The sequence below is a fragment of the Kribbella sp. NPDC005582 genome (assembly GCF_040605415.1).
Lineage (GTDB): Bacteria > Actinomycetota > Actinomycetes > Propionibacteriales > Kribbellaceae > Kribbella.
Genome location: NZ_JBEXCU010000003.1, coordinates 456310 through 511376, shown reverse-complemented (window position 1 = coordinate 511376; position 55067 = coordinate 456310). Strand labels below are relative to the sequence as shown.

General features: G+C 68.7%; 60 protein-coding genes (2 of these 60 only partly in view). 33 read left to right on the top strand and 27 right to left on the bottom strand.

From position 1 onward, the window contains the following. The 3 genes in view from ABZS29_RS20220 to ABZS29_RS20210 are tightly spaced (at most 31 nt apart) and all read left to right on the top strand, a layout consistent with a single transcriptional unit that may run on beyond the window. Window positions 1–341 carry the 3' portion of a beta-galactosidase gene (locus ABZS29_RS20220; protein WP_355463791.1) on the top strand. 1405 nt of this gene lie to the left of the window's left edge, so only the last 341 of its 1746 coding nucleotides appear in the window; the start codon falls outside the window, past its left edge; it ends in the stop codon at window positions 339–341. 20 nt (window positions 342–361) lie between these two features. Further along, entirely contained in the window at window positions 362–1672 is a 1311-nt protein-coding gene (locus ABZS29_RS20215) for an endonuclease/exonuclease/phosphatase family protein (RefSeq protein ID WP_355463790.1), read from the top strand. Window positions 1673–1703: 31 nt separating this feature from the next. Next, entirely contained in the window at window positions 1704–3386 is a 1683-nt protein-coding gene (locus ABZS29_RS20210) for a PHP domain-containing protein (RefSeq protein ID WP_355463789.1), read from the top strand. 2 nt (window positions 3387–3388) lie between these two features. Here ABZS29_RS20210 and ABZS29_RS20205 read toward each other — a convergent pair whose 3' ends face one another. Together ABZS29_RS20205 and ABZS29_RS20200 are read right to left on the bottom strand one after the other, a co-directional pair. Next, window positions 3389–4402: a LacI family DNA-binding transcriptional regulator gene (locus ABZS29_RS20205; protein WP_355463788.1), complete on the bottom strand. Its 1014-nt coding sequence runs from the start codon at window positions 4400–4402 to the stop codon at window positions 3389–3391. Between the two features lie 65 nt (window positions 4403–4467). Next, complete coding sequence (locus ABZS29_RS20200; RefSeq protein WP_355463787.1) at window positions 4468–6144, bottom strand: hypothetical protein; 1677 nt, start codon at window positions 6142–6144, stop codon at window positions 4468–4470. Window positions 6145–6283: 139 nt separating this feature from the next. Here ABZS29_RS20200 and ABZS29_RS20195 point away from each other — a divergent pair, with 139 nt between their 5' ends. Genes ABZS29_RS20195 through ABZS29_RS20180 form a run of 4 tightly spaced genes read left to right on the top strand, consistent with a single transcriptional unit; the run spans window position 6284 to window position 10159 of the window. Continuing rightward, the gene (locus tag ABZS29_RS20195; protein WP_355463786.1) at window positions 6284–7567 is read left to right on the top strand and encodes an extracellular solute-binding protein; all 1284 of its coding nucleotides are present in this window, start codon (window positions 6284–6286) and stop codon (window positions 7565–7567) included. A 5-nt stretch (window positions 7568–7572) separates the two neighbouring features. Beyond that, window positions 7573–8463 (top strand): sugar ABC transporter permease, encoded by an 891-nt coding sequence (locus ABZS29_RS20190; protein ID WP_355463785.1) that lies wholly within the window; start codon window positions 7573–7575, stop codon window positions 8461–8463. Between the two features lies 1 nt (window position 8464). Beyond that, complete coding sequence (locus ABZS29_RS20185) at window positions 8465–9304, top strand: carbohydrate ABC transporter permease (RefSeq protein WP_355463784.1); 840 nt, start codon at window positions 8465–8467, stop codon at window positions 9302–9304. Between the two features lie 45 nt (window positions 9305–9349). Next, window positions 9350–10159 (top strand): LLM class flavin-dependent oxidoreductase, encoded by an 810-nt coding sequence (locus ABZS29_RS20180; RefSeq protein WP_355463783.1) that lies wholly within the window; start codon window positions 9350–9352, stop codon window positions 10157–10159. Here ABZS29_RS20180 and ABZS29_RS20175 read toward each other — a convergent pair. From ABZS29_RS20175 to ABZS29_RS20155, 5 genes are all read right to left on the bottom strand, one after another. Then, complete coding sequence (locus tag ABZS29_RS20175; protein ID WP_355463782.1) at window positions 10138–10689, bottom strand: DUF6458 family protein; 552 nt, start codon at window positions 10687–10689, stop codon at window positions 10138–10140. The genes ABZS29_RS20180 and ABZS29_RS20175 overlap by 22 nt on opposite strands. A gap of 65 nt (window positions 10690–10754) precedes the next feature. Beyond that, window positions 10755–11528: a SigB/SigF/SigG family RNA polymerase sigma factor gene (locus ABZS29_RS20170; RefSeq protein ID WP_355463781.1), complete on the bottom strand. Its 774-nt coding sequence runs from the start codon at window positions 11526–11528 to the stop codon at window positions 10755–10757. Window positions 11529–11653: 125 nt separating this feature from the next. After that, window positions 11654–11842, bottom strand: a complete 189-nt coding sequence (locus ABZS29_RS20165; RefSeq protein WP_355463780.1) for a hypothetical protein — start codon at window positions 11840–11842, stop codon at window positions 11654–11656. A gap of 71 nt (window positions 11843–11913) precedes the next feature. After that, window positions 11914–12435 carry a type 1 glutamine amidotransferase domain-containing protein gene (locus ABZS29_RS20160; RefSeq protein WP_355463779.1) on the bottom strand — a complete coding sequence of 174 codons (522 nt, stop codon included), beginning with the start codon at window positions 12433–12435 and terminating at the stop codon, window positions 11914–11916. 67 nt (window positions 12436–12502) lie between these two features. After that, a complete protein-coding gene (locus tag ABZS29_RS20155; protein ID WP_355463778.1) occupies window positions 12503–13474 on the bottom strand; it encodes an iron-containing redox enzyme family protein in 972 nt (323 codons plus the stop codon). A 75-nt stretch (window positions 13475–13549) separates the two neighbouring features. Here ABZS29_RS20155 and ABZS29_RS20150 point away from each other — a divergent pair, with 75 nt between their 5' ends. The 6 genes from ABZS29_RS20150 to ABZS29_RS20125 all read left to right on the top strand — a co-directional run bounded on the left by ABZS29_RS20150 (window position 13550) and on the right by ABZS29_RS20125 (window position 18476). Beyond that, window positions 13550–13762, top strand: a complete 213-nt coding sequence (locus ABZS29_RS20150) for a CDGSH iron-sulfur domain-containing protein (RefSeq protein ID WP_355463777.1) — start codon at window positions 13550–13552, stop codon at window positions 13760–13762. Continuing rightward, window positions 13759–15270 carry an FAD-dependent oxidoreductase gene (locus ABZS29_RS20145; protein ID WP_355463776.1) on the top strand — a complete coding sequence of 504 codons (1512 nt, stop codon included), beginning with the start codon at window positions 13759–13761 and terminating at the stop codon, window positions 15268–15270. Before ABZS29_RS20150 ends, ABZS29_RS20145 begins: the two co-directional genes overlap by 4 nt. Window positions 15271–15282: 12 nt before the next feature. After that, window positions 15283–16869: an NAD(P)/FAD-dependent oxidoreductase gene (locus ABZS29_RS20140; protein ID WP_355463775.1), complete on the top strand. Its 1587-nt coding sequence runs from the start codon at window positions 15283–15285 to the stop codon at window positions 16867–16869. Further along, a complete protein-coding gene (locus ABZS29_RS20135; RefSeq protein WP_355463774.1) occupies window positions 16866–17315 on the top strand; it encodes an SRPBCC family protein in 450 nt (149 codons plus the stop codon). Before ABZS29_RS20140 ends, ABZS29_RS20135 begins: the two co-directional genes overlap by 4 nt. A gap of 1 nt (window position 17316) precedes the next feature. Then, entirely contained in the window at window positions 17317–17694 is a 378-nt protein-coding gene (locus tag ABZS29_RS20130) for a VOC family protein (RefSeq protein WP_355463773.1), read from the top strand. Between the two features lie 86 nt (window positions 17695–17780). Then, complete coding sequence (locus tag ABZS29_RS20125; protein ID WP_355463772.1) at window positions 17781–18476, top strand: GAF and ANTAR domain-containing protein; 696 nt, start codon at window positions 17781–17783, stop codon at window positions 18474–18476. Window positions 18477–18481: 5 nt separating this feature from the next. Here the strand turns inward: ABZS29_RS20125 and ABZS29_RS20120 are convergent, their stop codons facing one another. From ABZS29_RS20120 to ABZS29_RS20110, 3 genes are read right to left on the bottom strand one after another with little or no spacing between them, the layout of a single operon-like run. Then, window positions 18482–18937, bottom strand: a complete 456-nt coding sequence (locus ABZS29_RS20120; protein WP_355463771.1) for a hypothetical protein — start codon at window positions 18935–18937, stop codon at window positions 18482–18484. A gap of 1 nt (window position 18938) precedes the next feature. Continuing rightward, window positions 18939–21245, bottom strand: a complete 2307-nt coding sequence (locus ABZS29_RS20115; protein WP_355463770.1) for a molybdopterin oxidoreductase family protein — start codon at window positions 21243–21245, stop codon at window positions 18939–18941. A gap of 15 nt (window positions 21246–21260) precedes the next feature. Continuing rightward, window positions 21261–22433 (bottom strand): alcohol dehydrogenase catalytic domain-containing protein, encoded by a 1173-nt coding sequence (locus ABZS29_RS20110; RefSeq protein WP_355463769.1) that lies wholly within the window; start codon window positions 22431–22433, stop codon window positions 21261–21263. Between the two features lie 90 nt (window positions 22434–22523). Between ABZS29_RS20110 and ABZS29_RS20105 the strand changes: the two genes are divergently transcribed. After that, the gene (locus ABZS29_RS20105) at window positions 22524–23081 is read left to right on the top strand and encodes a hemerythrin domain-containing protein (protein WP_355463768.1); all 558 of its coding nucleotides are present in this window, start codon (window positions 22524–22526) and stop codon (window positions 23079–23081) included. A 56-nt stretch (window positions 23082–23137) separates the two neighbouring features. Here the strand turns inward: ABZS29_RS20105 and ABZS29_RS20100 are convergent, their stop codons facing one another. Further along, on the bottom strand, window positions 23138–23836 hold the full coding sequence (locus ABZS29_RS20100; RefSeq protein ID WP_355463767.1) for a GAF and ANTAR domain-containing protein: 699 nt from the start codon (window positions 23834–23836) through the stop codon (window positions 23138–23140). 58 nt (window positions 23837–23894) lie between these two features. Between ABZS29_RS20100 and ABZS29_RS20095 the strand changes: the two genes are divergently transcribed. Next, complete coding sequence (locus ABZS29_RS20095; protein ID WP_355463766.1) at window positions 23895–24401, top strand: hypothetical protein; 507 nt, start codon at window positions 23895–23897, stop codon at window positions 24399–24401. Here ABZS29_RS20095 and ABZS29_RS20090 read toward each other — a convergent pair. From ABZS29_RS20090 to ABZS29_RS20075, 4 genes are all read right to left on the bottom strand, one after another. Continuing rightward, window positions 24367–25092: a GAF and ANTAR domain-containing protein gene (locus ABZS29_RS20090; protein ID WP_355464409.1), complete on the bottom strand. Its 726-nt coding sequence runs from the start codon at window positions 25090–25092 to the stop codon at window positions 24367–24369. The genes ABZS29_RS20095 and ABZS29_RS20090 overlap by 35 nt on opposite strands. A gap of 253 nt (window positions 25093–25345) precedes the next feature. After that, window positions 25346–25807, bottom strand: a complete 462-nt coding sequence (locus tag ABZS29_RS20085) for an SRPBCC family protein (RefSeq protein WP_355463765.1) — start codon at window positions 25805–25807, stop codon at window positions 25346–25348. Window positions 25808–25885: 78 nt separating this feature from the next. Continuing rightward, window positions 25886–26308: a hypothetical protein gene (locus ABZS29_RS20080; protein ID WP_355463764.1), complete on the bottom strand. Its 423-nt coding sequence runs from the start codon at window positions 26306–26308 to the stop codon at window positions 25886–25888. A 29-nt stretch (window positions 26309–26337) separates the two neighbouring features. Beyond that, window positions 26338–26838, bottom strand: a complete 501-nt coding sequence (locus tag ABZS29_RS20075; RefSeq protein ID WP_355463763.1) for a TspO/MBR family protein — start codon at window positions 26836–26838, stop codon at window positions 26338–26340. A 31-nt stretch (window positions 26839–26869) separates the two neighbouring features. On the opposite strand from ABZS29_RS20075, the gene ABZS29_RS20070 reads away from it, so the two are divergent. After that, window positions 26870–28333 (top strand): SDR family oxidoreductase, encoded by a 1464-nt coding sequence (locus ABZS29_RS20070; RefSeq protein ID WP_355463762.1) that lies wholly within the window; start codon window positions 26870–26872, stop codon window positions 28331–28333. Here ABZS29_RS20070 and ABZS29_RS20065 read toward each other — a convergent pair. Together ABZS29_RS20065 and ABZS29_RS20060 are read right to left on the bottom strand one after the other, a co-directional pair. Beyond that, window positions 28330–29628: a serine/threonine-protein kinase gene (locus tag ABZS29_RS20065; protein WP_355463761.1), complete on the bottom strand. Its 1299-nt coding sequence runs from the start codon at window positions 29626–29628 to the stop codon at window positions 28330–28332. The genes ABZS29_RS20070 and ABZS29_RS20065 overlap by 4 nt on opposite strands. A 90-nt stretch (window positions 29629–29718) precedes the next feature. After that, on the bottom strand, window positions 29719–30294 hold the full coding sequence (locus ABZS29_RS20060; RefSeq protein ID WP_355463760.1) for a helix-turn-helix domain-containing protein: 576 nt from the start codon (window positions 30292–30294) through the stop codon (window positions 29719–29721). A gap of 80 nt (window positions 30295–30374) precedes the next feature. Here ABZS29_RS20060 and ABZS29_RS20055 point away from each other — a divergent pair, with 80 nt between their 5' ends. Genes ABZS29_RS20055 through ABZS29_RS20045 form a run of 3 tightly spaced genes read left to right on the top strand, consistent with a single transcriptional unit; the run spans window position 30375 to window position 32060 of the window. Continuing rightward, entirely contained in the window at window positions 30375–31325 is a 951-nt protein-coding gene (locus ABZS29_RS20055; RefSeq protein ID WP_355463759.1) for a zinc-binding dehydrogenase, read from the top strand. A 52-nt stretch (window positions 31326–31377) separates the two neighbouring features. Further along, window positions 31378–31611, top strand: coding sequence for a hypothetical protein (locus ABZS29_RS20050; RefSeq protein ID WP_355463758.1), 234 nt, complete (start codon window positions 31378–31380; stop codon window positions 31609–31611). Beyond that, window positions 31611–32060, top strand: a complete 450-nt coding sequence (locus ABZS29_RS20045; RefSeq protein ID WP_355463757.1) for an SRPBCC family protein — start codon at window positions 31611–31613, stop codon at window positions 32058–32060. The genes ABZS29_RS20050 and ABZS29_RS20045 overlap by 1 nt, the downstream gene beginning before the upstream one ends. Here ABZS29_RS20045 and ABZS29_RS20040 read toward each other — a convergent pair. The 3 genes from ABZS29_RS20040 to ABZS29_RS20030 are packed head-to-tail and all read right to left on the bottom strand — an operon-like array spanning window position 32032 to window position 37944. Next, window positions 32032–32832, bottom strand: coding sequence for an alpha/beta hydrolase (locus ABZS29_RS20040; RefSeq protein WP_355463756.1), 801 nt, complete (start codon window positions 32830–32832; stop codon window positions 32032–32034). The two genes, ABZS29_RS20045 and ABZS29_RS20040, sit on opposite strands and share 29 nt — an antisense overlap. An 11-nt stretch (window positions 32833–32843) precedes the next feature. After that, entirely contained in the window at window positions 32844–34424 is a 1581-nt protein-coding gene (locus ABZS29_RS20035) for a PQQ-binding-like beta-propeller repeat protein (RefSeq protein ID WP_355463755.1), read from the bottom strand. 31 nt (window positions 34425–34455) lie between these two features. After that, window positions 34456–37944 (bottom strand): indolepyruvate ferredoxin oxidoreductase family protein, encoded by a 3489-nt coding sequence (locus tag ABZS29_RS20030; RefSeq protein ID WP_355463754.1) that lies wholly within the window; start codon window positions 37942–37944, stop codon window positions 34456–34458. Between the two features lie 156 nt (window positions 37945–38100). Here ABZS29_RS20030 and ABZS29_RS20025 point away from each other — a divergent pair, with 156 nt between their 5' ends. The 4 genes from ABZS29_RS20025 to ABZS29_RS20010 all read left to right on the top strand — a co-directional run bounded on the left by ABZS29_RS20025 (window position 38101) and on the right by ABZS29_RS20010 (window position 41788). Then, a complete protein-coding gene (locus ABZS29_RS20025) occupies window positions 38101–38550 on the top strand; it encodes an Lrp/AsnC family transcriptional regulator (RefSeq protein WP_355463753.1) in 450 nt (149 codons plus the stop codon). Window positions 38551–39041: 491 nt separating this feature from the next. Continuing rightward, entirely contained in the window at window positions 39042–39992 is a 951-nt protein-coding gene (locus ABZS29_RS20020) for a hypothetical protein (RefSeq protein ID WP_355463752.1), read from the top strand. 32 nt (window positions 39993–40024) lie between these two features. Further along, window positions 40025–40807: a phytanoyl-CoA dioxygenase family protein gene (locus tag ABZS29_RS20015; RefSeq protein WP_355463751.1), complete on the top strand. Its 783-nt coding sequence runs from the start codon at window positions 40025–40027 to the stop codon at window positions 40805–40807. A 33-nt stretch (window positions 40808–40840) separates the two neighbouring features. Beyond that, window positions 40841–41788: an aldo/keto reductase gene (locus tag ABZS29_RS20010; RefSeq protein ID WP_355463750.1), complete on the top strand. Its 948-nt coding sequence runs from the start codon at window positions 40841–40843 to the stop codon at window positions 41786–41788. A gap of 4 nt (window positions 41789–41792) precedes the next feature. Here the strand turns inward: ABZS29_RS20010 and ABZS29_RS20005 are convergent, their stop codons facing one another. Further along, window positions 41793–42179, bottom strand: coding sequence for a MerR family transcriptional regulator (locus ABZS29_RS20005; RefSeq protein ID WP_355463749.1), 387 nt, complete (start codon window positions 42177–42179; stop codon window positions 41793–41795). Further along, the gene (locus ABZS29_RS20000; protein ID WP_355463748.1) at window positions 42176–42649 is read right to left on the bottom strand and encodes a MarR family transcriptional regulator; all 474 of its coding nucleotides are present in this window, start codon (window positions 42647–42649) and stop codon (window positions 42176–42178) included. The genes ABZS29_RS20005 and ABZS29_RS20000 overlap by 4 nt, the downstream gene beginning before the upstream one ends. Window positions 42650–42710: 61 nt before the next feature. Between ABZS29_RS20000 and ABZS29_RS19995 the strand changes: the two genes are divergently transcribed. After that, complete coding sequence (locus ABZS29_RS19995; protein WP_355463747.1) at window positions 42711–43028, top strand: hypothetical protein; 318 nt, start codon at window positions 42711–42713, stop codon at window positions 43026–43028. 17 nt (window positions 43029–43045) lie between these two features. Then, the gene (locus ABZS29_RS19990; RefSeq protein ID WP_355463746.1) at window positions 43046–43723 is read left to right on the top strand and encodes a phosphatase PAP2 family protein; all 678 of its coding nucleotides are present in this window, start codon (window positions 43046–43048) and stop codon (window positions 43721–43723) included. Here the strand turns inward: ABZS29_RS19990 and ABZS29_RS19985 are convergent. Beyond that, window positions 43679–45370, bottom strand: coding sequence for a DUF885 domain-containing protein (locus ABZS29_RS19985; protein WP_355463745.1), 1692 nt, complete (start codon window positions 45368–45370; stop codon window positions 43679–43681). The two genes, ABZS29_RS19990 and ABZS29_RS19985, sit on opposite strands and share 45 nt — an antisense overlap. A gap of 258 nt (window positions 45371–45628) precedes the next feature. On the opposite strand from ABZS29_RS19985, the gene ABZS29_RS19980 reads away from it, so the two are divergent. From ABZS29_RS19980 to ABZS29_RS19970, 3 genes are all read left to right on the top strand, one after another. Next, window positions 45629–46567, top strand: a complete 939-nt coding sequence (locus ABZS29_RS19980; RefSeq protein WP_355463744.1) for a zinc metalloprotease — start codon at window positions 45629–45631, stop codon at window positions 46565–46567. A gap of 178 nt (window positions 46568–46745) precedes the next feature. Beyond that, window positions 46746–47690, top strand: coding sequence for a hypothetical protein (locus ABZS29_RS19975; RefSeq protein WP_355463743.1), 945 nt, complete (start codon window positions 46746–46748; stop codon window positions 47688–47690). A gap of 1 nt (window position 47691) precedes the next feature. Continuing rightward, window positions 47692–48369, top strand: a complete 678-nt coding sequence (locus ABZS29_RS19970; protein ID WP_355463742.1) for a class F sortase — start codon at window positions 47692–47694, stop codon at window positions 48367–48369. Here the strand turns inward: ABZS29_RS19970 and ABZS29_RS19965 are convergent. Then, a complete protein-coding gene (locus tag ABZS29_RS19965; RefSeq protein WP_355463741.1) occupies window positions 48366–49097 on the bottom strand; it encodes a sugar phosphate isomerase/epimerase in 732 nt (243 codons plus the stop codon). The two genes, ABZS29_RS19970 and ABZS29_RS19965, sit on opposite strands and share 4 nt — an antisense overlap. 68 nt (window positions 49098–49165) lie before the next feature. Between ABZS29_RS19965 and ABZS29_RS19960 the strand changes: the two genes are divergently transcribed. Next, window positions 49166–49795: a DUF1731 domain-containing protein gene (locus ABZS29_RS19960; RefSeq protein WP_355463740.1), complete on the top strand. Its 630-nt coding sequence runs from the start codon at window positions 49166–49168 to the stop codon at window positions 49793–49795. Here the strand turns inward: ABZS29_RS19960 and ABZS29_RS19955 are convergent. Further along, entirely contained in the window at window positions 49781–50401 is a 621-nt protein-coding gene (locus ABZS29_RS19955; protein WP_355463739.1) for a UdgX family uracil-DNA binding protein, read from the bottom strand. The genes ABZS29_RS19960 and ABZS29_RS19955 overlap by 15 nt on opposite strands. A gap of 341 nt (window positions 50402–50742) precedes the next feature. Here ABZS29_RS19955 and ABZS29_RS19950 point away from each other — a divergent pair, with 341 nt between their 5' ends. The 3 genes from ABZS29_RS19950 to ABZS29_RS19940 all read left to right on the top strand — a co-directional run bounded on the left by ABZS29_RS19950 (window position 50743) and on the right by ABZS29_RS19940 (window position 53712). Then, on the top strand, window positions 50743–52047 hold the full coding sequence (locus tag ABZS29_RS19950) for a globin domain-containing protein (protein WP_355463738.1): 1305 nt from the start codon (window positions 50743–50745) through the stop codon (window positions 52045–52047). Further along, window positions 51995–52462 carry a hypothetical protein gene (locus ABZS29_RS19945; RefSeq protein ID WP_355463737.1) on the top strand — a complete coding sequence of 156 codons (468 nt, stop codon included), beginning with the start codon at window positions 51995–51997 and terminating at the stop codon, window positions 52460–52462. The genes ABZS29_RS19950 and ABZS29_RS19945 overlap by 53 nt, the downstream gene beginning before the upstream one ends. Before the next feature lie 95 nt (window positions 52463–52557). After that, window positions 52558–53712 (top strand): nitric oxide synthase oxygenase, encoded by a 1155-nt coding sequence (locus ABZS29_RS19940; protein WP_355463736.1) that lies wholly within the window; start codon window positions 52558–52560, stop codon window positions 53710–53712. Here the strand turns inward: ABZS29_RS19940 and ABZS29_RS19935 are convergent. Both ABZS29_RS19935 and ABZS29_RS19930 read right to left on the bottom strand, forming a co-directional pair. Then, the gene (locus tag ABZS29_RS19935) at window positions 53705–54229 is read right to left on the bottom strand and encodes a hypothetical protein (protein WP_355463735.1); all 525 of its coding nucleotides are present in this window, start codon (window positions 54227–54229) and stop codon (window positions 53705–53707) included. The genes ABZS29_RS19940 and ABZS29_RS19935 overlap by 8 nt on opposite strands. Before the next feature lie 55 nt (window positions 54230–54284). Further along, a complete protein-coding gene (locus tag ABZS29_RS19930; RefSeq protein ID WP_355463734.1) occupies window positions 54285–54560 on the bottom strand; it encodes a DUF167 domain-containing protein in 276 nt (91 codons plus the stop codon). A 114-nt stretch (window positions 54561–54674) separates the two neighbouring features. Between ABZS29_RS19930 and ABZS29_RS19925 the strand changes: the two genes are divergently transcribed. Then, window positions 54675–55067 carry the 5' end (the start) of a hypothetical protein gene (locus ABZS29_RS19925; protein WP_355463733.1) on the top strand. The gene runs 753 nt beyond the window's last position, so only the first 393 of its 1146 coding nucleotides appear in the window; it begins with the start codon at window positions 54675–54677; its stop codon lies off the right edge, out of view.

Below are 55067 nucleotides of genomic sequence, written 5' to 3'. Positions count from 1 at the left end.
GGCAGACGCTCGCGATCGACCTCGACGCCGTACCGGCTCTGTGGCAGGCGACCCTGCCGTCCACGGCTGGCGTCGGCCCCACCGCCTACCGGACCACCTTCGACCTTGACGACCCCATCGACCTCTTCCTGCGGACCGAAACCTGGGGCAAGGGCTTCGCCTGGATCAACGGGTTCTGCCTCGGACGCTACTGGCGCCGAGGTCCGCAGCAGACGCTCTACGTGCCTGCGCCGGTACTTCGGCCTGGCGCGAACGAACTCGTCGTCCTCGAACTGGACACGCTCGCCGACCGCACCGCCCGCTTCACCACCGCCCCCGAGTTAGGCCCACTCGAACACTGAGCCCGAAGGAACCCGCCCCCATGCGCAGATCGATCCTGTCCGCCCTGACGGCCATCGCCCTGACTGCAAGCACCCTCACCGCCACGGCTGTTCCGGCCGTGGCGGCGGTGAACTCCTTCTCCGTCCTGACCTACAACGTGGCCGGACTGCCCGACGGAATCTCGTCGGGCGATCCCGCCGTCAACACCCCGCTGATCAGTCCACGGCTGGCCGAGTACGACGTGGTCACCGTGCAAGAGGACTTCAACTACCACGCGGCGCTCTATGCCGGTGACAACCATCCCTACCGAACCGCCACGAGCGGCGGCGTTCCCTTCGGGGACGGTCTCAACACCTTGTCCCGCTACCCGTTCGACGATTTCGACCGGACCAAGTGGTCGAACTGCAACGGCACGGACTGCCTTACCCCCAAGGGATTCAGCCTGAACCGGATCCGGCTCGCCGAGGGCGTGTACGTCGATCTCTACAACCTGCACCCGAACGCGGGCACCGAGACCGCCGACCTGGCCGCCCGCCGGGCCAACATCACCCAGCTCACGCAGTACATCACCGCGCACTCCGCCGGGAACGCCGTGATCGTCATGGGCGACACCAACACGCGCTACACCAGGACCGAGGACAACATCCGCGAGCTCGTCACGGGCGCCGGTCTGACCGATGCCTGGGTGCAGCTGATCCGTGGCGGTCAAGCGCCGCCGCTCGGCAGCCCGGCGCTGGTCTGCGACCCGAACGCGGTCAGCAACACGTGCGAGGTCGTCGACAAGGTCTTGTACCGCGGCAACAAGTTCATCAACCTCACCGCGACCCAGTACAACAACGAGAACTCCAAGCTCCTCGACAGTGCCGGCAAGCCGTTGTCGGACCACTATCCGCACCTGGTCCGCTTCAACTGGTCGCTCAACGACCAGTTCCGGATGAGTGACCAGTTCGGCGGACCGCACGGCGACCCGTTCACCGACGTGGCCAAGCTTGCCAACGGCAACGGTGTGCGATCGGTCCGGCTGCGCGGCGCCGAGCGGCTCGACTCGGTTGGCCTGACCTTGACGACCGGTACGACGCTCGCGCACGGCGGGACCGGTGGGACGCTCAACGAACTTGTCCTCGGCGCCGGTGAACGCATCGTCCGCGTCACCTTGACCCGGGGCCAGTACAACGGCCGCACCAGGCTCTTCTCGGCCGGCATCGTCACCAGCACCGGTCGCACGCTGTCCGCCGGAACTCCTACCAGCGATGCGGTCACCTACACCGCCCCTACCGGTTGGCAGATCACCGGATTCACCGGTCGCGCCGGTGACGGCGTGGACAAGCTCGGCGTGATCTACCAGCCCTGACCGTGTCGCCCCCGTGGTGAGAGGAAATCCGATGACCGACGCCCCACCCCCTTCAGCACCGCAGCCGCCCTCGACGGCGACCGGCAGTCCGCGGCGGAGCTTCCTGCGCGACGCAGGACTGACCGGCGCCGGAGTCGCCGCCGCGACCGTGCTGGGCGCGCAACCCGCGGCCGCGGCGTCGCCAGCGCGCGGAGCCGATCGACCACGCCGTGGTGGCTACCTCTGGCTGGCCGGTGATCACCACCTGCACAGCCAGTACAGCAACGACGCCATGTTCCGGGTCGACGACCACGTCCAGCGCGCGATCAATCACGGTCTCGACTGGATGGTGATCACCGACCACGGCAACACGGCGTTCTCGTCGTACAGCGTGCCGATGCTCGCGGCAGACGTCCGGGCGGCGCGAAAGGCGAAGCTCGACGAGATCCTGGTGTTCCTCGGGATGGAGTGGAACATGCCGGGCGCGGAGCACGCGACCTTGATGCTGGCGCCGGGCAAGGACGAGGCGGAATTTCTCAACGAGTTCGTCAGCAAGTACGACGCCCGCGTCACCAACAGCCGGGACGGTACGCCGGCGAACGAGGCACTGGCGATCGAGGCGATCAAGTACCTCGGCCGCGGCGTACGGGACGGCCGGATCCCGGACGCACTCGTCCTGGCGAACCACCCGTGCCGGCTGGGCATCGACTCACCGCACGAACTGCGCGCCTGGCGCGATGCAGCCCCGGGCATCGTGCTCGGAATGGAAGGCGCGCCCGGGCACCAGGCCGCCGGTCTGCCCGCGCCGGGGATGGCCAGGGGCCGCGGCCTGTACGACAGCGCACCGAGCAAGTATTCGTTCCCCGGCCTCCCGCCGGAGGCGTACCGCACGCACGGCGGCTTCGACTGGATGACTGCGACCGTCGGCGGCGTGTGGGACAGCCTGCTCGCGGAGGGCAAACCGTTCTGGATCACCGTCAGCTCCGACGGCCATCAGGCCTGTGGCGACTGGGTCCGGAACCCGGTGGACCCGCTCGATCAGAGTTCGTACGACACGACGCCGTACGACGAGAGCGGCCGCACGTTCATGACCACGGGCAAGTTCCCGGACCCGGTCGACGCGGGGCGGCCGGTCACGACGTACAGCGGCTTCCCGGCGGGCGCCTACTCGAAGACGTGGGTCGGCGCGAGCGGTCGTGGCCACCGCCAGGTGATGGACGGCATCCGGGCCGGCCGGATCTGGGCCTGCCACGGTGACCTCATCTCGGGTCTCGATGTCCGGGTTCGCTCCAGCACCGGTGAGGTGGCCCCGCTCGGCGGCCGGCTCAGCGTCAAGCGCGGGACCTCGGTGCGGCTGTCGATCGAGATCGAGCTGACCGAGGGCGGGAACTACGCCCAGCTGCATCCCGAGCTGGCCCGCGTCGACCTGATCATGGGCGACGTCACCGGTCCCGCGGCCGATCCCGACACGATCACCGCGCCGAGCACTCGAGTCATCAAGTCGTGGGACGTCAAGCAGACCGCCGGCACGCTGACGCTGTACCACAACCTGACCATCGACGGCCCGTGCTACTTCCGGCTCCGCGGCACGGACGGCAAACGCAACGCCCCCGGCCCGTACGGCGCTGCTGTCGATCCGGCCGGACCGGTCATGGACGTGCTCGCGAACTCCAACCCCTGGGAAGATCTCTGGTTCTACGCGAACCCGATCTTCGTCGACGTCCGCGGCCGATGACGCTATCGAGGTCCGGTGCTCTCCCGGACGATCAGCTCGGCCGGGACGAGGTCGCGAGCAGCCGGCTCGCGGCCGGCGATCTGCTCGGCCAGCTGGTGGAAGGTCCGCCGGCCGACCTCGATGAAGTCCTGCCGGACCGTGGTCAGCGGCGGGCTGAAGTAGGCGGACTCCGGGACGTCGTCGAAGCCCACGACGTGCACGTCCTTGGGCACCGAGATGCCTACTTCGCTGAAGGCTCGCAGCAGCCCGAGCGCCATCTGGTCGTTGGCGACGAACACCGCGGTCAGGTCCTTCTCGCGAGCCAGTCCCTGGCCGGCGGCGTACCCGGAACGAGCGCTCCAGTCCCCGCGCACGATCCGCGGCGCCTTGGCGTGGTGCCGCTTCAGGGTCTGCCGCCAAGCGCGTTCGCGATCCTGGGCCTCGAGCCAGTCGACGGGTCCGGCCACGTGCCAGACCGTCTCGTGCCCGAGGGCGAGCAGGTGCTCGGTGGCGCGGCGAGCGCCGTCGGACTGGTCGACCGCGATCATCGGAACCGGCACCTTCTGACCGCCTCCGACGGCGACCAGCGGGATGTCGCGCGGCGCGCCTTCGAGCGACTGGCTCGCCGCCGCGTGCGGCGCGATCACCACGATGCCCTCGACCGCCTGCCGACGCAGGGTCTCGATCGCGTCCCCGATCGCCGCGCTGTTCGGCGTACCGAGGCTGGTGATGGTGACCGAGTAGCCGGCCTCGCGCGCCGCGTGCTCAATGCCGTAGAGCGTGCTGGCCGGGCCGTACAGGGTCGAGTCCAGCGTGACCACGCCCAGGATGCCGGTCTTGCCGGTGACCAGGGCACGCGCCGCCGAGTTGGGCCGGTAGCTCAGCTTCTCGACGGCGGCCAGCACCCGAGCGCGGGTCGCGGCGCTCACCGGGCCGGTTTTGTTGACCACCCGGGACACCGTCATGTGCGACACGCCCGCGAGGTCCGCAACATCGGTCAAGCTCGCCTGCCGCGCCGGAACGCCGCCGTTGGTCACTCAGAAACTCCCTGGTTGCCGCGCTGTGTCTACGGAGGCCAGTGTTGGCGGTAACAACCCCGCGGTCAAGAACCCTCGCCAGCGCGGGACTCCGTCCTGAGCTGCAGCGTCTGTACGCCGGGCGCGCGGCCGGTCAGATAGACGCGTACGCCGGCCGGAACCAGCGACCCGTTGAGCATCCGATAACGCTCCCCCGCATCCATGGCGACTCGCGCTGTCCCCGAGCCAGGACCGAACTCGATCCGATCCTCGCCGACCGCATAGACACCGGTCCCTGTCACGAGCTGGTGGTTGCCGGACTCATCGATCGCCTCGGTGCCCGACAACTCCCCACCAGGCCGGAAGCAGAGCTCGATCGCGTACGGCGCCTCCGATCCGTCCAGCTCGAAGGTCAGGTCGAACCCGTCCGCCACCTCGGCCACAGTGATCACGGTCCGCAGTCGCCGGTAGTCGCGCGGCCGCTGACCGAAGTCCATGGCGGAGTAGAACCGGCCGTCGGGCGTCAGCGCGTACTGGCCGTCAGCCGATCTGAGCTCCGGCGGCAACGGCTGGTAGTACGGAACGGCGACCTCGGCCCCGAGCTCGACCACCTCGGGCGACAGCCGACGCAGGTACTCGCTGTGGAAGTGACCGGTGCCGAAGAACTGCGGCGCGAGCCGGACCGAGTCCAGAATCGCGTCCCCCTGGCGCAGCTTGAAGAACGTCGGATTCACCGAGAGACCCGAAGCGATCACCGGTACGGCGTGGAAGTCCGTGCCACCGAAGACGGTCGCCGTACGGCTCCCCCGCCGGATCCGCACCGACGCCTGGGACGGGAACTCGTGGACGAAGTCGGTCGGCGGTTCGGTCGCCGGTGGCAGTTCGGCCGCCAGCTCCGGTCGTTCGAGCACTTCGGCCAAAAAGTCGCCCAGAACAAGGGCATCGCGGCGTTCGATGCCCTGGGCAACAGCAGCGAACCGGCCGTCACCGTCCAGCAGCGCCAGCTCGCGATACTGGAGGAGATACCCCCAGACGGCGCCGATCTGGAACTGGTCCTGCCGACGCGACGCGACCACGTCCACTTCACCGTTCGGCTCCAGGAGATGCAGCGTCGCCTCCAGGTTGCGCCGTACGAACTCGATCAGCTCGGGCCGGTCCAGCAACCACGCGATCGTCAGCAGCGACGGATTGCTCACCGCGGCCGCGTAGATCGCACTCCGCTCGCTGTAGATGCCGTCCGGCGCCGCGTCGATCCCCTCGGCCAGCCACTCGTCGATCCGGTCGACGTACCGCTGGTCCGGAAGGATGTGGTTGACCCGGGCAAGCGCCGCCGACACCTCCCAGCGATGGTTCGGCGTGTGCACACCGCCTTCGGCGAGCGCCGGGCCGGCCTTCTGCAGGATCCTGTGCAGCACCGAACGGATCGATGTCGTCGCCGCCTCACCATCGGCCTCGAGCAATTCCCAGACCTGACACAGATCCTGGATCAGGAACGCCGTGTCCGGCGGCGAGTGCAGGTTGCCGATGTCGTAGGTCCCGTCCTCATGCTGGCGCGCGCCGAGCTCGTCGGAGAGCAGCCGCATGAGCTCCAGAACCGCCGGATCATGCCGGTACGACGTCTCCCCCACATAGCCCGCGACCAGCCGCCGGAGCTCGCGTCCGACCTGTCGCGGATCACCTCCGGATGGCTGCTCGGCCTGCAACAGCTCAGTGATCTGTTGCTCACCGCCCGCAATCAGAACCCCGAGAAATCGTTTGTCCACCGGACGTCCTCCGCTCGAACCCTTATGTCAGGACTTAAATGTATATCGATACACCATTTGCCCTTGACGCGGTAAGCGCTTGCCTCCTAGCGTCCGAGCGTCGCCTACCCGGGCAGCGAGAAACACGAGGAGAAACAACATGACCGGTTCCCTTCAGCGGTGGCGGTGGCTGGCAGCAGGTGTGGTGATCGCGACAGCGCTGACCGCCTGCGGTTCCGGCTCCGGCTCCGGCGACTCGAGCGGGGACGGGGCCAAGAAGATCACCTTCTGGCTCTCGACCGCCGCCCAGATCCAGGGTTACACCGACCTCGCCAAGGAGTTCCAGGCGAAGGAAGGCATCACCGTCGAGGTGGTGAACCAGCCGTACGACGGCTACCAGGACAAGCTGCGCCAGTCCGCCCAGGCCAACTCGCTGCCCGACGTCGCCAGCGTCCCCTCGCTCGACACCCTGTGGATCAACCAGCTCCAGGACCTGAGCGCGACCGCGAACAACGGGACCAACCAGATCCGCAAGGACCTGGTCACCGAGCAGGACGGCAAGGTGCTGGCGATCCCGTCCGACCTGACCGCGGCCGGCCTGTTCGTCAACAAGACCCTCTTCGCCAAGGCAGGCGTCGCCGTACCGACCGATCCGAGCAAGACCTGGACCTGGGACGAGTTCCTGGCCGCCGCGACCAAGGTGCGGACCGCGACCGGGGCGAAGTACGACCTGGTCTACGACAACTCGGCCGCCCGGATCCGGGCCTTCATCTACAACAACGGCGGCAAGGGCTTCCAGCTCGGCGCCGACAACAAGTACCAGATGCCGGACGCCGCGACCGTGGCCGCGCTCTCCAAGTTCAAGGCGATGAACGACGACAAGGTGATGCCGAAGTCGGTCTGGACCTCGGGCGGCGACCCGAACGCGCTGTTCAAGAGCGGCCAGGTGGTCGCGTACTTCTCCGGCGTCTGGCAGGTGCCCGACTTCGCCGACGGCATCACGAACTTCGAGTGGGCCGGCGCGCCGACCCCCGGCCCGGTGCACGCCACCGACATCAACCTCGGCGGCAAGGTCGTTGCCTTCAACAACAAGGACACCGCCGCCGCGGCCAAGAAGTGGGTCGACTTCCTGTTCCAGCGCGACAACTACACCAAGCTGGCACAGGCCAACGGCTACCTGCCGGTCGAGTCCGGTCTGACCCTGAAGTACCCGTTCAAGTCGAAGGCCGCCCTGGACGCGTTCACGCTCTACACCAAGGAGATCGAGCTCGCGGACCCGATCTCGTCGTCGGGCCAGGCCAATGGCACCAAGCTGCTGCTCGCAGGCAAGGAAGCCGGCGAAGACCCGACGAAGGGTGAGCTGGCGAAGTTCGTCAACGGTCAGCAGGACGTCCAGAAGACGGTCGAGAACATCGTCAACGGCCTCAACGCCTCGCTGGGCTGACGCCGGTGCGACGACTCCTGCCACAGCGCCGGCTGAACCACTACACCGCGGCACCGCTGGCGCTCATCTCGATCAACCTGTTGCTGCTGGTCACATTCTTCGTGTGGCCGGCGGTGACCGGCCTGCTGTACTCGTTCACGAGCTACACCGGGATCGGCACCGCGCCGTACGTCGGCCTGGACAACTACCAGCGGTTGCTGCAGGACGACGCGTTCTACTCGGCGCTGGTCCGGACGCTGGTGTTCACGGCGGGCGTCGTACCGCTGACGCTCGTGCTCTCGCTGAGCACGGCGGTGCTGCTCGTCACGAACTACACCAAGGGCAAGGCCGTCGCGCGGATCATCTTCTTCCTGCCCTGGCTGATCTCGCCGATCATCGCGGGCGTCATCTGGCGCTGGATGTTCGGCGAGAACTTCGGCCTCGTCAACTACCTGATCACCTCGCTCGGCGGCAGCGAGGTGCCCTGGCAGTCGAACGCGAACCTGTCGATGCTGGTCGTCATCGTGGCGGCCGCCTGGGGCGGTACGGCGTTCAACATGCTGCTGTTCGTGGCTGCGCTGAAGAACGTGCCGACGGCGTACTACGAGGCGGCGTCGCTCGACGGCGCCGGCGGGTGGGCGAAGTTCCGGCACATCACGCTGCCGGCGATCGCGCCGACGACGTTCATCGTGGTGCTGCTCAGCGTGCTCGGCTCGATGAAGGAGTACGCGCTGGTCCAGGCCATCAACGGCGGTGGCCCGGGCACGGCGAACAACTTGCTCGTCCAGTACATCTACACCAAGGGTTTCCAGCGGGCGCAGATCGGCTACGCGAGTGCGGCGTCGTTCGTACTGATGCTGATCCTGATGGTGATCGCGCTCGTCCAGCTGGCCCTGAACCGGCGGAAGGAATCCTGACATGGCCGCCACCTCCACGACGGGCGAACTCCCGAAGAAGATCTGGGCGACCGCGCTCATGTGGCTCCTGGTCGCCGTCTACGGCGTCCCGGTGCTCTGGTTCCTGCTCAGCTCGTTCAAGCCCGCGGGTGAGCTGTTCTCGTATCCGCTGACGTTGTTCCCCAAGCATCCGACGATCAAGGGGTTCACTCAGGCCTGGACGAGCTTCGACGTCGCCAAGTACTTCGTCAACACGATGATCGTGGCCGTCTCGGCGACCGCGCTGACGATCGTGGCCAGCGCCGCCTGCGGGTACGCGCTGGCGAAGTACAAGAACTGGTGGATCAAGGTCTTCGCCGTCTGCATCCTGGCGACCACGATGCTGCCCGGCGAGGTCATCCTCGCGCCGCTGTTCCTGGTGGTGCGCAACCTCGGCCTCTACAACAGCCTCGCGGCCGTCGTCGTCCCGTCGGTGATCACGGCGACCGGGACGTTCATGTTCCGGCAGTTCTTCCTGACGGTGCCGAACGACCTGCTCGAGGCGGCCCGGATCGACGGAGCGGGCGAACTGCAGACGCTGTGGCGGATCATGCTGCCGCTGTCGAAGCCGATCATGCTGACCCTGGCGATCTTCTCGTTCCAGTGGCGGTGGAACGACTACATCTGGCCGCTGGTCGTGCTGAACGAGCCGAGCAAATACACGCTGCAGATCGGCGTCGCGACCATCGTCGGCGCGGAGAACGTGAACTGGTCGGTCCTGCTGGGCGCATCGGTGCTCTCGATGATCCCGCTGGTCGCGCTCTACCTGGTGTTCCAGAAGTACGTGATGAGCGCCGACATCGGGGCCGGGCTGAAAGACTGAGCAAGGCAAGGGAATGTGGACGGATCGGGCCGGGTTGGCGCAAGTATGACTGTTGAGATCGGTGTCATCCTGCCGACGTCCACTCCCGATCCGAGCCGGCCGATCCTCGGCGATGTCCGGGCCAGCGCCCGGTACGCCGAGGAGCTCGGGCTGGACTCCGTCTGGTCCACCGACCACCTGATCGCCAGCGGCCCGATGCTCGACAGCACCGTGGTGCTGGCGACCGCGGCGGCGGTGACCGAGCGGATCACGATCGGCTTCAACGTGATGCTGCTGGCGCTGCGGTCGGCGGCCTGGGCGGCCAAGCAGGTGAACACGCTCCAGCTGCTCTCCGGCAATCGCGTCGTCCTCGGTGTCGGGACGGGCAACCCGGCCCACGGCGACATCGGGTGGCGTGCCGCCGGCATCGACTACACGGAGCGCGGCCGGCTGACCGACGAGGCGCTCGCCGTACTGCCCGATCTGATCGCCGGCCGGCCGGCGAAACTTGCCGACGGCGCCGAAGCGACGCTGGCGCCCGGCTCGGCCGTCCCGCCGATCTTCGTCGCCGGTGGCGGACCCCGGGGCCACAAGCGTGCCGCGCGGTACGGCGATGGCTGGGCCACGATCGCGCAGTCGCCGGAGGAGATCCGGGCGAACCTTGCCGCGATCAACGAACTCGCCGCCGAGCTCGGCCGGCCGGCACTCCGCGCCACTGTGGTTGCTCCGGCGCTGGACGACGATCCGGCCCGCGCAGCCGACCAGGTCGCGGCGTACGACGAGGCCGGCGTCGAGCGCGTCATCCTGCTGCCGACCGGCGACTGGCACGCGGACTACGACCGGGCCGCCGAGCTTCACCGCCGCGTGCGGAACTGATTCATCAGTCGCGACCGCAGTGACTCGGCCGGCTTGACCGGTTGCGTCCGCGGCCGCACCGGCACCCGGCGCTCGGGAACCTCGACCTGCAACCCACTCGCCGCCGGATCGAGGTCAATGTGCCGCTCGATCGGTTGGGTCTCGACGGGCTCCGCCGTCTCCGGAACAGGTGCCGTCTCCGGAGCAGGCGCTGTCTCCTGGGCAGGCGCCGGCTTCGCGAACCCCGCCGGCTTCACAGGGGCGGGGTCGACCAGCCGGGCACGCGTGACCGGAGCCGGTTCGGCGACCGGCTCCGCGTGCACGGTCTCCTCGATCGTGCGGTACTCCTCTTCGACGGCCGGGTCGATGGCCTGTGTCTCGACCCGGCGCCGCTTGTTCGTGATGCTGTACGACAGCCAGATCCCGCAGGCCCCGGCGAGCATGATGATCACCCCGACCACGGAGAGGTCGACCGCGCTACTGCGATCGCGCACCCCGAAGGCGAGGATCGCACCCACCGTGATCAAGAAGATTCCGACACCGATACTCATGAGGCCTCCCGTGACGTTCTCCGACGCCACTCCGGTACCCCACTGCTACACATAGTGAGAATCTGTCAGGCAGCCGCCGCCATCGGAGCCAGGCGTTCGCGCAGCTCGGTCAGCGTGCGGCGCAGCAGCCGCGACACCTGCATCTGGCTGACGCCGACCTCGGCGCCGATATCGGCCTGCGTCCAGCCTTCGACGAACCGCAGTTCGAGGATCCGGCGCTCGCGCGACCCGAGGTCGTCCAGGATCGGCTGCAGCATGTCCACCGCTTCCAGCCGGCTGACCGCGACATCGTCCTCGTCCGGCACCACCTCGGCCAGACTCAGCCCGTCGTCGTCGGCCGGCCGGTCCAGGGACAGCACGTTGAAACAGCCCCTGGCCGCCATCGCCTGCTCGATCTCGGCCTCGTCCACGTCGAGATAGGAGGCCAGCTCCTCGGTCGACGGCTCCCGGCCGAGCTCCTGCTCGAGTTCCGGCAGTTTCGCCGACACCAGACCCTGCAGTTCCTGCAACCGACGCGGGATCCGCACCGTCCACGCCGAGTCCCGGAAGTAGCGCCGGACCTCACCGCGGATGGTCGGTACGGCGTACCCGATGAAGGGCGTGTCTGCATCGAGGCGGTAGTTCGTCGCCGCCTTCATCAGGCCGACGCAGGCGACCTGCTCCAGATCTTCCAGTTCCACGCCCCGGCCACGGAACCGCTGCGCGATTCCCCGGGCGATCTCCAGATTCAGCTCCACGATCCGCTCCAGCAGCATCTGCTGCTCCACCGGATCCGTTGCCCGGGCCCGAAGCTCGAACAACTCGACCGTGGCCGCCTCCCGAGCGGCCCGGTCGGACACCGACGAACACTGCGTCGGTACTTGCTGCTGACAACCACTCATCACAGAAACAGTCATTTTGACCTCGCGACATTCACGTCACGGCGCGGCGCACGTCTGGACCGCGGTCAAAGAATGGGACTCAGTTACCCAGCTTTCCCGATCTCATGCACAACCGGCGCCGAACGCACCGGCCGGACCTTCTGGTCGGTCGCCGCCGGGCGCTTGGGCGCCGGACAGACCGGACCTCGTCGGATCGGGCCACCGCCCAACCGGCGGCTCTTCCACTGCTTCTCGTCGTAGTCGTAATAGGTGTCGACCCCACCGACAGTCATCTCGACTCCAGCCAAACCGTGTTACCGCTTCGACTGCTGACTTTTCAACAGGTTGGTTGCCAGATTACACCTCAACCGATTGCCTTGAGGAGAGTCTCGGAGAACGCCCCGATGTCATCGGGGTTACGGCTCGTGATCAAGTTCTCGTCGACCACCACTTCCTGATCGACCCACGTCCCGCCCGCGTTCCGCAGGTCAGTCTGCAGACTCGGCCAGGACGTCAGCGTGCGACCCCGTACGACGTCGGCCTCGATCAGGGTCCACGGAGCGTGACAGATCGCGGCGACCGGTTTGCCGGAGGCGACGAAGTCCTTCACGAACGCCACCGCCTTCTCGTCCGTCCGCAGGGCGTCCGGATTCGCCACCCCACCCGGCAGGACGAGTGCGTCGAAGTCCTCGACCGCGACGTCGGCAACCGCTTGGTCGACCGGCAACTTCTCGGCAGCCGTCAGGTGGTCGAAGGTCTGGACCTCGCCGTCGGCCGGACTCACCAGTACCGGCTCGTGCCCAGCGTCCTTGACCGCCTTCCAGGGCTCTGTCAGCTCCACTCGCTCAATACCCTCGGCGGCTACCAGGAATGCGACCTTGCTCATCGATCCTCCTCGTTCGGGTCCCGTTCTTCGGCCGGTGCCCGTGTCGGTACCGTCCATGCACCCGGGCTCAGCCTGCGCGGAGGCTGCGCGCAGGTGCCTTCCACGACGTCAGCAGGTATTCGGCGAAGAGGCGGTCGAGGGCCAGTGAGCAGGCCGCGCCGAACAGAACGTCGCCGACGGCAGCCGGATGGTCGCTGACATAGCTGCCGCAGAGGTCGTGCGCCGCGATCTGCTCGTGGACGGCGTCCGCCTCGACATGTTCGGTGAAGTAGCGAGCCTCCGCGTCGGTCGCACCGAGGCGGGCTGCGCCGGCGGCGTACTGGCGGTTGGGCAGGGTCGAGGTCATCTCGAGAGCGGCCAGATGCCCGAGCAGCGCGGGAGTCCACCGCTGGTGCATCGCGAACAGCGACATCACGTTCGACAGCGCGAGCGTCACCCCGGACGCACTCGCCACATAGTGACCATAGGAATCGTTGAGACCGAGCCAGCGCATTGTGGTGCGGAACAGTTCGGAGTGCATGCGTTCGGGCCGGCCGCCGCCGTACTCGTCGCTCTGGATCTCGACCAGGGCAGCCTTGGCGGCGCCCTCCAAGCGCGGGATGCCGAAGCTGTGCGGATCGGCCTCCTTCAGCTGGTAGACCGACCGGTTCGCGACGAACTCCCGGAACTGGTCAAGGGTCGCGTGCCGCCGCAGGTACGCCGACAACTTGGGACCGTCGTCGGCCTCGACCAGCGCACGCAATTGCTCAGCGATCGGGCGGTCGGACGGCATGGTCCGGCAGTTCGTCTCCAGCCACTCGATCCAGGGCTGCTCCAGCCGCGTGCGGAAGGCGATCACGTCGGTGTCCCACTGGCCGTCGACCGCGGCGTCCTCGAAACCCCGGTAGTGCAGCTCGTACGCGATCCACAGCGCGAGCTGGAGGTCTTCGTCCGCCCACACCGGTTGCTGGGTGCGGACCTCGACCTCATCGGTACGGCGGCCCGCGAGCCGGCTGATCAGCCAGCCACTGAGCGGTCCCCGTGCGGGTGGCAACTGCATGTGCGTCTCCTCGTTGTCAGGCTCCGCCCCGGTACCCGGAGGAGAAACCGGCCGACGAGTGGGTACCGCACACCTATGACGACGAACGCCGACGACCCGGCCACCTCGATCCGCGCCTATCCCGACGGCCCGATTCTGGTCCGCGGTGACTTCGAACTGCTCGACGAACAGGGTCAGGCGATCACGACGAATCGCCGGACGATCGCGCTCTGTCGCTGTGGCCGCTCCGCGCTGGCGCCACTGTGTGACGGCACCCACTCCGTCCTGCAGTCCGGGCGTGGGGCATGACGAGCGCCCAGAAGGCCGGTTCCGTCTGGCTGGCCACTGCCGACCTACCGCAGTACGACGAGCTCCGCGCCGACCTGCGCGCCGAGGTCGTGGTGGTCGGTGGTGGGTTGATCGGGTTGACGACCGCACTGGAGTTGCAGCTGGAAGGAGCCGACGTCGTCCTGCTCGAAGCCGACCGGATCGGTGGCCGAACGAGCGGAAACACCACCGGCAAGGTCACCTCGCAGCACGGCGCGATCTACGCCGACCTGGCCGACCGGCACGGGCTCGAGACGGCTCGCCAGTACGCGACCGCGAACCAAGCCGGCGTGGAACGTGTCGCCGAGCTGGTCGACCGGTTCGGTATCGACTGCGAACTCACCCGTACGCCGGCCTTCGTCTACGCCACCGGTGATACGGACCTCCGCCGCGAGGCCGAGGTCGCGGCAGAAGTCGGACTTCCGGCGCACTACGCCGATCCGGCCGAGCTGGGTCTGCCGGTCAAGGCGACCGGCGTGGTCCGCTTCGACAACCAACTGCAGCTCCATCCGACGCGCTATCTCGCCGGGCTCGCGGCAGCGTTCACCGCGGCCGGCGGCCGGATCTTCGAGCGCACCCGGGTGACCGATCTCGATTCGGCCGACACCGGCGTCGAGGCCAAGACCCAGGCCGGTCCGGTCGTCCGGGCCGAGCACGGGATCGCAGCGACGCTCCTGCCGTTCGGAATCACCGGCGGGTACTTCGCCCGAACGCGCCCGCAGCAGTCACACGGCATCGCCGTACGGCTGCCGGTACCGGCGCCGGTCGGGATGGCGATCTCGGTCGACGGTCCGACGCGGTCGACGCGGCCCTGGCCAGGCGGCGGCCCGAACGGGCTCATCGTCGTCGGCAGCGACCACGAGGTCGGCGATCAAACCGACACCGACGCGGCGTACCGCAGTCTGATCGACTGGGTCGGCGCACTGTGGGACGACCGCTTCGAACCGGAGTACCGATGGTCGGCCCACGACTACAGCACGCCGGACCAGCTCCCGTACATCGGGAAGGCACCCGGTACGCCGGTCTTCGTTGCCACCGGCATGCACAAATGGGGCCTGAGCAACGGAACCGTTGCCGCCGGCATCCTGCGCGACCTGGTCCTGGGCCGCGACAACTCCTGGGCGACCCTGTACGACGCGGGCCGGATCGGCGACGCGCACGCGGTCGCGAGTCTGGTCAAGGACAACCTGAAGGTGGGCAAGGAGTTCGCCGCCGGTCACCTGCGCCGGCTGCTCGGCGGTGGACTGGACCATGTCGAGGTCGGCGAAGGCGGGCTGTTCGAGATCGACGGGACCACCGTCGGCGCCTACTGCGACCACGACGGCAAGCTGCACACCGTCGTACCGGTCTGTACGCATCTCGGCTGTCCGCTGCGCTGGAACCAAGGCGACGCCACGTGGGACTGCAACTGCCACGGCTCGCGTTTCGATCCCGACGGCGCGGTCCTCGACGGTCCGGCCACGAAGCCACTGACCGTCCCCGACAAGTGAATTGGAGCAGTCGTGAGTGATGCTGTCGTCGTCGGCGCCGGTCCGAACGGGCTGGTCGCGGCGAACCTTCTGGTCGATGCCGGCTGGGACGTCGTACTGCTGGAAGCCAACGACGAGGTCGGCGGTGCGGTCCGAAGTTCGACCGACCTGGACCCGGCGTTCGTACACGACACCTTCAGCTCGTTCTACCCGCTGGCCGCGGTCTCGCCGACGATCAAGGGGCTGAACCTCGACGAGTACGGGCTCGAGTGGTCGAACGCTCCGTCGCCGGTCGGCAATCCGTTGTCCTCCGGCGGGTGGGCGATCGTGCATCCCGACCCGGCCGACACCGCGGCCGCACTGGACGCGCTGCACCCGGGTGACGGCCAGGCCTGGCTCGACCTGTACGCCGATTGGGAGCGCGTCGGACCGGCCGTGATCGACGCGCTGCTCAGTCCGTTTCCGCCGGTTCGGGCGGGGATCGGCGTACTGAAGGAGTTGCTGGGGCCGCGCGGGCTGAAGCGACTCGAGCTGCTCCTCGGGCCGGTCCGCTGGGTCGGCAACCGCCGGTTCGCGGGCGAGGCCGCAAAGATGCTGCTGGCAACCAATTCGCAGCACGCCGATATCGGGCCGTCCACGCCCGGTTCGGGGCTGATGGGCTGGCTGCTGGTGATGATCGCGCAGCAGTACGGCTATCCGGTACCGCGTGGCGGGGCCGGCCGGTTGGCGCAGGCACTGGTCGACCGCTTCACCGATCGGGGTGGCCGGGTCGTCTGCCAGGCCCGGGTCGATCGGATCGTCGTTCGCAACGGCCGCGCCGTCGCCGTACGGACTGCCGACGGCACCGAGTACGGCGCTCGCCGCGCAGTGCTCGCGGATGTCTCGGCGCCGGCGCTGTACCAGCACCTGCTCCAGCCGGAAGATCTGCCGGGACACGTGCTGCAGCGGTTGAAGCTGTTCCGCTGGGATCCCGGCACGGTCAAGGTCGACTGGGCGCTGGACTCGCCGATTCCCTGGCACGACAAACCCGACCTGGCGCCGGGCACGGCTCATCTGGCGGACTCGGTGCCGGATCTCAAGCGCTGGGCCGCGCAGATCTCCGCCGGATACATCCCGGATCGGCCGTTCCTGCTGATGGGTCAGATGACGACCGCCGATCCCTCCCGCTCCCCCGCCGGGACCGAATCGGCCTGGGCCTACACCCACGTCCCGCAGCACACCCGCGGTGACGCCGGCGGCGGCCTGTCCGGGCGGTGGGACGACGCCGAGGCCGAGGCGATGGCCGACCGGATGCAGGCTCGCGTCGAGCAGCACGCGCCCGGCTTCACCGAGCGGATCATCGCGCGCCGCGTGCTCGGCCCGCGCGAACTCGAACGCCGCGATGCCAACCTGGTCGGCGGCGCGGTCAACGGCGGTACGTCGCGTCTGCGCCAGGAGCTGTTCCTCCGCCCGATGCCGGGCCTGGGGCGAGCCGAAACGGCGGTCAAGGCGCTCTACCTCGCGTCCGCGTCCGCGCACCCCGGCGGTGGCGTGCACGGCGCCTGCGGGTCCAACGCGGCCCGCGCCGCGCTCTTCCACGCGGGCGGCACGAGGTTTGGGCCGGGTACTGGTGCCGCATGAGTGAGACCGAACGTCTGATCAACGCCTCCGCCGCCGATGTGTTCGCGGTCCTGGCCGACGGGTGGAGCTACGCCGCCTGGGTGGTCGGAGCATCGCGGATCCGGGACGTCGAGCCCGACTGGCCACTGCCCGGCAGCAGCATCCATCACTCGGTGGGAGCCTGGCCGCTGCTGATCAACGACACGACCACGGTGATCAGGTACGAACCGTTGCGGCTGCTCGAATTGAAGGTGCGCGCCTGGCCGACGGGTGAGGGAACTGTCGAGCTGGAGGCGTCCGAGGCGGACGGTGTCTGTCACGTCGTGATGCGGGAGCGGATGACGAAGGGCCCGGCGACGCTGCTGCCGCCGCAGGTCGCTGATCCGCTGTTGCACGTGCGCAACGCCGAGACCCTGCAGCGTCTCGCCCTGCTGGCCGAAGGCCGCGCGAAGAACAAGGGGGCCTGAGTTGCCGGCCAGACTCGTCGCCACCGTCCTCGGTACGCCGGATCCGCCGGCGCTGGCAGCCTTCTACCGCGACCTCCTGGGCTGGAAGATCACAGAGAGCGACCCGACCTGGGCCCGCCTGCGCCACCCCGACGACGATCGTCCCAGTCTGAGCTTCCAGCTTGAGACCGATCACGAGCGGCCGGTCTGGCCGCAGCGGCCCGGCTCGCAGCAGATGCAGGCTCACCTCGACGTGCAGGTCGACGACCTCGAGGCCGACACCGCCCGGGCTGTCGGCCTCGGTGCGACCGTCGAGGAGCATCAGCCGCAACCGGACGGCGTACGGGTGATTCGGGACCCGCACGGCCACGTCATCTGCCTGTTCCTGCCCGGATTCTGACCTGTCCGGCAGTAGGGGAAGATTGCCGCATGAATCACGACAGCCGGCTGACGGCTTCCGGGTTCACCAGCCCAGAGGAGCCCGCCATGCCAGACCCCCAGTTCGCCGCGGGCGCCGCGGCTGAACGGTTCGCCCAGCTCGCTGTCGAGCTGCACAGCACCGGCGGTGTCGACGAGACCGTTCAAGCGGTCGTCGATTTCGCACTGCAGGCGCTCGACTGCTCACACGCCGGAGTGGCACTGTCCGTGAGCGGCCGCAAACTGGAGATCCCGGCCGTCACCGACCCGGTGGTGGCCGAGATCTACGAACTGCAGATGAACGGCGGCAAGGGGCCGCTCGCGGACTCGATGCGGGACCGGTCGACGATCATCGTCAGCGATGTCGCGACCGACGGCCGCTGGCCGGAGTGGGCGGAGAAGGTACTCGGCCTCGGTGTCCGCAGCGTCGTCGACGTACCGCTGGCGACCGCGACCGGGACGGTCGGCGTCCTCGGGCTCTACAGCGTGCGCCCGGACGCCTTCGGGCCCGACGACGTGGCGATCGCCCACATCCTGGCCCGGCACGCCTCGGTCGCCGTCGCCACCGCCCGCAGCGAGCAGACGCTGGCGCAGGCCGTCGACGCGCGCAAGCTGGTCGGCCAGGCGATGGGGATCCTGATGGAGCGCTACGACCTCGACGGCGACCGCGCCTTCGAGGTCCTGCGCCGCTACTCCCAGGACACCAACCGCAAACTGCGCGACGTCGCCCAGGATCTGATCGACACCCGCAAACTGCCGCACTGACGTCGTCAGCCGACGATCAGGGCCTGCGGTGCGGCCTGCTTCATCCGGGTCTGCAGCCAGGTGAGCTGGCGGGCGGTGTCCGCCTCGCGCTCCGCGGCGAGCTCGACCAGCTCCTGGTCGCGCAGTCCCTGGCCCGCCTGTTCGACGACCGTCCAGGTGATGTCGACGAACGACGCGAGCGCGTAGAGATCCTGCAGGTCGCGGAGCAGGCCGACCCCGCCCGAGCGGGTACCGCCGAACTCCGCCGCCGCGAGGCGATCCGGTTCGGGGTCGCCCTGTTCGCCGTACCGGTCGATGATCGGGCGGAGCGTCCGCACGTGGTCGCGGGCGTGCCCGGCCAGGATCTTGCAGGTGTGCTCGACGTCCGGCTCGTCGGCGTGCGCCGCACCGACCTGGTCGAAGGCGTCCGCGAGCACCTGCGAACTCTGCTCGAGGAGCCCGAGATACTGCGCGAGAAACATCTCAGTCCACCTTCCGGATCCGTACGGCGGCCAGCTTGAACATCGGCTGTTTCGACACCGGGTCCCAGCTGGTGGCCGTGAGCTCGTTGGCGGCCGTCGGTGGTCCGTCCGGGTTGTCCCAGTAGCCGAAGTGGAACGGCAGGAAGACCACGCCCGCTCGCGGAGCGCCGACCCGGACGTCCGCCTCGACGGCTCCCCGCGCGGACTCGACCCGGACCCGGTCACCGGGCTCAATTCCCAGCTGCTTGGCATCTGGGGTGGACAGCTCGACCCACATTGCCGGTTCGGCGGCTTGGAGCCGGCGCGAACGGCCCGTCTTGGTCCGGGTGTGGAAGTGGTACGGCGACCGCCCGGTCGTCGCGAGCAGCGGGTACTCCGCTGAAACCCACTCGGGCGGCTGCGAGTACTCGGCCGACCGGAGGAAGGCACGGCCGCCTGGTTGTTTCGCCTTGTACTTGTCGGGTGACGTGCTGCCGCCGGTCAACAGGTCGTGCCCGAAGTCCTCGCACTCGTCCGGATCGGTCGGGAACCGCGCATCGCCGTACAGGCGGGTGGTGCCTGCGGGCGTGTCGGAGGTGCACGGCCACGGGATACCGCTCCCGCCGCGAAGCAGGTCGTAGGTCAGACCGGAATAGTCACACAGCCGCCCGCGGCTGCACTCCTTCCAAGCCTCGAAGGCCTCCTCCGGCGTCGCCCAGCTGATCAGTGGACGGCCGTCGCGATCACGGAAATCCATCCGGCGCGCGTAGTCGAGGAAGATCTCCAGGTCGCTGCGCGCCACACCGGGCGGAGCGACCGCCTGCTCGGACAGGTGCACCGTCCGGCTCGCGTTCGTGAACGTGCCCTGCTTCTCACCCCACAACGCAGCCGGCAGCACGACACCGGCGTACTGCGCGGTCTCGGTCAGGAAACCGTCCTGCACCACAACGAACAACTCGTCGCGGCTGAGGATCTCGCGGATCCGGGGCAGCTCCGGCAGCGAGACAGCGGGGTTGGTCGCGGAAATCCAGAGGAAGTCGATCGACCCTTGTTCGGCGTACCGCCACAGCTGCATCGCATGCGTCGGCGGGGCCCAGTGCGGGATCACCAGCCGGTCGACGTTCCACAGTTCGGCCAGCTGGTCGATGTGCGCGGGGTTGGCCCAGTTGCGGAAGCCGGGCAGATCGCCGTCGGCGCCGCACTCCCGGGTGTTCTGGGCGGTGGGCTGGCCGTTCATCTGCAGCAATCCGCAGCCGGGCCGCCCGAGCATGCCGCGCAGCAGGTGCAGGTTGTTCACCTGGCAGGAGGCCGCGGTCGCGTGCTGCGACTGGTAGAAGCCTTGCAGAACGGTCGACAGCACTCGCTCCGAGGTGCCGAAGATCTCCGCTGCGCGGCGAATGTCCGCGGCCGGGACCTGGCAGATCTCCGCAGCACGCTCGGCCGGGTACGACGCCACGGTCGTCACCAGCTCGTCGTACCCGAGGGTGTGAGCGTCGACGTAGTCCTGCGCTATCCAGCCGCCCTCGACGAGCTCGTGGACCAGCGCGTTCATCAAGGCCAGGTTCGTGCCGGGCAAGGGCGCGAGGTGCACTCCCCCAGTTCGCTCGGCCACCTGGGCGACCGGGGTCTCCCGAGGATCGATTGCGACCAGGATCGGTGCGTCGGGGCCGGCCACGCGGTCGAGCACCCGCGACCACAGGACCGTCTGGGTCGCGGCCATGTTGTGCCCGAAGAGGAAGATCGCGTCACAGCTCTCGATGTCGTCGTAGCTTCCCGGCTGCCCGTCCGATCCGAACGACTCCTTGAGCGCGGCCGCCGCGGTCGCCGTACAGAGGCGGGTGTTGCCGTCCATGTGCGGGGTGCCCAGGCCGGCCTTGCCGATCACCGCGAGCGTGTAGTACTCCTCCAGGAACAGCTGACCGCTGGTGTAGAAGCCGTGCTGCAGCGGATGACGCCGCCGGGACTCCGCGACGATCCGCTCCATCGCCGTGTCCCAGTCGGTCTCCACCAGTACGCCGTCCCGGCGGATCAACGGCGCGGTGAGACGATCCTGATCGCTCCACTGCCACGACGCGTACATGCCCTTCGGGCCGAGCCGGCCGCGGTTGATGCGGTCGTCCGCGCGACCGCGGACGCCGACCATCCGGCCGTCCTTGACCGCGATGTCGCACGCGCATCCGTTGCTGCACAGCACACACGCCGACTGCACCCAGGTGTCCACCTCGCCGGGATCGACCGCGAGTTCCTGATCCACCCGCACCGGCCAGGCCGTATCCCGGGCATGCGGGGTCCGTTCGCCCCAGATATCCGCCACCCGATCGACTGACACGACGCGTCGCCTCCCCTACGGCTTCAGCAGCACCTTGATGGCGCCGTCCGTCTTCTCCTGGAACATCTGGTACGCCGCCGGTCCCTCGGACAGCGGCAGGTGATGGGTCGCGAAACCGTCGACGCCCAAGGGGTCCTCGTCGGTGAGCAGCGGCACGATCTGGTCGCTCCAGCGCCGGACGTTGGCCTGGCCCATCCGCAGCTGGATCTGCTTGTCGAAGATCGTCAGCATCGGCAGCGGATCCGCCATCCCGCCGTACACGCCGACCAGCGAGATGGTGCCGCCGCGGCGTACCGCATCGACCGCGAGCAGCAGGGCCGCCAGCCGGTCGACGCCGGCCTTCTGCATGAACGCGCCCTGAATCTTGTCCGGGAGCAGACCGGCTGCCTGCTGCGCGACCTTCGCGCCCGGCGAGCCATGCGCTTCCATGCCCACGGCGTCGATCACGGCGTCCGGGCCGCGACCGTCGGTCAGTTCCCGGATCACGTCCGCGACGTCGTCGCCGTACTCGAGGGTCTCGACGCCGCGGACACGGCTCCGCTCGAGCCGCTCGGCGACCAGGTCGACCCCGATCACGCGATGGCCACGGTGCAAGGCGATCCGGCAGGCCATGTCACCGATCGGGCCCAACCCCAGTACGACGACCGTGCCGCCCTTGGGGATCGCGGCGTACTCGACTGCCTGCCACGCCGTCGGCAGTACGTCGGACAGGTAGACGAACCGGTCGTCGGACGGACCGTGCGGCACCTTGATCGGGCCGTAGTGTGCCTGCGGCACCCGAAGATACTGCGCCTGACCACCCGGCACCTGGCCGTACAACTTCGTGTAGCCGAACAGCGCGGCGCCCATCCCCTGCTCGCGAACCTGCGTCGTCTCGCACTGCGTCTGCAGCCCGTCGCCGCACATGTAGCACGAGCCGCAGGCGATCTGGAACGGTACGACGACGCGGTCGCCGACCTGCAGGTCCGGAACGTCCGGCCCGACCTCCTCCACGATGCCCATCGCCTCGTGCCCGAGCACGTCACCCGCGTCCAGGAACGGACCCATCACCTCGTACAGGTGCAGGTCCGACCCGCAGATGCCGGTCGAGGTCACCTTGATCACCGCGTCGGTCGGCTGCTCGATTCGCGGATCCGGCACCTCGCCGTACTCGATCTTCCGTTTGCCCTGCCACGTCAATGCCTTCATGAGCATGCGGTACCCAGAAATCCGCCGCGCAACGGGTGATTCCCGGTGGGTACCGGGGCGCCGTCATCCCATCGAACGAAGGAGACTGTGATGTCCGCAGACGTCGTGGACCTGATCATGCAGGACCACCGTGAGGTCGAGCGCCTGTTCGACGAACTCAAGGACAGCCCGGAGAAGCGCCCCAACCTGCTACCGGTGCTGACGACGCTGCTGACCGCCCACAGCCGCGCCGAGGAGGCCGAGGTCTACCCGGTCGCCGCCGAAGAGGCCGGCGAGAAGGAAGAGGTGTCGCACAGCCAGCAGGAGCACATCGAGGCCGACCAGCTGCTGGCCAAGCTCGCCGCGACCGACCCCACCTCGCCGGACTTCGACACCGCCCTGCAGAACCTGATCGACGCGGTCTCGCACCACGTCGAGGAGGAAGAGACCAAGGTCCTGCCGGGCATGCGCTCGAACCTGTCCGACGAACGCCGGGCACAGCTGGGCGAGGCCTTCGCCGCCAGCCGCAAGGAGCACCTCGGCGAGCAGCCGGGCGACATGACCCGTGAGCAGCTGGCGCAGCAGGCCACGAACGCGGACATCTCCGGTACGTCGGGCCTGTCCAAGGACCAGCTGAAGAAGAAGGTCGAAGCAGCGGGCGAGAGCTGAGACCGGTGCCGGGCGGACGCACCCGCGTCCGCCCGGCGGTGCCCAGCGCGAACGCTCTACCGCTCCGGTTCCGCTCTGCCGATCGTGTCCTCGATGATGCCGTCCGCAACGTCCCGGAGCTTGACGTTCCCGGCCTGCGAGACCCGGACCAGGAACGCGAACGCCCGGTCCGAATCCAGGTGGTAACGCTCCATCACGATCCCGATCGCCTGACCGATCCGCTGCCGGGTCAGCAACGCCTGGTTCAGGTTGTCGTCGTGCTGCGCCCAGCCCAGCGCGATCGCGACCAGCCGCGCGAACATCGCCGCCAGATGCCGGGTCTCGGGATCGAAACCATCGCAACGGTTCGCGTACAGATTCAGCGCACCGCGGGCGTCCGGCTCGGCGTTGAACTGGAAGGCCAGCTGGGACCGCACCCCGAACGCCGCCACCGCTCGCGGCCCGTACTCCGGCCAGCGCGGATCGGTGGCCAGGTCGTCGACCTGGACGACCGGCACGCCCTTCGCGGCCGAGTAGCACGGGCCCTCCCGCAGCTTGTACTGCAGCTCATCGGCCTCGGTCGCGCGCCGGTCGGTCGGCGCGAGCGTCCTGATCTCGCCGTGCTTGGCGGTGATCGAAATGCTGGCGGAGTCGATCCCCGGAATCGCCTCGACCGCACCGTGCGTGATCCGGACCAGCGTCGCATCCAGATCCATCGGCTGCGCCAACGACGCGGCGACCTCGTCGATCGCCGCCACCAGCGTCCGTGAATCCATGATTCACTCTCTCGATTGTGAGGCGTTTATTCTACGGCTGACCGGGCACCGGCTCGCGATGCACGGGCAAGAGGCTCGGGAGTTCGCGCGGATCGCTGCCGCCCTGACCGATCAGGTCGAGGTGAAGGACATCGTGTCCACGCTAGCGGCCTTGGCCGCCCTCTGCGTGCGGTCGGAGCACCTCGGGCTGATCCTGCGGACCGGCGCCGATCGCCCGGTCGAGGCCGGGAGTACCGATCTCGCCGTCGCCGAGGCCGACCACCTGCAGGTCGTTCTCGGCGAGGGACCGTCGTGGCCCTGCCTCACCGGCACGCTGCCGTTCCTGGTGGGCGATCTCGAGTCCGCCGCGCGCTGGCCGAACTGGCATTCCCACGTCGCGGTTCTCGGCTTCCGCCGGTACGCCGCCGCCCGGCTCTCCGCGGCCGGCGCGACCCTCGGCGTACTGACGATCTACTCCGAGGCGCGGTCTGGTCTGGTCTCGAGCTGGGAGTCGTCGGTGCAGCTGCTGGCGACGCACGCCTCGCGAGCGATCACGCTCGCCAGCCTGGGAGGCTCCGGGTGGTGATGAGCCGCTGTGCGACGTCGCGCAGCTTGGTGTTGGAGTCCTGGGAATAGCGCTTGAGGATGGCGAAGCCCCGATCGGCATCCACGTCATAGCGCTCCATGAGAATTCCCATGGCCTGCCCCACCAGCTTGCGGGCGTCGACGGCCGCCGTCATGCCCTGTTCCCTGCGGGCAGTCGCGACCGCCACCGAAGTGTGCCTGGCCAGGATCGCCGCCACAGCTTCGTCATCAAGGCCGAACGCGTCGGGCTGCACGTGGTACAGGCAGAGCACGCCCACGGTGCCGGTCGCCGTCGTCAGTGGCATGTCGAGGACGCTGCGGACCCCGAGCGACAGCACCTTCGCCGACCACTCCGGCCAGCGCCCGGCCGTCGCGGTGTCGCGAATCAGGAGCGCGCGATGCTCACCCATCGCCTCGATCAGCGGCCCGATCCGCCGTTCCGTCTGCCACTCGTAGATCTCCGCGACCAGCGGGTCGGTCGAGGCCGGGACCTCGGGCTTGCCGTGGACGCACAGCGCGACTCCCGCGTGCGAGCAACTCAGCGCCGACAGGGCGAACTCGACGACGGCCTGCACCGTCTCCGTCACACCACCCGACTCGTGCAGCTCCACCGCGAGACGCGCGAACAGTTCGGCCTGCCCGCCGTCCACCGGCTGAGCCGCCGCAGAGAATTCGAGGTCGCCAACAGCCATCCGCCGCTCCAGGCCACGACGCGTCGCAGTCACGTCTGCTGGGTTCAACAGGCCTGTCCAGCCTCCCACAGCCGAACACCACACACCAGCCCCGCCTGACAACGTCGGGCCGACCCGGGGCTCTTGCCGCCTGGCCCTGCGTCGGCGAATCTGGGTTTAGACCTGGAGACCGGTGGGCAGCTTGGTGGCGCGGCGCAGTTGAAGTGCGGCGAGAACGGCGCGCTGGGTCTTCCCTGACCGCGCCACCCTCCGATCAGGCGCCCGGCCGGTCGATGTCGCCGCGCCAGCCGCCGGTCTCCGCGCCGCGGGCCTCGATGAACTCCTTGAACTTCGCCAGGTCGCCCTTGATCCGGCCGGTGATCATCCCGGCCTTGTCGGCCACGTGCTCGGCGATCCCCTCCGGATCGAGGTCCAGCTGCGCCGTCACCCGGGTCGTGGTGTCGTCCAGGCGGTGGAAGGTGATCACGCCGGCGTGCCGCGGCTCGGTGTCGGACTTCCAGGCGACCCGCTCGTCCGGGTGCTGCTCGGTGATCGTCGCGTCGAACTCCCGCTTGACCCCGGCGATGCTCGTCACCCAGTGCGTGTGCGTGTCGTCGAGCTGCCGGACCTCGTCGACCCCGGTCATGAACTGCGGGAACGACTCGAACTGCGTCCATTGGTTGTAGACGGCGCGGATCGGCGCCTCGACGTCCACGGACTCGGTGGTGTTGCCCATGATGCTGAGCTCCTTTCGGGGTGGCTTCTTCCAGCCCCCGGTTCCCCACCAGCTCCGTTCGAAAAGGAATCCGGCTGCTCAGAAACCCTGGTCCGGCGCGCCTGGCGTGGTTTCGTCCGCCTTCATCTCGGCCTCGCGCTGATGCTTGCGACCGGCAACCAACTTGTCGACGACCCGGCGATGCCGCTCGACGAACGGTTCGTAGTACGTCGACTCGTAGTCCTCGACGATCTGGAACGTCCAACGACGGTCGTTGAGGTTGCGGCCGACCATCTCGCGCTCGAGTTCGTCGGCCACCGACTCGTGGCCGGCCTCGCGCAGCATCTTGGCAGCGCGGATCACCTCGTTGTCGCTCTTGCCGGTCAGCTGGTGGAACTCGTACAGCGCGCCCCGGGCCCGGATCGCGGTCTCCATGGCCAGGGTGAAGGCTCCGACGGCCTCCACGGTCGCATGGTCAACACCGTCGGGACGCTGGTGCTCAGCAGGCAACTCATCACTCATGTCCGGGCAAGTACCCGGCGACGAAACCGTCAGCGGTTCAGCGTCCACACCGCCGCGTTGAGCGCGGTCGCGAAGGTCGTCCACAGCCAGTACGGCGCCAGCAGCCAGGCCGCCGTCGTGCTGACCTTGCGGAAGGTCGCGACCGTCCATCCGATCGCGAGCCACAGCAGCACGATCTCGATCAACGCCGGCCCACGGAGACCGGCCCCGAAGAACAGCGGCGTCCAGATGGCGTTGAGCACCAACTGAACGCCGTACGGAATCAGGCGGGACGTCCAGCCGGTACTGCGCCAGACCAGCCACCCGCTGATTGCGATCATCACGTAGAGCGCGGTCCAGACCGGCCCGAACAACCAGCTGGGCGGCGCCCACCCCGGCTGCTCCAGAGCGGCGTACTCGCCCGAGGTGTCAGTGACAGCCAGTACGCCGATCAGCGCCGCCGCGGCCACCGCCAGGCCGAACGCGGCCAGCGCGACGATCGATGCCGGCATCCTCGGGCCCTGCGGCAGCACGCCTTCGCTTCGATTCATGGCTCCTCCGTACCCTGGGTACTGACCGCGCATGCGGCAACGAGCTCTGGTGACCGGCGTGACCGGCTATATCGGCGGAAGGCTGGTGCCGGAGCTCCTGCGGGCCGGATTCGCCGTCCGCGCGATGGCCCGCAATCCTGAACGGCTCCGCGACCGCCCCTGGTACGGCGACGTCGAGATCGCCGAGGCCGACGCGGGTGATGCCGAGCAGCTGCGGGCCGCCATGGCCAATGTCGATGTCGCCTACTACCTCGTCCACTCGCTGGGCACCGGCCGTCGCTTCGAGGCTCGGGACCGGCACAACGCGTTGACGTTCGCGACCGCCGCCCGGGAGGCCGGCGTACGACGGATCGTCTATCTCGGCGGCCTCTATCCGGAGGGCGAGGAGCTGTCGCCGCACCTGGACTCGCGGCGCGAAGTCGGCGAAATCCTGCTGGCGTCCGGCGTACCGGTCACGGTGTTGCGGGCGGCCGTCATCCTCGGGTCAGGGTCCGCGTCGTTCGAGATGCTGCGGCACCTCACCGATCGGCTGCCGGTGATGGTGACGCCGCGCTGGCTGAGCACGAGGATCCAGCCGATCGCCGTCCGCGACGTGCTGCACTATCTGGTCGGCAGCGCGGCGATGCCGCCGGCCGTGAGCCGGGGTTTCGATATCGGCGGCCCCGACGTCCTCACCTATCGCGAGATGATGCAGCGGTACGCGAAGGTCGCCGGGCTCAAGCACCGGCGCATCATCACGCTCCCGCTGCTCACCGTTTCGCTGTCGAGTCACTGGGTCGGGCTCGTCACGCCGGTGCCGAGCAGTATCGCGCGCCCGCTGGTCGACAGTCTGATCCACGAGGTCGTCTGCAAGGAGCACGACATCGCGAAGTACGTCGCCGATCCCGAGCCCGGCCTGATCGGCTTCGACCGCGCGGTCGAGCTCGCGCTGAAGAAGGTCCAGGAGCTCGATGTCTCCACCACCTGGGCGTCGGCCGCGACCCCCGGCGCACCGAGCGACCCGCTGCCGAGCGATCCGCGCTGGTCCGGTGGTTCGCTGTACGTCGATGAGCGGGCGAGCGTCGTACGGGCTACTCCCGAGCGGCTCTGGACCGTGATCGAAGGCATCGGCGGCGGCAACGGCTGGTACTCGTGGCGGCTGGGCTGGTGGGCCCGTGGGCTGCTCGACCGCCTGTTCGGCGGTCCCGGCCTGCGCCGCGGTCGCCGCAATCCGCACGACCTGTCGGTCGGCGATCCGCTCGACTGGTGGCGCGTCGAGGAGGTCGAAGAGCTCCGGTTGCTCCGGCTCCGTGCCGAGATGCGGCTCCCGGGGCTGGCCTGGCTAGAGCTCGTCATCGATCAGGACGACGCCGGTCTCACGGTCTTCCGGCAACGCGCCCTCTTCCACCCTCAAGGCCTGCCGGGCCACCTGTACTGGTGGGCGATCAAACCGTTCCACGGCATCGTGTTCGGCGGCATGCAACGCAACATCGCCGAAGCAGCCGCCGGAGACTAAGGCTGGGGAGTGCCGGTCGGGGTCGGCGTGTCCGACTTCGTCGGCTTCGGCGTCGGAGTGGGTGTTGGGGTCGGCGTCGGCGTGGGCGTCGGGGTGTCCGACTTCGTCGGCGTCGGGGTGGGAGTGGGGGTCGGAGTCGGCGTCGGCGTGGGGGTCGGCGTAGGCGTCGGCGTCGGGGTGGCCGACGGCGTGGTCGACTGAGTCTGCGTCGGTCGACTGGTCGCGCCGGACTGCGTCTGGCCGGTCGGGTACGGCGTGTTCGACGTGGTAACGCTCGTGCTCGGCCGCGGGCCGATGTCGACGGTCGGCGGCAGGTCGTCGCCGCGGTTCTGCAGCAGGATCGCGGTCGTGATGGCGCCGACGATGACGAGCACGCTCGCGGCGGCGATCAGCCACGTCGTCCGCGATCGCGGTGCCGTCGACGCCGGAACCACCGGCGGGACCGGCTCAACCGGCGTGGGTGCCAGCGGCTCGGTGGGCGCCACGACCGGCACGGTCGGCGACCAGTTGCCTGCGGCGAGCTCGGCGGCTGTCGGACGCTGCGCCGGATCCTTGGCGAGCATCTGCAGCAGCATGCCCTCCAACGGACCGGCCAGCTCAGGGCGCAGTTGGCTGGGCGGAACCGGCTCGGTGTCCACGTGCTGGTACAGCACAGCGGTCGGATGGTCACCCATGAACGGCGGCCGGCCGGTGACGAGCTCGTACAGGACGCAACCCAGCGCGTAGACGTCTGCTTCCGGCCCGGAGGCCAGGCCCTGCGCGCGCTCCGGGGCCAGGTAGTACGGACTGCCGAGGATCTGACCGGTCATGGTCAGCTCGCTGGTCTCACCGCCGGGCAGCTGCGCAATGCCGAAGTCGGCGACCTTGACCGTCCCGTCGGTCGCGACCATCAGGTTGCTCGGCTTGATGTCGCGGTGGATCACGTTCTCGGCGTGCGCGGCGGTGAGCCCGGCCGCGGCCTGCTCGACGATCGTGACCGCCCGCTCCCACGGCAGCGGGCCGCTCGCGGCCAGCTCGGCAGCCACCGATCGGCCCTCGACCAGCTCCATCACCAGGTAGAACGATTCCTCGTACTGCCCGAAGTCGTAGACCGCCACGATGTGCGGGTCGCTCAGCCGGGCTGCTGCGCGCGCCTCCCGCCGGAAGCGCTCGGCCGCCGACGGGTCCGTGCTCGACCGGAGCATCGTCTTCACCGCGACCACACGGCCCAATGCCTCGTCGGTGGCGCGATGCACCTCCCCCATGCCGCCGCGTCCGAGTGACGCGCCCAGCCGGTACCGCCCTGCGATCAACATCCGTTCCTCGTACCCACCCATCGACACAGCAACCCGTTCATCCGAGCGCCAACCCACGAGGCTACTAGAAGCGACCAACTCGCCACGAACTCAGTCGCGCGCGCGAAAGGCCTCGATCGTGAGGGCAGCGAACCGGCGCGACGCCTGGCGGCGGCTCTGCGGTGATCTGCCGGGGATGCCGCGGTGTGCCGACAGCATCAGGACCAAGTCGTCCAGCGTGAAGTCCGCGCGCAGCTGACCACTCCGCTGCGCGCGCCGCGCGAGCTCGGCGACAGCGCCCAGTGTCGCTTCCCGATGCGTCCGCAGATCGGCCATCTCGGGGAAGGTCGCGAGAAACGCCTCGGTAAACCCCCGGTTGCGCGAGTTCTGCTCACAGATCCGTTCGATCACCTGACAGAACCCGACCCACGGATCCGGCTCGGCCAGGCCGTCCTCGACGACCAGGTGACAGGTCCGCACCTGCTCGGCGAACGCCACCGCCGCCAGCTCCTGCTTGGTCGGGAAGTGCCGGTAGAGCGTCGCCGGACCGACACCGGCCCGCCGGGCGATCTCGCGCATCGTCACCGTCAGGCCCTCGGTCGCGAACAGCTCGTACGCCGCTGTGACGATCCGCTCGCGATTGTCCGCGGCGTCGGCGCGCAGCGAGTGAGAGAGTTCGACGCTCATTTCTCTCACTCTACCTAACCGGACGCAGGCGTCCGTTAACGTCCGAAAGGTCGGTCGAAACAGACGAAGGAGAGACCCCGGTGAAGGCAGTAGCAGTCCAGACATTCGGCGCCCCGGACGGGATGGCAGTCGTCGAGGTGCCGGCTCCGGCCCCCGGCCCGGGCCAGGTGAGCATCGCGGTCGAGGCGATCGGCGTGGGCGGTGTCGACGCCGTGATCCGCCGCGGAACACTCGGCGGCCTCGGCTTCAGCAGCGGGATCATCCTGGGCTCGGAGGTCGCCGGGACGGTGACGGAGGTGGGTCCCGACGTCGATCGCTCGTGGATCGGTGAGCGGGTCTGGGCCTTCACCGGCACTGGCGGCGGGTACGTCGAACAGGCCGTCGCCGCGGTCGAACACCTCGAACGGATCCCCGCGGAACTGACGAACGAGGCGGCCGTGGCGCTCGGCAGTTCCGGCTCCGTCGCGCATTTCGCCTTACAGCACGCGCACTTCGCGCCCGGTGAGTCCGTGCTCGTCCGGGGTGCCGCCGGCAGCATCGGTCTGCTGGCCGTCCAGCTCGCCGCCGAAGCTTCGGCGGTTGCCGTGACGACCTCGTCGCCCGACCGCGGCCGGCGCCTCCGCGACCTCGGCGCGACCCACGTGCTCGATCGCTCCGGCGAGGGCGACGGACCCGCGACGTACGACGTCATCCTCGATGTGGTGGCGGGACCGGAGCTCCCGGCGTTCCTGCCGAAGCTGTCGCCGAACGGCCGGCTGGTCCTGCTCGGCGTCGTGGCCGGGCCACCGCCGGACGACTTCACCGAGCACTTGGTCCGGCACTTCCGAAGGTCGCTGTCGGTGGCAACCTTCAGCCTCGACACGATTCCGGTGTCCGCCCGGCGACCGGTACGCCGCGATCAGTTCGCCGCCGCGGCGCGCGGTGAGCTGGACCCGGTGGTGCATGACGTCATGCCCTTGGATCGGGCCGCCGACGCGCACCAGCGGATGGACGCGGGCGAGGTCTTCGGCCGGATCGTGCTCACACCCTGAATCTCCGTGGATACCGGAGCGGCAACGGCACGCAACCCACTGGAGAGCAGCCATGAGCTTCGACCGACCGAGTCCGGACGACGACCGCAGGACCGCGAGTGACACCGAGGTGAACGACGCACTGGAGAGCGGCAAGCTCGAACAGGGCGACCACGACTTCGACAAAGTCGATCACGACGACGGCCGCCCTTCGCCCGGTCCGCAGCCCAACACGCCGCGGCGGACACCGAGCGACGAGGACGTCACCACCGGCGACCAAGGTCAGCCGATCGAGCCGCCGGACTGATGGCCCACTACGAAGCGGCGACGACCGTGGACGTAGCGCCGAACATCCTGTTCGACGCGCTGTCCGATCTTGGTCAGCTCCCGCACTACCTGCCCCGGCTGACTGGGCTGCGCTCGACCACGCCGCCGCCCGCGGAGACTCAAGGCCTCGAAGCGCGGCGGCCGTTCGAGCCCGCACATCACGAGGTCGAGGTGACCGCGGACGAGCCTTCCGGTCAGACCGTTCGGAGCGAGGCCTGGATCGACGTGGTCGAGGAGAGTCGCACGATCCGCTGGGGTGTTCCCGGTGATCACGACTACCACGGCGAGCTCGAGGTCGAGTTCGTCGCGGACGGTACGTCGCGCCTCGCCGTACGGCTGGACACCGAGCACGATGCCGATCCGGTGATCAACGACGAACTCGAGCGTACGCTGAGCGCGATCAAGACCTCGTTCGAGCGAACCTCCTGAGGAAGGCCGAAAGCTCTTCGAGGTACTGCGGGCGGTTGTCGCGGCGCACCGAGTGACCGGCACCGGCGAGGTGGGCCGCTCGGAACTCGCCGCCGGCCGCCTGCGCGCACTGGTCGGCGTACTCGGTGGAGATCAGCGAGCCGCGCTCGGTGTCGCCGTGAATCAGCAGCACCGGGCAGGTGATCTTCGCCAGCAGGTCCGTCAGCGCGGCTCCGTCTTGGTACGTCTGCTCGAACAGTCGCGGGTTGACCTGTGCCTTCGACACGGCCCAGGGCTCCAACTCGTCAGCCGCCCAGCCGGGCTCGTCTGACCGGCCCTGCGCGATCCGTGCGGGCAGGTCGAGTGCCCGCAACGACTCCAGCCAGGTCGGCAATGACCAGGCCACGTCCGGCCGCTCGCCTGCCTGACCGGTCGGCGGGTCCTCGATGACCAACGCACGGACGAGGTCCGGCCGCGCCGCAGCCAGGTAGGCGGCCGTCATCGCACCCATCGAGTGCCCGACCACGACCACTCCCCCATCGCGAGGCTGGTCGGACAGCACCAGCGCAGCGTCGGCGCAGAGGGCGTCGTACCGGATGGGCTCGTCCGGGAGGCCGGACTCCCCATGCCCACGTGCGTCGACGGCCAGCGCCCGCACGCCGGGCAGCGCTCCGATCAGCGGCTCCCAGCACTGTGCCGAGTCGGAGAAGCCGTGCAGGAAGGCGACTTCGACCGGCGCCTCATCGGTTCGGTACCACGCCAGCTCACCGGTTCTGCCTCGCACATCGAACATGCTTGCGGACACTAGCGCAGGCCGATGATCGTGTCCTCACCGCGGGCGATGACCGTGTTCCCCACGGCCCGGACACCTAGGTTGCACCGAACATCCTCCGGTACGACGGCCTTGCGGTAACCCGACTGCTCGATGACGTGCAGCTCGCAGCTTCCATTGGTCGCCCGCATCAGCGACGCCACCCGGGCGTCAGCCGTGACCGCAGGGCGCTCCCGATTGAGCGAACCCGTCTGTTGCCACGCGACGCTGCCGTCCGCAGCATTGATCACCGTCACCACGGTCTGGATCTTGTCCTTGCCCGCAGGACAGTTGAGCACCACGATCTGGGCGCCCGCCTGCTCGATCTGCGTGTCGCAGCCCAGGCCGGACGGGAGATCCCGGTGCCACTTGACGTCGCCGGTACGGGCTTCCACCGCGGCCAGTTCCTTGCTCGACCGCAGACCGACGAACAGTCCTCCGCTCACCAGCGAGTCGCGCAGCCATTCACTGCCGTGATCCCAAAGCTTCCGGCCGCTGTGAACGTCCAGCGCCAGCACTTCATTGGCCTTGCCACAACTGCGGTTGAGGAAGACGAGCGCGGTGTCCGCCGTGGCCGTCGCACTGATGGTGGTGCAGCGTCCGGGCTCGAAGGTCCACCGATCATTGCCGTCGGCATCGACCCCGCGCAGCTTGTCGGACCCCTTACCGACGGTCTCGCCGGTGAGCAGCGGATCCGCGTTCTGGATGTCGTGGTCCCGAGTGCCGTACGGCCAGGCGCTTTTGCGGGCGCCGGTGGCAGCGTCGAGCACGAGGTACCCGACGCCGTCGAACTCGGCGAGCAGGAGGCGACCGCCGTCGATCAGCGAGAGATCCGGTACGCCGGTGGCGTCCGAGCGCGAGTAGCGCCAACGCAGTACGCCGGTCACCGGGTCGAGCATCTCGACGGCTCCGGTCGTCCGCGCGGTCGCGATGCCGGACGGCGTACTGATGGCGTTGCGGAAGCCGTCCGAGGTGTAGCCGAAGGACCGGCTGGACCAAGCTGTTTCGCCGGTCAGCTCCGAGCGCGGATTCGACTCGACCGGGCCGCGGGGACCACTGAGGCTCTCATTGGTGTCCAGCAGGTACGCACGCCCGCCCGGCTCCACGGCGAAGACCATCAGCAGCACGAGGACGACCGGGACTGCTATGGCCGGAAGCCACTGCGCACCGGCGGGCTCCGCGCTGAGCGATGCGGCCAGCGCCGCGGCACCGGCGACGATCAGCAGCACCGCCGAGGCGAAGACCAGAGGCACTCGCCATCCGACTCCGATGGCCGGATTCGTGTCCGGAGCCAGGACCAGCACAGCAACCACGCCGAGAAGTCCGACGGCGATCACGCCGCCGCCCACCAGCCGCGAGGTCCGCCCGCGCCGCCGCGAGTAGCGGAACAACAGCGGCACAGCGACGACCGCCAGCACGGCCAGCGTCACCGCCAGCCAGAGGTGGTCCGAGCCGACCTTCGCCGTTCGCCAGGGCGATTGGGTGGCCGCGATGGCCACCATGGCGGCGATCACCGCCGCCACAGTCGCCAGCGCGACGAGAGCTGTTCGTTGCCATCCCCGAAACCGAGTCACAGCAGACGATCATTGCAGACCAATGGGTGACTCAGAGCCGGGGCGGTTCGACTCCCAGTGTGCGGAGGGTCTCGACGTACTGGTCCACATTGCGAAGCTTGACGGTCTCGTAACCCCGGACCAGGTCAGGCAGCTCGGCGAGCTGCACGGCACGGTCGTACGACGTCGGGTCGAGCTCGGCGGCCAGCTCGGTCACCATGGCGCGGTAGTGGTCGCGCAGCGTCCGCTCGACCTTGCGCAGATGCGCGTAGCCGAAGAGGTCCGCGCGGGTCCCGCGCAGCGGCTTCAGCCGGGCCAGGACCCGGAGCGTGCCGTGCGACTTCGGGCCGAACGACATCTTCTTCGTGCGGCCCATCGCCCGCAGTACCGGCGGGTGCAGCTTGAAGGAGACCACACCGCCGGGGAACGACTCGCCGGTGGCGTCGAGGAACTCCGGGTCGGTGAGCAGCCGCGCGACCTCGTACTCGTCCTTGTACGCCGTCAGCTTGAACAGGTTGCGAGCAACCGCCTCGCTGAAGCGGGTCTCGGCGGTGACTGCTTGTTCGGCTTTCGCGATCCCGGTGACGAACTCGACGTACGACGTGGCGAGCTTCTCGCTCTGGTAGCCGACGAGGTCCGTGGCGCGCTGGGTGACGATGCGCAGCAGTTCGCCCTGCAGGCCAGAGGTCGCGACCGCGGCTGGCATCTCGCGCTTGAATGTCCGTGCGGGCGTCGATCCGGCCGCCCGGAACGCTGCCGGGTCGGTGACCGCCACCCGGCCCCACCGGAACGCGGCGATGTTGGCCGCGACCGCGGTGCCGTTGATCTCGATCGCTTCCTCGATCGCCGCGGCGGGGATCCGGAGAGCGCCAGTCTGGTACGCCGCGCCGACGAGCAGGAAGTTCGCGGCGATCGTGTTGCCGAAGATCCGTGCGGCGGCTTCGAGCGCATCGAAGTCGAACAGCTCGGCAGTGGCGGTGCGGACCCGCTCCAGCAGGCCCGCCTCGTCCGGGTGCTGCACGGCCGGGTCGTAGACCATCGCCCCGGTCGCGGTGCGGCTGGTCGAGACGACTGTCCGGGTCGACGCATTGTTGCCGTAGGCAAGGTTCCGGTCCTCGGCCAGCGTGAGCAGGTCGAAGCCGAGGAAGCAGTCCGCGGAACCAGGCGTCAGGCGGTTAGCCGGTTCGAGGTCACCGGCGGCGAACCGCAGGTGGCCGGTGACCGGGCCGGCCTTCTGACTCAACCCCGTCTGGTCGAGCGACTCAGCGGCGTACCCGGCACGCAGTGCGGCCGTGGCGAGCACCTGGTTGACCGTGACGATGCCGGTGCCGCCGATACCGGCCATGAAGACGTTCTGGGTGCTGGTGATTCGTTCCTCGGCGCTGCTCGGCGCTACCGACGGCGGAGTCGGGAAGGCCGCACGCTTGCGAGCCTTCGTGCGGGTACGGCGAGGCGCCGTCTCCACGGTCACGAACGACGGGCAGTCGCCGTCGAGGCAGCTGTAGTCGGTGTTGCAGGAGGTCTGCTCGATGCGCGTCTTGCGGCCGTACTCGGTCTCGACCGGCTGGACCGACAGGCAGTTGCTCTTCACACCACAGTCGCCGCAGCCCTCGCAGACCGCCTCATTGATGACGACCCGCTGCGTCCGGGCCGGCAGGGTGCCACGCTTGCGCTGGCGGCGCGCGTCGGCGGCGCAGTGCTGGTCGTAGATCAGCACTGTCACACCCGGAACCTCGCGCAACATCCGCTGCGCCTCGTCGAGCCGGTCGCGGCTCCAAAGCAAGGTGCCGGGTGCAAGGTCACGCCGGCGGTACCGGTCCGGCTCGTCAGCACAGACGACGATCTTCTTCACACCTTCGGTGTGCAGCTTGTGGCTCAACTGCGGCACCGTCAGCGCACCTTCGGCGTCCTGGGCGCCGGTCATGGCGACGACGTCGTTGTAGAGCACCTTGTAGGTGATGTTCACCCCGGCGGCGATACAGGCCTGTACCGCTAGCTGTCCGGAGTGGAAGAAGGTACCGTCGCCGACGTTCTGGAAGATGTGACCGGCATCGGTGAACCAGGCCTGACCGATCCACTGCGCGCCCTCGCCACCCATCTGAGTGACACCGGTGACCGCGCTGTCCTCGCGGTCGGAGATCGTGACCATGGCGTGGCAGCCGATCCCGCCGCCGCCCATCGAGCCTTCCGGCAGCCCGGTGGAGCGGTTGTGCGGACAGCCGCTGCAGAAGTACGCCGATCGGCTCGTCGAGAGCATCGGGAGCGGAATCCGCTTCGGCGCCGGCGGCGTGATCGCGACCAGGCCGGCGAGCAGGTGCCGCATCGGGGCGAGCAGCCGGCCCGAGGTCAGCTCACCGTCGGCGGGGATCAGCGTCCGGCCGTCGATGTCGCGCTTGCCGACGATCTGCGGCGCGTTCGGCGTGCCGTAGAGAAGCTCGCGGATCTGCGTTTCGACGAACGAGGTCTTGTCCTCGATGACGACGATCCGGCCGAGTCCCTTGGCGAACTCGTGGATGGTGCCGTGGGCAACCGGGCTCATCAGGCCGAGCCGCAGGACCCGGATGCCGGCCTGGACGAGGGCGTCGTCGGTGACGCCGAGATCGGTCATGGCCTGGCGCATCGAGTCGTAGCAGCTGCCGGAGGCAACGAAACCGACGGTCGCGTGGACCGGGTCGATGTCGAGTACGTCGAGGTTGTTGGCGACGGCGTACGCGCGAACGAGCTCGGTGCGCGGACCCACCAGGTCGGCCTCGGCGCGCACGATCGCGTCCGGGCGAAGCACCATCGGGCGCTGTTCGTAGGTGTAGGGCTTGCCTTCCCACTGGATCGCCGGCACGACCGGCATCACGTCACCGGCGGCCGCACCAACCGCCCAGGCGCCATCGGCGACGTCCGCGACGATCTTGAGCGCGACCACGCAGCCCGTCGTCCGGGACAGCTCGATCGCGTGCAGGCCGAGCGTCACGATCTCGGCCGCGTTGCGCGGGAACAGGACCGGAATCCCCAGCGCCGCAAGGGATCGCTCGCTCACTGCCGGGACGGTCGACGACTTCGACGCCGGATCGTCTCCGACCAGCAGTACGGCGCCGCCGCGCGGGTTGACGCCGTACATGTTGGCGTGGCGGAGGGCGTCGGTGGCGCGGTCCACGCCCGGGCCCTTGCCGTACCAGAAACCGGTGATGCCGTCATGCGTGCGCTGGCCGAGCGGCAGCTCGATCTGGCTCCCCCACACGGAGGTCGCGGCGAGCTCCTCGTTGAGGCCGGGGACGAACCGGACATCGTTCTCGTCCATGACGTCGCGCAAGTCGGCCAGCAACTTGTCGAGCCCGCCGAGCGGACTGCCCTGGTAGCCGGAGACGAACGAGGCGGTCCGCAGACCACGCCGCCGATCGAGCGCCCGATGCTCGACGAGCAGCCGCGCGATCGCCTGGACGCCGGTCAGCAGCGTCGGCGGTCCGGACGGCCGGAAACGATCGTCGAGGTCGTACGGCAGGGCGGCGAGCCGCTCCACTGTGATCTCGGCGGGGGCGATGGCAGTCATCGGCTCTCCAGGGTGCGCGGCGGGTTCCGCTCAGCGTGAGGGCTGGTGGCCACGGTCACAAGAGACGTCGTCGAGTTTGGCGACGATCCGCAACTCTCACGAAGCCTGGAGGCGCTCACACGCAACAAAGGCGGTGTTCGAGGTACTGTTTGTTGCATGGCTGAGCAGGCGACGCTGGACTCCACCGACCACACGATCCTCGATCTTCTCCGCGAGAACGCCCGTCGCCCCCTGCGCGAGATCGCCACCGCCGTCGGCCTCACCGTCGCCCCGGTCCAGCGCCGCATCGCCCGCCTCGAAAAGCTCGGCGTCATCGAGCGCTACACGGTCCAGATCAACCACGGCCGCATCGCCACCGGCATCGAGGCGATGACCGAGCTCCACTTCGCCGACGACCTCGACCTCGCCCAGATCATGGAGTTCGTCGCCCAGATCCCCGAGGTCAAAGAAGTCCTCACCCTCGCCGGCGACCCCGACGCCCTCGTCCGCATCCAGGTCGAAGGCGTCGAAGACCTCCGCCGCGTAGTCAGCTCACTGCGCTCCGCCGAAGCCATCGCCAGCACCAAAACCCTGGTCGTCCTCGAACAGTGGACCCGCCGCACCTGACCGCCGAACCTGACTCCGCGACTGAAGCCATCGTGGCGAGTGCGACAAGTACGCCGCCGACTGTGACCTCCGTGCCGCCGGCAATCGGTTGCCGACGACACAGTCCGCACAGTCGCCGATCGGGCTGCTTGTCACGGCGCGTCGAGTGAACCCACCGTGCAGGTCCATCCCGGGATCGGGGCGGCGGACCGCCACAGCACGCGCGACCGAAGCCACCGTGACGAGTGCGACAAGTGCGCCCCGACTGTGACCTCCGGGTTGCTGGCAATCGGTTGCCGACGACACAGTCCGCACAGTCGAGTCGGACTGCTTGTTATGGCACGTCGAGTGAATCCACCGTGCACCGACGGGGTGCGAGTGAACCCACTGTGCCCGGCAAGTACGGCGCACCACCTGCATGGGGAGCGGGAGAGGGAGTTATCCACAGATTGCGAAGTCGTCGGTTTTCGGCGCTCCGACGCCCATATGTTCTTGGGTAAAGGAGGTGCTCGATGAGCGCTCGCAGGAAGATCACCGGCCGCGTGGGCGGCCGGCAGGCAGTGGAGCAGCTACACCCGGTTTTGTTGCCCTTGACAATGACTCAGGTGGACCGCCTGGTGCGGCTGGCGGAGGACGCCACCTCCGCGCGGGGATTCCCGATGCGGTTCGACGGCTCGAGTGCGCTGGTACCGATCGGAGCCGACGGAGCTGCGGTGGACGACGGCATGGTCGCCGGCCTGGTGAACCTCGCTCGCACCGTCGGCGGGTTGCCGCGACAGCGCTGGCGCGCGGCGGTGGCTGCGCACTTCGATCAGATGGGCGACGGCAGCCTGCCGACGGTTCCAGAGAATCTGGACAACGAGCTCTATCTTCGCCTGGTCGATGCCGCCGGCATCCAGACCGACTGGCTCGACCGCGTCCCCGAGTTCGTGCCCGGCGTCGTGACCGCGCCCGCCACCTACACCGGGCGGGCGGTCGCGATGCACTTCGACCTCGACAGCCTCGGGATCCCCTGGCACGACATCACCCGCATCGGCCTGGCCAACCTCCGCCGCCTCAAAGACACCGTCGAGTACGTCGAGGTCCAGGGCGGGGATGTCGCCGTACTGACCGGCAGCATGTTCACAGCATCCCGGGCCCTCGTCCTCGACACCGTCCTGCGCGAATCACTGCACGTCGAGAATCCCCCCTTCGGCTGCCTCGTCGCCCTGCCCGCCCGTGACCTTCTGCTCGTCCACGTGATGCGAGATCCCGCCGTCGTCTACGCCTGCACGGCAATGGTCAGGATGGCGAACCGCTTCTACTCTGAATCGCCCGGCCCCGTCAGTCCCCACCTCTACTACGTCACCGAGAACGAGTGGCACCAGCTCACCGACTACAGCAGCGGCACCGCCGACCTCAAGCGCGTCCCTTCGTTTTCCCAAGCCATGCACCACATCGAAGCCTCCCAGAAACTCGGTTGACCCGGTCGCAGCAATGGCGAAGGGTGCTGGACATGCTGACAGCCGACGAGATTGCGTCGTTCGTGCGGGACGGGTTCGTGGTCGTGCGCGGTGCTGTACCGCGACCTGTGGTGGACGCCTGTGTAGACGTGATCTGGGAGGAGCTGGAGATGCGCGGCATCAGCCGAGCTGACGCTGCATCCTGGACGAAGCCGGTTGAGCGGATCGAGTGCCCCTGGGAAGGGCGCCAGGGGCAGCCGTTCGCGGCTGCGGGCACGGCCGGTGCGCTGTGGGAGGCGTACGACCAGTTGATCGGGCCGGACAAGTGGTGGAGGCGTGAAGGTGTGGGCGGCACCATTCCGGTTCGGTTCCCGCATCCGGCTGATCCTGGAGACGCCGGCTGGCACATCGAGACCAGCTACCTGGACGGCGGCAGCTGGCGAGCGAATGTCCGGAGTCGCGAGCGCGGTTTGCTCTCGCTCTTCCTCCTCACCGACGTCAGCGCCGACGATGCCCCAACACGCATCCGAGTGGGCTCGCACGCGGATGCTGCGCGCGTCTTGGCGCCAGCAGGCGTCAACGGGTTGACGATGGCTGAATCGGGGCCGCCGATCGTCGAGGCGAGCGCCGATCGCCCCGTCGTCGAGGCCACGGGCGCCGCAGGTGACGTCTACTTGTGCCATCCGTTTCTGGTTCACGCCGCCTCGTGGCCGCATCGCGGTACGACTCCTCGGATCATCGCGCAGCCAGGCGTCGCCCTGCTGGAACCCTTCCCGCTGACAGACCGGAGCACAGCACACCCTGTCGAGGCGGCCATCCTGGCCGCGATCGCTTGACCTGGAGCGCGCTCCAGGAGGAACGCTGCCGGCATGAGCACACTTGACCTTGCGCTGGGCGCGATGGAGTTCGGGACCAGGATCGACGAGAAGACCTCGTTCGCGTTGCTCGACCAGTACGTCGCTGAGGGTGGCGTGTGGATCGATACGGCGAACTGTTATGCGTTCTGGCAGTCGGAGAGTGGATTCGGCGGGCAGAGTGAGGAGCTGCTGGGGCGGTGGCTGGCGCGTCGGCCGGGTGTCCGCGAGAAGGTGCGGATCGCGACGAAGGTCGGCTGGGAGCCGAAGGTGGTCGGTGGATTCCCGGAGCAGACCGAAGGGCTCGGATCGGCGGCTATCGACGCGGCGGTGGAGACCTCGCTGCGCCGGATGGGGGTCGAGCACCTGGATCTCTACTGGGCGCACCGCGACGACCGGAACACGCCGATGGAGGAGACGATCGCCGCATTCGGCCGGCATCACGCGGCCGGCACGATCGGCCAGGTCGGCCTGTCGAACTGGGCGATCTGGCGGGTCGAGCGTGCCCGGGGCCTGGCGGCACAGCTCGGTGTGGTCGAGCCGACTGCGTTGCAGCTGCGGTACTCGTACCTCCAGCCGCGACCCTTCGTCCGTGGCCGAATCCACGATCACCGCTTCGGGTGGGTCACTGACGAGGTCCTCGATTTCGTCGAGAACCAGCAGCAGTGGGAGCTGTGGGCCTACAGCCCGCTGATGACCGGTGCGTACGAGCGGGACGATCGGCCGATCAACGAGGCCTTCGACCACCCGGGGACGACCCGGCGGCTGGAAGCACTCGGGAAGGTGGCCGCGGAGCTCGGCGTCAGCCGGAGCAGCGTCGTGGTGGCCTGGCTGTGTGGCGAGACTCCCCCAGTCCGCCCGATCATCGGCGCGAGCCGGCCGGAGCAGCTCACCGCCGCGATCGCCGGCGCTCGTTTGGAGCTGAGCGCCGAACAGCGCGCGCAGCTCGACGAGGCCTGGTAGGTCGTCAGGCTGTGGCGGACTCCTCGGCCTGCCGGGCGCCGTAGTACGCGATCTTGTCGTCCAGCACGCCCAACGCAGCGTCCATCCGGGCCATGTGTTCGACCAGCGCGGCCCGGCGTTCCCGCAGGAACTCCACGCGGGACGCCGGGTCGCCCGTCGTACGGAGTAGTTCGGTGAAGCGCTGGATGTCCGAGATGCCCAGCCCGGCGTCGCGCAGACAGGTCACGACACCGATCCAGGCGAGATCGCCTTCGGTGAAGACCCGCCGGCCGCCGGGCAGCCGCTCGATCGGACCGATCAGCGCCTCGCGTTCGTAGTACCGCAGAGTGTCCAGGCTGAGTCCGGTCAGCTCTGCCGCCTCACCGGGCGAGTATTGGCCGTTCCTCGTCATGCCTTCGATTTTTCCACGCCGGTCGCCGCGGCGATGACTGTGGTGAGGCGGCCGTGCAGGTCCATCAGCTCGTCGACGTCCATCCCCAGCCGCTCCACGATCGCCGGCGGAACCTCGAGCGCCTTCTCGCGCAGCTTGCGGCCTGCCGGAGTGAGGGCGACGGCCAGTGCACGCTCGTCGGTCGCCGAGCGGTCACGCCGCAGCAGACCGGCCGCTTCGAGGCGCTTGAGCAACGGCGACAGCGTGGCCGGCTCGAGCTGCAGCATGCGGGACAGGTCCTTCACCGACACCGGCTCGTGCTCCCACAGCGCCAGCATCACCAAGTACTGCGGGTGGGTCAGGCCCATCGGTTCGAGCACCGGACGGTACAGCGCGATCACCGTCCGGGCCGCGACCGCGAGCGCGAAACAGACCTGATGCTCGAGCGCCAGCGGGTTCTCCGCGGCCGGCGTGATCTCGGTCTCTGCCATGTACTGAGTGTACCAATGATCTGTACACTAATACTTAGTACCCTAAGCATTAGGAGCGATGATGGAGCAGACCCAGGAGCGCCGCGTGATCCGTCGCCGGCGCACTCCCCGCCCGATGAACATCGAGACCGTTCAGCGGTGGGTCGCCTCCGCCATCCTGTTCCACGTCGGCAGCGTTCCCGCGATCACGCTGGCCGTCTACAGCATCGGCGTGGCCGCCGACGACTTCGGCCGCGGTGTCGGCCTCTGGATCATGTCCGGCGTGATCGGCCTGCTGACCGCCGCCGGGATCCTCGCCATCTTCCGGCGCTCGATCCTGTCGTTCTGGCTGCTGCTCGGCATCCTGCCGACCGTCGTCACCGGCTTCTTCATCTTCTGACTGGGTACTGTTCGACGGTGACGACCGCACGAGTGGCCGCCGGTCTGGCCGCGGTCAGCCTCGGTACGGCGACCTTCGCCGGCCTGGCCGATTCCGCGACCGAGGGTGACGACCTGGCCGCCTTCGACCCGCAGCTGACCGCGACGTTCGTGGACCACCGGATCGCCCTGCTCACCCCGCTGGCCCGAGCCATCACGTTCCTCGGCGACATCCCGGTGCTGACCGGGCTGACCATCGTCGTCGCGCTGCTGATCCGGACGCGCACCCGGCGCTGGCGCCCGGCGATCATCCTCGCCGTCGGCATGCTCGGTGCGGCCGCGCTCACCTTCGGCCTGAAGGTCCTGATCGCCCGCCAGCGCCCCGACGTCTCGATCGTGATCGGAACCGTCAGCACCGGCTTCTCGTTCCCCTCCGGCCACAGCCTGAGCGCGACCGTGTTCTTCATCCTGCTCGCCGCTCTGTTCTGGCACTCGAACGCTCGTCGCGTCACCAAGTTCGCCGTCATCGCCGCGGCCGTACTGCTCAGCCTCGCGGTCGGCCTCAGTCGCATCTACCTCGGCTATCACTGGGCGACCGACGTACTGGCCGGCTGGACGCTGGCCCTCACCTGGCTCGCACTCCTCGCGACCGTGCTGACCTTCCTCGGCAGATCAAAGGCGAGCCAGGGCACGGCGGAGCGGATCGAGCCCGAGTGAGCCGAGGTTGAGCGCGTCGCGGTGGAAGCTCCGCAGGTCGAAGTCGGCACCCTGGCGTTGTTTGGCCTCGTCCCGGGCCTGCAGCCAGCTACGCTCACCCAGCTTGTACGACGGCGCCTGGCCCGGCCAGCCGAGGTAGCGATTGAGCTCCGCCTGCAGGAACGCCGTCTCCATCCGCGAATGCGCCCGGAGGAACTCGAAGCCGAGGTCCGCGTTCCAGGTCTCCCCCGGCCGCCACCCGAACGGGTTGTCCCGCGGAATCTCCAGCTCGAGGTGCATGCCGATGTCGACGATCACCCGCGCCGCCCGGAAGCCCTGCGCGTCCAGCATGCCGAACCGCGCGCCCGGCTCGTCGAGATAGCCCAGTTCTTCCATCAACCGCTCGGCGTACAGGCCCCAGCCTTCGCCGTGGCCGGAGACCCAGCAACCGACGCGCTGCCAGCGGTTCAGCAGGTCCGCGCGCACCATCGTCTGACCGACCTGGAGGTGATGCCCCGGAACGCCTTCGTGGTAGACGGTCGTGACCTCACGCCAGGTCGCGAAGTCCTCGATCCCGGCCGGCACCGCCCACCACATCTGGCCCGGCCGCGTGGTCAGGTCCTCACTCGGCGGCGTGTAGTAGATGACGCCTTCCGACGTCGGCGCGATCATGCACTCGATCCGCCGGATCGCCTCCGGGATGTCGAAGTGCTTACCACCCAGCTCCCGGACGGCGCCGTCGGCGAGCTCCTGCATCCAGTCCCGAAACGCTTCCTTGCCGTGGATCTTTCGCGCCGGATCCGCATCCAGTACGGCGGCCAGCGCCGGAATACTGCGGTCGCCGCCGTTCAGCGCGGCGGCGATCGTCTGCATCTCCTGCTCGATCCGGGCCAGCTCCTGCCAGCCCCAGGCATATGCCTCCTCGAGATCGAGCGTCGCGCCGAGGTGATACCGAGAAGCCAGCTGATACACCTCGCGGCCGACCGCGTCCCGACTCGGCGCCTGCGGCAACAAGTCGCTGATCAGCCACTGCCCGAACTCCCCGAACGCCTTACTGGCCGCGATCGCCGCCGCCTCGACCCGCGCCTTGACTGCCGACTCCGGCGCCGTCGCGGTCAGCCCGACGAAGTAGTCGTTGCCCTCAGCACCTGTCCACTCGGCGATCCGCTGCGCCAGCACCCGCACCTGCCGGGCCGCCGACACCCGCCCCGCCGCAGCCTGCTCCAGCAACGTCTCGCGATACCCGTCGAGCGTCGTACCGACCTGGTTCAACCGGGTCCCGAGCTTCTCCCAGTCCTGTTCGGTCGCGGTCGGCATCAAGTCGAAGACCGCCCGGAGCTCGACCGGCACACAAGAGATCCCGTTCAGCTCGTACTGCGGCACACAAGCCTCGTACCGCTCAGCCTCCAGCTCGATGCGCTCCAGCAACGCGTCCTTCGCCGTTTCCTCCCGAAACGACCCGACCTCGACCGCCTTGGCCTCGGCGATCGTCGCCCGATGCAGTTCGAGCAGCGCCGCGAACCCACCCGGCGACCGATCCGGCAACGCGTCGTCGTACCCCTGCACTCCCATAATCGTCGCCGCCGCCGGCGACAACTCCGCATGCGCCACCAAGAAGCGCTCAGATACCTCGTCGATCAGGCTCCGCGGTGCCGTCGTCTCCGTCATCGAGCGACCGTACAGCCGGACACGCACCCCCGGAATGCCTTGCTGCGCAGGTTTTCCCCGGACTTTCAGCACTTTTTTCACGCCCCGAATTCACCCCAGCGCTGGACTGAGCCCGCCGACCCCTCGGCCACCGAAGGATTTCCCTGAGTTTCCCGATTTTTCCGCCTGATCGCTTCCGGATCAGGGATCGGACTCGCAGTATTCCGGTCATCAGGCCGCCCGCCCGAAGCGGCCCAGAAACCGGAGGAGCGCACCCCCATGCGATCTTTCACGCCAAGTCCCCGTGCGCTGGCCCTCGTCCTGGCCGGCGCGGCGCTCGCCTTCAGTCCGGTCACCGGCCAGGCGGCAGCCAAGCTCCCCGCCGACGCCGTGAACGACTGCTTCGTCCCACCGGCCAGCGCGGCCGCGAAGGGTGGCCGTGGCGCGGACACCCGCGACATCAGCGTGGCCGAGCAGAAGGCCATCGAGGCCCGGACCGCCCAACTGCTGAAGGCCAAGGCCGCCCGCGGCGTGGCCGTGCCGAAGGGCGCGCTCGCCGCCGCGACGGTTCCCGTCTACATCAACGTGATGCGGGACGCTGCTGGCAACGGCGATGTGACCGACACTCAGATCGCGCAGCAGATCGCCGTACTGAACAAGACGTTCGGTGGTCAGGAGTCGTCGGCCGCGGCCAACACCGGCTTCACCTTCACGCTGGCCGGCACCTACCGCTACAACAACAGCAACTGGCACAAGGACAAGCAGAGCTCGACCTACCGCAAGCAGACCCGCAAGGGCGGCAAGAACGCGCTGAACATCTGGCTGGTCGACTTCGCCTACCTCGGCATCGCCACGTTCCCGTGGGACTACGCCCGCAACCCGGGCATCGACGGGATCCGCGTCCAGTACACCTCCCTGCCGGGCGGTTCGGCGACCAACTACAACCTCGGTGAGACCGCGACCCACGAGGCCGGCCACTGGTTCGGGCTCTACCACACGTTCCAGGGTGGCTGCACGAGCACGAACGACGAGGTCTCGGACACGCCGGCGCAGAGCAGCTCGACCAACGGCTGCCCCGAGGGCCGGGACTCCTGCTCGCTGCCGGGCCTGGACCCGATTCACAACTACATGGACTACTCCTACGACTCCTGCTACAACCAGTTCACCCCGGGTCAGAGCTCCCGGATCAGCTCGATGTGGACCGCGTACCGCGCCTGATCCACCCCGCTCAGCAGCCGCTCCGGCAGTGACGGAGCGGCTGCTGGCATTTACGGGGAGTGATTCCGGCATCGATTCGACCCCTCAATCGTTACCGTCAGTTGTTGTCTGGGGCAACAATGCGCGCATACTGCTACTGAGAGTTCCGTAGCGATGCCGAGCCGAATCGAGGCCCAGTATGGCCGTACTGTCAGTCAGCAGGTCTCGGCTGGGCAGCCTCGTCGCTGCCGCCGGAACCCTGTCGTTGCTGGGCGGCGCCGCCGCCCTGGCCGCTCCCGCGGCCGCTACCGTCGCCCCACCGCTCGTTGCCACCGGCCCCCAAGCTCCGGGGAACAACGGCACGATCAAGATCGAGGGCGTCGACATCCAGAGCGGGCCGCCGGACAACAACCCGCACCAGGGCTGCTCGTTCGTGGTCGAGTTCTACAACTACGACCAGGGCAACCTGAGCGCGAGCGTCGAGTTCGACGACCGGCCGCCGACCAACAACGTCGGCCTCAAGGTGGAATCCGGTGACCTGACCCCGTTCATCGGCGGCGATCCGGCCGGCGGCGGCAACGACCTGGACGCCAAGGAGACCTACACGCTCTCGTTCACCGGGCAGCCGCATCCCCAGCAGGGCTACCACGTGAAGATCACCATCCACGCCGACGGCTCGAAGGGCGCGGACGTGAAGCACAAGACCTTCTGGGTCGAGGGCTGCACCCCGCCGACCACCCCGCCCACCACCACGCCTCCGACCACCGAACCGCCGACGACCACGCCGCCGACGACCGAGCCCCCGACCACGACGCCGCCCACCACGACGCCGCCGACGACCACCAAGCCGCCCACGACCAAGCCCCCGACGACCGCTCCGCCGACCACGAGGCCGCCCACCACGGCTCCGACCACCCATCCGACGAGCCGGCACACCACCACACCGGTGGTGACGAGCTCCGACGAGCCGACGACCGTCGTACCGACGGCGGTCGACGCGGGTCTCGGTAGTGATCCGAATGCCGGCGCGGCGGACAGCAGCCCGTTCACTCTGCTCGGCGGCGGCCTGCTGGTGGCCGGTGGGCTGATGCTGGCCGCGGGCGCCGCAATCGTGCTCCGGCGGCGGGGCCGGCACAGTAGCTGACGTGCCGAAAGCCCAGCACCGCGGTCGACCCGCTCCACTTCGGTGGGGCGGGTCGATCGTCCTGGCCGGGATCGCGCTCGCCGTCGGCGGCGGCTACCTGCAGCTCGGCGACCAAGCCGGTGCCGCCCGCCCCGACCCGATCGGGTACGACGCCTCGCCTCCAGTCGCCGTCACGCCCGAGGCGCCGGTCCCGCAGCGAGCGGTGCCTGGGGCAACGACAGCCCGTACGTCACCAGCCGCCCGGCCCGGAAGACCCTTGCTACTAACGATTCCACGCCTGCACGTCTCGGCCGCCGTACTGGCGATCGACACCGAAGACGGCGCACTCACCCCACCTCCGAACCCACGCACCGTGGGCTGGTGGTCCGATGGTGCCCTGCCCGGTGCCCGACTCGGATCGGCGGTCATCACCGGCCACACCGTCCACACCGGCGGCGGTGCGTTCGACGACCTCGAGCACCTGCAAGCAGGCGACGCGGTCGGCGTGACCACGGCTCGTGGGGAACTCGGCTATCGGGTCACCGGAGTCACGACGTACCGCAAACAAACCCTGGCGAAGAACGCCGCGCGCATCTTCGACCAGTCCGTTCCAGGTCGCCTGGTGCTGATCACCTGTGAAGACTGGAACGGAAAGGTCTACCTCAGCAACGCGGTAGTCGTCGCGCAGCGCGTCTCCTAGCCTGCGAGGTGCTCGTAACAGCGTCGCAGCAGCCACCACTTGTCGTACGCCGACCGATCCAGCTCGACGAGGTTCCACCGAACCGACGGGTTGGCGCGCACCACCCCGTCGATGTCGACCACACCCTCGCCGTACGGGACGAGCAGGTCGTCCATCCCCCGCGCCGGGCCGTCCTTGAGGTGGAGGTACTCCAGTCGCTCCCCCAGTGACGCCGCAAGCTCGACCGGATCGACGCCGCCGGTCTGCGCCCAGTACACGTCCAGTTCGAGCACCACTGCGGGATCAAGCTCGTCCAGCAGGACCTGGTACGCCGACCGCCCGGCGAAGGAGTTCCGGAACTCTGCGAAGTGGTTGTGATACCCGATCCGGATCCCGTACGACGCAGCGTTCGCCACCGCCTCGTTGATCCGCTCAGCACCACGCCGGATGCCGTCGATCGCGCTGAACTCGTCCGGCTCCAGACTCCACACGAGCGTGCCGGCGCCCAACTCGGCGTACGCGTCGAGGATCGCGGTCGCAGCATCCCCTGCCGGGAACGGCGCGTGCGAACTGCACAGCTCGAGGCCGAGCTCGTCCAGCCGAGCCCTGACCACCTTCGGCGCATGGCCGTACAAGTCGTAGGTCTCAACTCCGGCGTACCCGATCGCGGCAGCCCGCTCGAGCACACCCAGCAAGTCCGACCCCGCCTCGTCGTGCAACGACCACATCTGCAGCGCGATATCCGGCACCGCCGAAGCGTAGAACACCGGCGCGGGTCGTCGGCGAGGCGATTGCAGCAGCCGGTACGCCGCCGCGGGTGTGGCTGCAGATGAGTACGGCGACGATCTACGCGCACACGTTCGGACCTCCGCACGACGAGCAGGGGGTGGTCGGCGGCTACGAGCCCGGCGTACCGGCGTACTGGAAGTACAGCGTGGACATCGCCACCGCGTGGGAAGCGGAACAGGAGCAGGCGCACGCACCGCGGACGCGCAAGGTCGCGCTGCGGACGGCGATCGTGATGTCGCCGGATCGCGGCGGCGCGTTCGACATCCTGCGCCGGATGGCGAAGCTCGGACTGGGCGGCCCGATCGCCGGCGGCCGGCAGTACATGTCCTGGATTCATGAGACCGACTTCGCCCGCGCGCTGACCTTCCTGCTGGAAAGCGACCTCACCGGACCGGTCAACCTCGCCGCGCCCAATCCACTCCCCCAGCGCGACTTCGTCCGCGCACTGCGCGCCGCGGTTGGCGCTCCCATCGGCCTGCCCGCCACCCGGTGGATGGCCGAGCTCGGCGCCTTCGTCCTGCGCTCGGACACCGAACTGCTGCTCAAGAGTCGCCGAGTCGTTCCGGGTCGGCTCACTCAAGCGGGCTTCAGGTTCACTTACCCCGACTGGCCTGGGGCCGCGGCAGATCTGGTGACACCCAAGTCAGCCGGCGAGTAGCGCGGCGGCGGCGCGGAGGTCGTCGACGAAGAGGCCGAAATCTCGGCGGTACTCCTCGGAGCGGACCACCGAGGACGGGTGGACCGTGGCGACCGCGGCGGTTCCGTTCGGGAGCTGCACCGGCTGGCCTCGGTGTTCGGTGACCTTGAACGTCGTACCGAGCAAGGCGCGCGCGGCGACAGCGCCGAGGACGACGACCAGTTCGGGCTTGACGATCTCGAGCTCGCGCGTCAGCCACGGGTTGCAGGCAAGGATGTGGCTGACGGCCGGCGTTTTGTGGATGCGGCGCTTGCCGCGCGGCTCGAAGCGGAAATGCTTCACCGCGTTGGTGACATAGACGGCGTCACGATCGATACCGGCTTCCGCGAGGGCCTTGTCGAGCAACCGGCCGGCCGGGCCGACGAAGACCCGGCCCTCCTTGTCCTCGACGTCACCGGGCTGTTCGCCGACCAGCATCATCCGCGCCTGCCGCGGTCCGTCGCCGGGCACGACCTGGAGAGCGTCTTCCCACAGATCGCACCCGCGGCATTCCGGCAGCGCGGCCTCGAGCTTGGGCAGGCCGCCACGCGCCGGCACCCATTCCTGAGCTCCCACGAACTTGTCCATCGCTCCAGCTGGTACCCACTGCCAAACAAGTTGCTTCTAGCAACGGTCAGCTCAAGGGGTAGCCAGCCCGGCCGGACGGGTCTACGATCGGGCCGCCGCAGCGCTGTCCACCGCGCTGCATCAAGCGTTTTGATTGTGTACAAGGGGTTTTGCTCCGGTCCGATTTTCGAGACTATTGAGTCCGTTTCGGCGGTTTCGGCCCTCCGCACCAGGGGTAGGTCGGAGAAGTCGATGACCGACTCGGGGACTGGATTGGGAGGGAACCCTTGTCACCACAGCACTTGTCCGGGCCGTCCGTCGCTCTCGAGGAGCTGCCGTTCCGAGCCGGATAGCGAAACCTGATGGACGCGTACGCCTTGCAACGCAGCTGGGACCAGGTCACGACCTTCGGGGACCAGGTACCGCTGTACTTCTACTCACACCTGTTCGTTTCTCATCCCGAGGTACGGACGATGTTCCCGTTGTCGATGTCGAACCAGCGCGACAAGTTCGTCGGCGCCCTGGGCCGGATCGTCAGCCATGCCGACCAGATCGAGAGGGATGCCACCTTCCTGCAGCACCTCGGCCGTGACCATCGCAAGTACGCGGTGATCGCGGAGCACTACGACGTCGTGGGCGCCTCGCTCTGCGCGACGCTGATGCACTTCCTCGGCCCCGAGTGGGACGAGGAACTCGCCGCGCACTGGACGGCGGCGTACCAGGTCGTCGCGCGGATCATGGTCGAGGCGGCGGAGATGTCCTCGGAGGCCAGCCCGGACTGGTGGGAGGCGGAGGTGATTTCGGCCGAGCGCCGCACGATGGACCTGACGCTGCTGACCGTCCGCCCGCACAGCCCGTTCCAGTTCCGGCCCGGGCAGTCGGTGTCGATGGAGATTCCGCAGCGCCCACGGCAATGGCGGTACTTCAGTCCGGCCAACGCGCCGCGCTCGGACGGCTCGATCGATCTGCATGTCCAGCAGATCGACGGCGGTCAGGTCAGTCCCGCGGTGGTGCGGTCGTTGAAGGCGGGCGACACCGTGAAGCTCGGGGCGCCGGTCGGTGAGCGGCTGACCCGGCGCGAAGGCGATCCGCGGGACCTCCTGCTGGTCGCCGGCGGCACCGGGCTCGCTCCGCTTCTCGCCGTACTGGAGCAGATCGACAACGAGTGGCAACGCACGGGCATCGGCCCGCTGGTCCACCTGCTGCACGGTGTGCGGATGCCCTGGCATCTGTACGACCGTCCGCGGCTACGGCAGCTGGCGCAGACCCGGCCCTGGTTCGAGTACACCGAGGTCGTGTCGGACGACTCGTCCTATCCCGGTACTCGCGGGAAGGTCGGGACCGTGGCAGCGCGCCAGACGCTGAGCGGCCGGACGGCCATGGTGTGCGGTGGCCCGCAGATGGTCGCGCACACGCTGGAACAGCTGGCCGCGGCCGGTCTGCCGCCCGAGTACGTCAAGTACGAACACTTCTACTATGCGGCCGCGGGTGAGCACGCGGTCGGTCCGGCCCTACCGCCAGGTCAGGAGACACCCAGTGACGATCAGCAAGCACCGCCACGAATCGCCGTACCAGAGTCCGCGCTCGATTCGGGCCGAGGCCTTCCCGCGCCGGATGCGCGGTCTCGACGCAGCCATGGTCTACGGATACCTCGATCTGCTGGCTGACCAGGTCTCGACCACCGAACAGGAGCTCAACGAGACCAGGGCCCGCAACGAGCGCTTGCTGGCCGAGCTGCAGCGTGGGCGCGCCGAGCTGCAGCGGGTGCAGGCGGAGCTCGACCACTACGAAGAGGCCGGGAACCGGGTGAACGAACAGGTCGTCCAGATGTTCAGCCAGGCGCAGCTGGTGGTGGAGGAGATGGTGCAGGACGTCAGCCGGGACACCCGCGAGCGGATCGGCCAGGCGCGCGAGCACGAGCGTCAGATCGTCGCTCGGGCGATGGACACCGCCGGGGAGCAGGTGCGGACCTACGCGCAGACGGCCCAGGCGCAGATGCAGTCGATCGTCGAGTCGTTCGCCAACCAGGTCGACCACATCGCGACCCCGCCGCCCGGTACGCCGGGCGCCACGGACCGATGAGCGTGGTTCGGCTCTGGTCGGGCCGGCGTCGCGCACCGCGGGCGGGCCGGCTGGCAGCGCCGAGTCCCAGCCGGGTGCGGGCTCGACCCGAGCCGGTGAGCAGACCCCAGTCGGCGCCGGATGTCGACCTCGAAGCACTGCAAGCCGCGGCCGAGGAGTTCCTGCAGCTCTTCCACACCGAGAATCCCGCGGCCGGGTCCGCCGAGCTCCGGATCGCCGCGGTGCGCCGCGAGATCGACCTCACCGGGACGTACTGGCACACCCCGGACGAGCTGGTCTTCGGCGCTCGTGTTGCCTGGCGCAACAACGAGCGCTGTATCGGCCGGCTGTACTGGCGCAGCCTGCAGGTGCGCGATCTGCGCGACGTCTCCACCGCCGGCGACGTCGCCGCGCACTGCTTCGACCATCTGCGCGAGGCCTACAACGGCGGCAAGATCCGGCCGATGATCAGCGTCTTCGCGCCCGAGACGCCGACCACCGCCGCGCCCCGGATCTGGAACGAGCAACTGATCCGGTACGCCGGCTACGACCTGCCGGAAGGCAAGGCCATCGGCGACCCCCGCTACCGGAGTTTCACCACGCAACTGATCCAGCGCGGCTGGCGACCGCCGGTGTCGCCGGGAGCCTTCGACGTACTGCCCCTCGTGGTCGAGACTCTCGCCGAGGGACCGCGGCTGTTCGAGCTCCCCAGCTCGGCGGTGCAGGAGGTCGAGCTCGAGCACCCCGAGCTTCCGTGGTTCGCCGGCCTCGGCCTGCGCTGGCACGCCGTCCCGGTGATCAGCAACAACACCCTGGTGATCGGTGGCATCTCCTATCCCGCCGCGCCCTTCAACGGCTGGTACATGGGCACCGAGATCGGCGCCCGCAACCTCGGCGACAACGACCGCTACGCTCTCGTCCCGGAGATCGCCGTACGCATGGGTCTCGACACCTCCGACGAAGCCACCCTGTGGCGCGACCGCGCTCTCGTCGAGCTCAACCGCGCCGTATTGCACTCGTACCGATCGAGCGGCGTCAGCATCACCGACCACCACACCGAGTCCCGCCGCTTCCTCATCCACCTGGAACGCGAAGAACGCGCCGGCCGCACCTGCCCCGCCGACTGGACCTGGATCGTGCCGCCCCTGTCCGGGTCCCAGACGCCCGTCTTCCACCGGTACTACGACGACGCCAACGCCGGCCCGAGCTTCGTCACCGACCCGGAAACCGTCCACCGCGGCCTGCACGGCGCACCGCCCGCCTTCAGGTAGAGGTACCGGCCTGCAGGAGCTCGATCCGGCGTTCGAGCCGGCGCAGGTTGTACCAGTGGGCGACCGGGAGGAAGGTCCAGAAAACGGCCGAGACGATGTACCAGAGCCGGCCGGTGCTCACCAGTTGCACGATCGCGAGCACCAGATTCAGGCCTGCGAGGAAGTAGAGCGGCTTGCGGAAGCGATGTGTTCTGGTGAACATGCGGGTTGCCAGGTCCAGCGCCGCATCGCGGATCCGCTCTTCGACTGGTACGGGTCCGCGCCACACTGCGCTCCGTACTCGCTTCCAGTCCGCGACGGGCAAGCGCTCGAGCGCTCTCAGCTGCTCCCGCCGGGGTGCGCGGGTTGCCAACGCGAGCGTGAGACCGAAGATCAGCCCACCCGCCACCGCCACGATCGCCGCAACAGCCATGCTGATGCCTTGGAACCACGAGACGACGAGCATGCTGATCGCGAACAGCCCGCCAGTGATGACACCGATCACCCACGTCGGCGCCCGCAGCAGATAGTCCTGCACTCACTCCCCCTTCGTCCCGGTGCAGGATGTCAGCTCGGAAGGCCAAGTGCGCGGGTCAGCCGAGGAGTTCGGCGAGCCGCTCTGCCAGGGCCGGGTCGTCGCCCGTGATCTCGACAAGTTTGTCGCGACTGGTGGCGCCGCGGACCAAGGTCACCGCGGATCGGCGGACGTCGAAGGCTTGCGCGACCGCCGCCAGCACGGCCTTCGTTGCTTGGCCTTCGACCGCGCGGGCCGCCACAGCGACCACCAGGGCGGGGTCGGCGGTGCCGTCGTAGCGGCCGCCGACGGCGGTCCGGGATGCGCCGGGTTTGACGCGCAGCAGGATTCTCATCAGCAGATCACCGTCATCATAGGCAATCCGCCGGAGATGACAACGATGTATTGACACGGTGTAATCGGGTCATCACAGTGGGGCGCACACCGCCCCCAGTGTGAGGACTTGCTCATGCGTAGAACACCTGTCGCCATTGCCGCTGCCGCTCTGCTGGCCACCTGCACCGCCGTACCGTCCGAGGCGTTGGAGATCACGAGGACCACCACAACCCAGCTCACTGCTGCTGACCGGCAGATGCTGGCGCAGCGACCGCTCGTCGAGGCTGCCGATCAACTCGCCAAGGTTGCCGAATCGCCAAGCCTGCAAGGGTTTGCGGGCATCACGCTCGCCGAGGATGCCGTCGTACTGTGGTGGAAGGGTACGCCGCCCGCGCAGATCCGGCAGGTGGTCGCCACGACCGCCAAACGTGCGCCGGTGCGGATCGCCAGCGCGGTGCATTCCAAGGCTGAGCTCGACCGCGCCGCCCGATCGATCGCGGCCTGGCAGCAACAGCACCCCGACCAT

Bases quoted from the DNA above. Each gene is read 5' to 3' on its own strand.
- ABZS29_RS20195 (WP_355463786.1), top strand. From the start codon at position 6,284: ATGACCGGTTCCCTTCAGCGGTGGCGGTGGCTGGCAGCAGGTGTGGTG.
- ABZS29_RS19975 (WP_355463743.1), top strand. From the start codon at position 46,746: ATGGCCGTACTGTCAGTCAGCAGGTCTCGGCTGGGCAGCCTCGTCGCT.
- ABZS29_RS20060 (WP_355463760.1), bottom strand. From the start codon at position 30,294: ATGAGCGTCGAACTCTCTCACTCGCTGCGCGCCGACGCCGCGGACAAT.
- ABZS29_RS19955 (WP_355463739.1), bottom strand. From the start codon at position 50,401: ATGGACAAGTTCGTGGGAGCTCAGGAATGGGTGCCGGCGCGTGGCGGC.
- ABZS29_RS20095 (WP_355463766.1), top strand. From the start codon at position 23,895: ATGCACGGGCAAGAGGCTCGGGAGTTCGCGCGGATCGCTGCCGCCCTG.
- ABZS29_RS20150 (WP_355463777.1), top strand. From the start codon at position 13,550: ATGACGACGAACGCCGACGACCCGGCCACCTCGATCCGCGCCTATCCC.
- ABZS29_RS20080 (WP_355463764.1), bottom strand. From the start codon at position 26,308: ATGAGTGATGAGTTGCCTGCTGAGCACCAGCGTCCCGACGGTGTTGAC.
- ABZS29_RS19985 (WP_355463745.1), bottom strand. From the start codon at position 45,370: ATGACGGAGACGACGGCACCGCGGAGCCTGATCGACGAGGTATCTGAG.
- ABZS29_RS20100 (WP_355463767.1), bottom strand. From the start codon at position 23,836: ATGGATTCACGGACGCTGGTGGCGGCGATCGACGAGGTCGCCGCGTCG.
- ABZS29_RS20215 (WP_355463790.1), top strand. From the start codon at position 362: ATGCGCAGATCGATCCTGTCCGCCCTGACGGCCATCGCCCTGACTGCA.
- ABZS29_RS20135 (WP_355463774.1), top strand. From the start codon at position 16,866: ATGAGTGAGACCGAACGTCTGATCAACGCCTCCGCCGCCGATGTGTTC.
- ABZS29_RS19995 (WP_355463747.1), top strand. From the start codon at position 42,711: ATGGAGCAGACCCAGGAGCGCCGCGTGATCCGTCGCCGGCGCACTCCC.
- ABZS29_RS20125 (WP_355463772.1), top strand. From the start codon at position 17,781: ATGCCAGACCCCCAGTTCGCCGCGGGCGCCGCGGCTGAACGGTTCGCC.
- ABZS29_RS20030 (WP_355463754.1), bottom strand. From the start codon at position 37,944: ATGACTGCCATCGCCCCCGCCGAGATCACAGTGGAGCGGCTCGCCGCC.
- ABZS29_RS20010 (WP_355463750.1), top strand. From the start codon at position 40,841: ATGAGCACACTTGACCTTGCGCTGGGCGCGATGGAGTTCGGGACCAGG.
- ABZS29_RS20175 (WP_355463782.1), bottom strand. From the start codon at position 10,689: ATGAGTATCGGTGTCGGAATCTTCTTGATCACGGTGGGTGCGATCCTC.
- ABZS29_RS20015 (WP_355463751.1), top strand. From the start codon at position 40,025: ATGCTGACAGCCGACGAGATTGCGTCGTTCGTGCGGGACGGGTTCGTG.
- ABZS29_RS20020 (WP_355463752.1), top strand. From the start codon at position 39,042: ATGAGCGCTCGCAGGAAGATCACCGGCCGCGTGGGCGGCCGGCAGGCA.
- ABZS29_RS20155 (WP_355463778.1), bottom strand. From the start codon at position 13,474: ATGCAGTTGCCACCCGCACGGGGACCGCTCAGTGGCTGGCTGATCAGC.
- ABZS29_RS19980 (WP_355463744.1), top strand. From the start codon at position 45,629: ATGCGATCTTTCACGCCAAGTCCCCGTGCGCTGGCCCTCGTCCTGGCC.
- ABZS29_RS20065 (WP_355463761.1), bottom strand. From the start codon at position 29,628: ATGTTGATCGCAGGGCGGTACCGGCTGGGCGCGTCACTCGGACGCGGC.
- ABZS29_RS20090 (WP_355464409.1), bottom strand. From the start codon at position 25,092: ATGGCTGTTGGCGACCTCGAATTCTCTGCGGCGGCTCAGCCGGTGGAC.
- ABZS29_RS20000 (WP_355463748.1), bottom strand. From the start codon at position 42,649: ATGGCAGAGACCGAGATCACGCCGGCCGCGGAGAACCCGCTGGCGCTC.
- ABZS29_RS20005 (WP_355463749.1), bottom strand. From the start codon at position 42,179: ATGACGAGGAACGGCCAATACTCGCCCGGTGAGGCGGCAGAGCTGACC.
- ABZS29_RS20025 (WP_355463753.1), top strand. From the start codon at position 38,101: ATGGCTGAGCAGGCGACGCTGGACTCCACCGACCACACGATCCTCGAT.
- ABZS29_RS19950 (WP_355463738.1), top strand. From the start codon at position 50,743: ATGGACGCGTACGCCTTGCAACGCAGCTGGGACCAGGTCACGACCTTC.
- ABZS29_RS20160 (WP_355463779.1), bottom strand. From the start codon at position 12,435: ATGAGCAAGGTCGCATTCCTGGTAGCCGCCGAGGGTATTGAGCGAGTG.
- ABZS29_RS20045 (WP_355463757.1), top strand. From the start codon at position 31,611: ATGGCCCACTACGAAGCGGCGACGACCGTGGACGTAGCGCCGAACATC.
- ABZS29_RS20120 (WP_355463771.1), bottom strand. From the start codon at position 18,937: ATGTTTCTCGCGCAGTATCTCGGGCTCCTCGAGCAGAGTTCGCAGGTG.
- ABZS29_RS20210 (WP_355463789.1), top strand. From the start codon at position 1,704: ATGACCGACGCCCCACCCCCTTCAGCACCGCAGCCGCCCTCGACGGCG.
- ABZS29_RS20040 (WP_355463756.1), bottom strand. From the start codon at position 32,832: ATGTTCGATGTGCGAGGCAGAACCGGTGAGCTGGCGTGGTACCGAACC.
- ABZS29_RS20110 (WP_355463769.1), bottom strand. From the start codon at position 22,433: ATGAAGGCATTGACGTGGCAGGGCAAACGGAAGATCGAGTACGGCGAG.
- ABZS29_RS20075 (WP_355463763.1), bottom strand. From the start codon at position 26,838: ATGAATCGAAGCGAAGGCGTGCTGCCGCAGGGCCCGAGGATGCCGGCA.
- ABZS29_RS20105 (WP_355463768.1), top strand. From the start codon at position 22,524: ATGTCCGCAGACGTCGTGGACCTGATCATGCAGGACCACCGTGAGGTC.
- ABZS29_RS20050 (WP_355463758.1), top strand. From the start codon at position 31,378: ATGAGCTTCGACCGACCGAGTCCGGACGACGACCGCAGGACCGCGAGT.
- ABZS29_RS20145 (WP_355463776.1), top strand. From the start codon at position 13,759: ATGACGAGCGCCCAGAAGGCCGGTTCCGTCTGGCTGGCCACTGCCGAC.
- ABZS29_RS20165 (WP_355463780.1), bottom strand. From the start codon at position 11,842: ATGACTGTCGGTGGGGTCGACACCTATTACGACTACGACGAGAAGCAG.
- ABZS29_RS20180 (WP_355463783.1), top strand. From the start codon at position 9,350: ATGACTGTTGAGATCGGTGTCATCCTGCCGACGTCCACTCCCGATCCG.
- ABZS29_RS20085 (WP_355463765.1), bottom strand. From the start codon at position 25,807: ATGGGCAACACCACCGAGTCCGTGGACGTCGAGGCGCCGATCCGCGCC.
- ABZS29_RS20070 (WP_355463762.1), top strand. From the start codon at position 26,870: ATGCGGCAACGAGCTCTGGTGACCGGCGTGACCGGCTATATCGGCGGA.
- ABZS29_RS19930 (WP_355463734.1), bottom strand. From the start codon at position 54,560: ATGAGAATCCTGCTGCGCGTCAAACCCGGCGCATCCCGGACCGCCGTC.
- ABZS29_RS20185 (WP_355463784.1), top strand. From the start codon at position 8,465: ATGGCCGCCACCTCCACGACGGGCGAACTCCCGAAGAAGATCTGGGCG.
- ABZS29_RS19945 (WP_355463737.1), top strand. From the start codon at position 51,995: ATGCGCGGTCTCGACGCAGCCATGGTCTACGGATACCTCGATCTGCTG.